Genomic DNA, 57081 nt, shown 5'->3' with positions numbered 1-57081 from the left:
CATGAGCACGTTCGACGGCAGTTCGAAGATTGCATAGGCGATGAAGAAGACACCTGCACCGAAGCCGTACGCCGCAGCACCGATTCCCACGTCCGCCTCGAGATGCGTCTGCGCGTAGCCGATGTTGGATCTGTTGAGCTGGTTGCAGATGAGCATGACGATGAACAGCGGGACGACGCGACGGAAGATCTTGGAGACCGCGCTGTCGACTGCCGGGGAAACGGCGAGGGGGAGGGTCATCGGTGACTCCTCTCTGTGTGCTGGCGCTGGTGGTGCGGGGAACGTTGGAGGACTCCGATCACGCCCGGCTACCAGGCGTGACCTGAGTCATAGGAATCACGCTAGAGGCATGTTCGATACATGTCCAAGTCAAAGGTTCTCGTTATCGATGCCGAAGTTGAATCGACTTGGTTCCTGCTAGTTTCCTACCGTGAGCGCCGACGCAGTCACCTTCGAGTTCGTCCGCACGACCCGCGAATTCTTCCCCCAACTGCAACAATGGCTCCGCGAACCGCACGTCGCGCGGTTCTGGAACCACGACACCGCGGACGCCGACATCGAACGCGACTTCGGCGGCAGCATCGACGGCACCGAACCCTGCGAGGACTTCCTCGTCCTGCGCGACGGCGTGCCCTTCGGATTCATCCAGCGGTACCGGATCGCGGACTACCCCGAGGACCTCGCGCTCCTCACGGCCCTCGTCGAGATCCCGCCGGGAAGCATCTCCATCGACTACTACGTCGGCGACCCGCAACACACCGGACAGGGACTGGGAACCGCGATGATCAGCGCGTTCGTCGCCAAGTGCCGCGCCGACCTACCCGACGCCACCGCGATCGTCGTCCCCGTCGTCGTCCCCAACCGGGCGTCGTGGCGCGCGCTCGAGAAGGCCGGCTTCCGCCGCGTCGGCGAGGGCTACCTGCCGCCGGACAACCCCATCGACGACGGCGCCCACTACATCAGCAGGCTCGATCTGGACGAGCTCCGGAAGATTCAGCCGGCGTCGCCCGACCGCTGAGCGCGCCAGCGGCTCGGGCTGCATCCGAACCGCCCGCTGAACCAGCGCGAGAAGTTACTGGGCGCCGAGAACGCCAGCACGTCCGCGATCTCGGTGAGACTCAGGCGGGGATTCGCGACCATCCGTTCGGCGAGTTCGACGCGGGTCGCGTCGAGGACGGTCGAGAACGTCTCCCCACTCTCGGCGAGGCGGCGATGCACCGTTCGCCGGTCGACCCCCAGACTGCGAGCCACTTGCTCGACGGAACAGCGGCCCGTCGGCAGCAGTAGTTCGATCAGCTCGCGGACCCGGCTCACGATCGTCACGTCGTCCGACGGCTCCCAGGACTCGAGGAGTTGCTGGGTGTAGCGACGGAGCAGTGGATCGGACATCTTGTTCGGCTCAGCCAGGTCGCCGGCGTCGATGACGATGCCTGCGAACTCGTGGTCGAAGTTCACCACCGGTCCGAACAGACGCCGGTGGGTAGCCGCGTCCGCAGGAGCCGGATGAGGGAAGCAGACGGCGAGCGGTTTCCAGCCGCCCCCGAGGAAGCCGCGCAGCAGCCGGTGCAGCACTCCAACCGCCAGTTCCACCGACTGCCGTGTCTCGGTTGCCTCCCCCACGTCCAGTTCGACACGCAACGTCGCGAGACCGTTCGACTCGGACATCCGCGTCTGCAACGCCTCGTTGTACGTGTGCGTGTACCGCGTGAGCACGCGCAGGGCGCTGCGGACGTCGGGCTCCTCGCGCACGACGAGGCTGAGCGGGCCAAGGTTGGAGAACTGCCGGCGCTCGGCGAGGCGCACCCCGAAGTCTGCGTGCCCGGACGCCTCCACCGACTGCTCGAGCAGGTGCGCGATCGCCGCGGCCGGGATCCATCGGTCTTGCAGTGCGAGGCCGGACGGATCAAGGCCGGCGGACCTCATCAACGGCACCGGATCGACGCCGAGCGACCGGCACAGCTCGAGGTATCCGTTCAGCGACGCGTAGCGCGCAAGGGGTTTCATGCCACCTCCAATGCCCTGTCCCGAAATGATAGGCCGTCTGTCCCGTCAGGATAAGCAATCGACCGGGTGCGCCCGTACTGTTAGGTGCATCACAGAAGCGGTCGGAGAGGTGATCCGCCACACCGGGCCACCCCCGCCCCGCCCGACCGCGACCGGTCCGGCGGCGGCACCGCACCGATCATCACATCGAAGGAGAAATACTGTGGCACAGGCTGTTCGGTTCTACGAGCACGGCGCTCCGGAAGTCATGAAGTGGGAGAACGTCGAGGTCGGGGAGCCCGGGCCCCACGGGGTGCGGATCCGGCACGAAGCCGTCGGACTGAACTTCGCCGACACCTACTTCCGCACCGGCCTGTACCCGGCCGAGTTGCCCGCGGGCATGGGAGTGGAGGCGGCCGGTGTCGTCGAGGAAGTCGGCTCCGGCGTGACCCACGTGCAGGTCGGTGACCGCGTCACCTACACGGGCAGCCCCCTCGGCGCCTACAGCACCGAACGCGTGATGCCGGCCGCACCGCTGATCCCGCTGCCCGAAGCGATCCGCTTCGACACCGCGGCCGCGATGACAATGCGCGGTCTGACCACGGCCTACCTGCTGCGGCGCATCCACCCGCTGAAGGCGGGCGACACCGTGCTCCTGCACGCCGCGGCCGGCGGCGTCGGCCTGATCTTCACGCAGTGGGCAAAGTTGCTGGGCATCAACGTGATCGGCACCGTGTCCACCGACGAGAAGGCCGCGATCGCTCGCGCCCACGGGTGTGAGCACGTGATCGTCTACACCCGGGAGAACGTCGCCGAGCGGGTTCGGGAAATCACCGACGGTGTCGGCGTCCCCGTCGTGTACGACAGCATCGGCGAGTCCACCTTCCAGACGTCGCTCGACTGCCTCGCCCGGCGCGGACTGCTGGTGTGCTTCGGAACGGCCTCCGGACCGATTCCTCCGATCAACGCGATGCAGTTGGCTGTCAAGGGTTCACTGTTCGTCACCCGACCCGCGCTCGCCGACTACATCGCCGACCCGGCGGAGCGCGCCGAACTCGCCGGTGAACTCTTCGGGCACGTCGAGGCCGGCCGGATCCGGATCGAGATCAACCAAAGCTACGGGCTCGAGGACGCCGTCCAGGCGCACCACGATCTCGAATCCGGCCGCAGCATCGGCTCCTCCGTGTTCCGACTCTGACAGCGCGCCACCACATTCACCCCGACGGAGACACCACCATGACCGACACCGCGCAACTGACCTACTCGCCCGAACCGCACACGATCCTCTCCCCTTCCGGATCCTTCCGATTCGCACCGCTCACCTGCTCGATCGGCGCCGAACTGTTCGACGTGAACCTCGGTGACGCCGCCCGCGACGACGCCCTGTTCGCCGAACTGCGGGAACTGCTGCTCGAGTACAAGGTTTTGTTCCTCCGCGACCAGGACATGTCCCGCGCCGAGCACGTGGCGCTGGCCGAGCGGTTCGGCCCGCTCGAGGACCACCCGGCCGTGGGGAGCGACCCCGACCACCCGGGGCTGGTGCAAATCTACAAGGACCTCGACAGCCCGGCCGAGCACTACGAGAATGCCTTTCACTGCGACGCCACCTGGCGGGAGAACCCGCCGATGGGCTGCGTGCTCCGCTGCGTGGAGACGCCCCCGATCGGCGGAGACACCATCTGGGTGAACATGGCCCTGGCGTACGAGAAGCTTCCCGAGCAGGTCAAGAAGCAGATCGACGGACTCCGCGCCCGGCACAGCATCGAGGCGTCGTTCGGTGCCGCGCAGCCGCTGGAACAGCGGCACGCGCTGCACGAGAGGTTCCCCGACGCCGAGCACCCCGTGGTGCGCACGCACCCCGACACCGGCGAAAAGATCTTGTTCGTCAACGCTTTCGCGACCCACTTCGTCAATTACCACACCCCGGAGAACATCCGGTACGGCATCGACTACGCGCCCGGCAGCAGCAACCTGCTCAACTACCTGATCAGCCAGGCGTCGATTCCCGAGTACCAGGTGCGGTGGCGGTGGACGAAGAACAGCGTCGCGATCTGGGACAACCGGTCCACCCAGCACTACGCGGTCCAGGACTACTGGCCCGCCGTCCGCAAGATGGAGCGCGCCGGCATCATCGGCGACCGGCCCTTCTGAATTACTCACTGCCCCTTTTCATCAGATCCGATTTCGAACGGAGAACACCATGCACTTCCACGACGACGCCCTCTTCCCCGAGACCCAGGAGAAGCTGGTCATCACCTGTGCCCCGTACGGTCCCGAGTGGGAGCCGGACGACTTCCGCGAAGACCTGCCGCTGACGATGGACGAGCACGTCCAGAAAGCGGTGGACTGCTACGAGGCCGGCGCCACCGTCCTGCACATCCACGTCCGTGAGCTCGACGGCAAGGGCTCCAAGCGGCTCTCGAAGTTCAACGAGTTGCTCGCCGGACTCCGCCAGGCGGTGCCGGACATGATCCTGCAGGTCGGCGGATCGATCTCCTTCGCACCCGAAGGCGAAGGGGCGGATGCGAAGTGGCTCTCGGACGACACCCGGCACATGCTGGCCGACCTCGATCCCGCACCCGACCAGGTGACGATCGCGATCAACACCTCTCAGATGAACATCATGGAACTCATGACCGCCGACGACATCGCCGGCACCTCGATGGAGCGGCCCGAGCTCGCCGAGGCGTACCGGGAGATGACGGTACCGGCAGGCCCGGCGTGGGTCGAGGAGCATCTGCGTCGCCTGCAGGCCGCCGGAATTCAGCCGCACTTCCAGCTCTCGAGCATCCCCCAGCTCGAGACCGTCGAGCGGCTCATCCGGCGCGGGATCTACACCGGCCCGCTCAACCTGACCTGGGTCGGCATCGGCGGCGGCTTCGACGGCCCCAACCCGTACAACATCATGAACTTCATCCAGCGAGTCCCGGACGGCGCCTGCCTGACCCTCGAGACCCTGATGCGCAGCGTGCTGCCGGTCAACGCGATGGCGATCGCGATGGGCCTGCACCCCCGTTGCGGTAACGAGGACACCATCTGGGGACGCAAGGGCGAGAAGATGACCTCCGTCCAGCAGATCGAGCAGTTGGTCCGCGTCGCGGGTGAACTGGGCCGCGAAGTGGCCACCGGCAAGGAGGCCCGCGACATCTACCGGATCGGTCAGACCTACACCGACGCCGACGAGACCCTCGTCAAGCTCGGCTACGCGCCCAACCGCCGTCCCGGCCAGGTGGGCTTCACCCACCACGCCTGAGTTCCGGCGCCGGGGGGATCTCGGTCACGACCGGGGAGAGAGCGGGTAGATCGCTGCCCGCTCTCTCCCCCACCCCTTTATCACTCCTGACGGCCATAGGAGGCCTCATGGGACTGCCTGCCACCACCGCCCTGAACACCACCACCCCGAATACCACCACCGGGAGCACCGCTCCGGCCTCCCGGTCCCGGTTCTATCCGTGGATCGTCTTCGCACTCACCTTCGGTCTGCTGCTGTCGGACTACATGTCCCGGCAGGTCCTCAGTGCCGTCTTCCCGCTCCTCAAAACCGAATGGACACTGACCGATTCACAGCTGGCGTCGCTCAGCAGCGTCGTCGCGCTGATGGTCGGACTGCTCACCCTCCCGCTGTCGCTGCTCGCCGACCGGTGGGGTCGCGTGAAGAGCCTGCTCCTGATGGCCGTGCTCTGGAGCCTCGCCACCCTGCTCTGCGCCGTGGCGAGCAGCTACGAGCAGATGCTCGGGGCCCGCTTCCTGGTCGGCGTGGGTGAAGCCGCGTACGGCAGCGTCGGCATCGCGGTGGTTCTCAGCGTGTTCGCCCCGCGAGTGCACTCCACGCTCAGCGGCGCCTTCATGGGCGGCGGATCGTTCGGGTCCGTGATCGGCGTCGCCCTCGGCGGCGTGATCGCCGTCAACCTCGGCTGGCGCTGGTCGTTCGCCGCGATGGCCGTCTTCGGGCTCATGCTCGTCGCCCTGTTCCGGGCTCTGGTCTCCGAACGCAAACTGGCGCAGCATGCGGCCGACGACGACCCGGCCGACGCACCCGGCCCCGCCGGATTCCGCGCGCCGATCTCGAGCCTGTTCACCACCCCCGCCGTCGTGTTCGCCTACATCGGTGGTGGTCTCCAGATGTTCACCGCAGGTGTGCTTCTGGCGTGGCTGCCGAGCTTCTTCAACCGGTCCTACGGTCTCGCCCTCGACAAGGCCGGTGCGATGGCCTCGATCTTCGTCCTCCTCGTCGGCAGCGGCATGGTGGTGTGCGGCATCATCACCGACCGCGTGAGCCGCAACGATCCCGCTCGGAAATGGACCACCGCGGTGGTCTTCGGAGTGATCTCCCTCGTCTTCCTCGGCGCCGGGTTCCAGTTGCCGACCGGCACGTCCCAACTGGTCCTGATCGGTATCGGTGCCTTCTTCTCCGCCGGCTCGTCCGGCCCCATCGCCGCGATGGTCGCGAACCTCACCCACTCGTCGGTGCGCGCCTCGGCCTTCGGCACGCTCACCCTCGCCAACAACCTCCTCGGACTGGCACTGGGACCCTTCGTCGTCGGGGTGCTTGCCGACCGCTTCGGGCTCGTCACTGCCTTGCAGATCGCTCCCCTGATCTACATCGTCGCGATCATCGCCCTCGTCCTCGGCAAGCGCGCCTACCCGGCCGGACGCCGCAAGCTCGCCGCCCTCACCACCGCACCCGCCTGATCCACCTCCGAAGAACTGGAGTCGACCGTGACCACCTCCACCTCCACCGCACCGACCGTGGTGATCGTGCCCGGACTGCGGGACCACGTCGCCGACCACTGGCAGACCTTGCTCGCCGAGAGACTCGACACCGCGCGGACGGTGCCGCCGCTCGAACGGGACAAGCTCAGCCTCGCGGCCCGGGTCGCCGCCCTCGACGCCGTCGTCGCCGACATCGACGGCCCGGTCGTGCTGGTCGCTCACAGTGCGGGAGTGGCGATCACCGTCCACTGGGCGCAGCAGTCCACCCGCCCGGTCCAGGGCGCCCTGCTGGTCACCCCACCGGACCTCGAGGAACCACTGCCCGCGGGGTATCCCACCCCCGGGGAACTCGAGCAGGGTGGCTGGGATCCCGTCCCCCGGGGCCGGCTGCCGTTCCCCAGCGTCGTCGCCGCCAGCACCAACGATCCGATGGCCCGATTCCGCCGGGTCGCCGGGATGGCCGAGTCGTGGGGCAGCAAGCTCGTCGACCTCGGCGCGGTCGGCCACCTCAATCCCGCCGCCGGCTACGGGTACTGGCCGTACGCCGAGGAACTGCTTCGGGAACTGATTGAGAGCACGGTCGTCCCCGGCCTCGCGAACGCAGATGCCCGATGACGCGCAAAGTGTTCGGTTCGGCCGCCGACGCCGTCGCGGACATCGGGCCCGGTGCGTCGCTGGCGGTCGGCGGGTTCGGGTTGTGCGGCATCCCGGACGAGCTGATCGCCGCGATCGCCGCCGGTGACGCCACCGACCTGGAGGTGTACTCCAACAACTGCGGCGTCGACGACCGCGGGCTCGGGATCCTGCTCACCCGCAACCGGATTCGCCGCGTCACCGCGTCATATGTCGGGGAGAACAAGGAATTCGCCCGCCAGTACCTGTCGGGTGAACTCGAGGTCGAACTGACGCCGCAGGGCACCCTGGCCGAGAAGCTGCGTGCCGGCGGTGCGGGGATCCCCGCGTTCTTCACCCCTGCCGGGGTCGGAACGCCCGTGTCCGACGGCGGGCTGCCGTGGCGGTACGCAGCCGACGGGTCGGTGGCCGTCGCGTCTCCGCCGAAGGAGGTCCGCGAGTTCGCGGGTCGCGAATACGTGCTCGAGGAGTCGATCACCGCCGACTTCGCACTCGTCCACGCTCGCATCGGCGACAGCGAAGGCAACCTCGTGTTCGCGAAGGCCGCAGGCAACTTCAACCCGCTCGCCGCGATGGCCGGCCGCATTTGTATCGCACAGGTCGAGCAGCTCGTCGAGCCCGGGGTCCTCGACCCGGCGCGGGTGCACCTGCCGGGGATCTTCGTCGACCGCATCGTCCACACCGGGACTCAGGACAAGCAGATCGAGAAGCGCACCGTCGCCGCGAGGAAGGACTGACATGACCACCATCGTCGAGACGATCGGCTGGACCCGCGAGGACATGGCAGCCCGTGCCGCCCGGGAACTGTCGCCGGGTGAGTACGTCAACCTCGGTATCGGGCTGCCCACGCTGATCCCGAACTTCCTGCCCGCGGGGTTCGACGTGACGCTGCACAGCGAGAACGGCATCCTCGGCACCGGACCGTATCCGGACGAGGACGCGGTGGATGCGGATCTGATCAACGCAGGCAAGGAAACGGTCACCGTCAACGCGGGTGCGTCGTTCTTCGATTCGGCGCTCAGCTTCGGGATGATCCGCGGCGCCCACATCGACACCGCCGTCCTCGGCGGAATGCAGGTCTCCGCGGCAGGCGACCTCGCGAACTGGATGGTTCCGGGGAGGATGGTCAAGGGCATGGGCGGTGCGATGGACCTCGTGCACGGCGCCCGCAAAGTCATCGTGGTCATGGAGCACTGCGACAAGTCCGGTGCCCCGAAGATCGTCGAACGCTGCACCCTGCCTCTCACCGGACGCGGTGTCGTGCACCGGGTCATCACCAACCTAGCCGTCGTCGACGTCACCGACTCCGGTCTCGTGTTGCGCGAGTGCGCGCCCGGGGTCACCGAAGACCTGGTGCGCGCCGCCACCGCAGCGGCGCTGTCGTAGCGCTTCTCCCACCCTCCCACCACGAGAAAGTCTCCCGTGCTCAACCTTTCCGTCCTTCTCGAAGACTCCGCCCGCCGATTCCCCGACCGCGATGCCCTGATTCTCGGCGACGCACGGATGACGTACGCCGACCTCGACGCCCGGTCGAACCAGGTCGCGAACCTGCTGATGTCGTGCGGCATCGAACCCGGTGACAAGGTCGCGCTCTCCTGTCCCAACATCCCCCAGTTCCCCGTCGTCTACTACGGCATCCTCAAGGCCGGCGCGGTGGTCGTACCGCTCAACGTCCTCCTCAAGGACCGCGAGATCGCTTATCACCTCGCAGATTCCGACGCCAAGGCGTACTTGTGCTACGACGGCACCCCCGACCTGCCGATGGGCGAGTACGGGCGCTCCGCGTTCACGCAGAGTCCGCACTGCCGCAGCATGTTCCGCATCACCACCGACCCGGACGCTCCCGCCACGATCGACGGCATCGGAACACTCGCGGACGCCGTCGCGGATCGCGACGCCGAGGTCGAGACCGTGGTCCGCGAACCCGGGGACACCGCCGTCATCCTCTACACGAGCGGGACCACCGGAAAACCCAAGGGCGCTGAGCTCACCCACGCCAACATGGTGCTCAACGCGCTGACCGCCAACCGGCTCTTCGACAGCACACCGGCCACCCACGACCGGTACCTGGTGACCCTGCCGCTGTTCCACTCGTTCGGCCAGACCGTCACCCTCAATGCCGGCATCTCGGTCGGGGCGACTCTCGTGCTGCTGCCCCGGTTCGAGGCCGCCGCCGCACTCGATCTCATCGAACGGGAGAACATCACCGTCTTCGCCGGGGTGCCCACCATGTACTGGGGTCTGCTCGGTGCCCTCGACGAACACCCCGCCGACATCGACCGCATCGCCGGCAACATGCGACTCGCGATCTCCGGTGGCGCCGCGCTGCCGGTGGAGATCCTCACCCGGTTCGCCGACCGCTTCGGTGTGCAGATCCTCGAGGGATACGGACTGTCCGAGACCTCGCCGCTCGCGACGTTCAGCGATCCCGGCGGCGATCCACGGCCCGGCTCGATCGGTGTCCCCGTGTGGGGAATCGAGGCCCGGCTCGTCGACAAGGACTGGAACACCGTCACCGGCGCCGGTGACATCGGCGAGATCGCGTTGCGCGGCCACAACATCATGAAGGGCTACTACAACCGCCCGGACGCCACGGCAGAAGTGCTGCGGGACGGCTGGTTCCGGACCGGTGACCTCGCCCGCGTCGACGACGACGGCTTCTACTACATCGTCGACCGGGCCAAGGACCTGATCGTGCGCGGCGGATTCAACGTGTACCCCCGTGAGATCGAAGAAGTCCTCCTCGGCCACGACGCCATTTCTCTCGCCGCCGTCGTCGGCGTCCCCGACGACAGTCACGGCGAGGAGATCAAGGCCTACGTCATCCTCGAGCCCGGCGCACGGGTCACCGCGGACGAGGTGATCGCCTGGGCCAAGCAGCAGATGGCGAGCTACAAGTACCCCCGCACCGTCGAATTCGTCACCACCCTTCCCATGACCGCCACCGGCAAGATCCTCAAACGCGAACTCGGCCGCGCCCCGGCCGCACTCTGATACCGAAAGCACAAGCGTGAGCGACACTCCCCTCCCCACCATCCCCGACGAGCTCACCGCTCCCCTCGACCTTCTGCTCACCAGCGGAACCCGCGGCGTCGCCGCCCGCATGCTCCCCGACAGCTCGTGGACCCGTCTCGGGGTCGGCCTCGCCGGCCGGCCGGGTACCGTTGCCCGGCGCGGCGGCGCCCTCGTCCGCGAACTCGGCGCCATCGCCGTCGGCACCTCGGATCGAACTCCCGCGAAGTCGGACAAACGCTTCGGCGACGCCGCGTGGCAGCAGAATCCGGCCCTGCGCCGGGCGATGCAGGCGTATCTCGCGACGTCGCACACCGCTGCGGCCCTGCTCGACGACGCCGAACTGGACTGGCGTGACCACGAGCGGATGCGGTTCGTCCTCGACAACCTCGTCGAAGGCCTGTCCCCCACCAACAATCCACTTCTCAGCCCGCTGGGCTGGAAGGCAATGGTGGACACGGGCGGCCTCAGTGCGGCACGCGGAGTCCGCGCGCTCGTCCGCGACATGCTGTCGAAACCGCGCGTGCCCGCCATGGTCGAACCCGACGCGTTCGCCGTCGGGGAGGACGTGGCTGCGACGAAGGGCGCCGTGGTCCTGCAGACCCGCACCTTCGAACTGATCCACTACACGCCGCAGACCGAACAGGTCCACGCCACACCGCTGTTGATCGTCCCGCCCGTCATCAACAAGTACTACATCCTCGACATCGCACCGGGCCGCAGTCTGATCGAGTACCTCCTGCAGCAGGGTCAGCAGGTCTTCGCGATCTCCTGGCGCAACCCCCACGCCCGGCACCGGGACTGGGATGCCGACACCTACGGCGCGGCGATCGTGGAGGCGCTCGATACGGCGCAGTGCATTGCCGGGACCGACAGCGCCCACGTCCTGGGCACCTGCTCGGGTGGGATTCTCGCGGCGATGGTCGCGGCACATCTCGCCGAGATCGGTGAGGGCGACCGCATCGCCGGCCTCACCCTGGCCGTCACCGTCCTCGACCAGACCCAGGCCGGCACCGCGGCTGCCGTCATGAGCGAGCGCGCCGCCGCGGCCGCGATCCGCGACTCGGCCGCCAAGGGATATCTCGACGGCCGCACCCTCGCCGAGATGTTCGCCTGGCTGCGTCCGACCGACCTGGTCTGGCGGTACTGGGTGAACAACTACGTGCAGGGCCGGGCTCCTGCCGCCTTCGACGTGCTGTTCTGGAACTCCGACACCACCCGCATGGCGGCGGCACTGCACCGCGATCTCGTCCTGCTCGGGCTGCGCAACGCGCTGACGACGCCGGGCGCTGCGACCATGCTCGGCACACCCGTCGACCTGGCCACCGTGACCGCCGACGCGTACGTCGTCGGCGGCTCCGCCGACCACCTCTGCCCGTGGCAGTCCACCTACCGGAGCGCTCGCCTGCTCGGCAGCAAGGACTCCCGCTTCGTGCTGTCGTCGAACGGACACATCGCCTCACTCGTGAACCCGCCGGGCAATCCGCGGGCGTCCTTCCGATTCGGGCAGCCCGTCCCGGAGACTCCCGACGAGTGGCTGGCCGCGGCGGAGACCGCGTCCGACTCGTGGTGGCCCGACTACGCCCGCTGGCTGGCCGAGCGCAGCGGACCCGACATCGACGCACCCCACGGCCTCGGTGCCCGGCAGTTCCCGCCACTCGCCCCGGCACCGGGCACCTACGTCCATCACAGCTGACCCGCACGACACGATCAGAGGCACACCATGACCATGAACCTTGCCCACCCCACCGATCTCCTCGGGCTCGTCGGACAGACCGTCGGAACCACCGGCACGCTCAAAATTGCTCAGGATCAGGTGAATCTGTTCGCCGACGCGACCGGGGACCACCAGTGGATCCACACCGATCCCGAACGCGCGGCCCATGGCCCCTTCGGCTGCACCATCGCGCACGGCTATCTCACGCTGTCGCTCGCCCCGAGCATCCTCGCCGAGGTTCTCACCGTCGACGGCGTCCACGCCGCCCTCAATTACGGCCTGAACAAGGTGCGGTTCCCGGCGCCCGTGCCCGTCGGTTCCGCGCTGCGCGTCACAGTGTCCGTGATCGCCGCGCAACGGAAACCGGCCGGCATCGAGGCAGTCTTCGGGTTGACCTACGAGATCGACGGCGGAACGCGTCCGGTATGCATCGCGGACGTCGTGGTGCTCTACACGTGAGCGTGACCGAATTGTTCGGCAGGGGCGACCGGTTCGAAGACAGGGACGTTCCGGTCGGGGGTCGGCGGATCCGGGTGCGGATCCGCCGCGGGACCGGTGTGCCCCTGGTTCTGTGCAACGGCATCGGAGCGGGCCTGGAAGTACTGGACCCGCTGGTCGCCGCGATGGATCCGGCGGCGACGATCATCAGTTTCGACGTGCCCGGTACTGGGGGTTCGTCGGCCTCACCGGTCCCGTACGGGATTCCTGCCCTCGCGTGCGGCCTGAGCCGCCTCCTCACCGAGATCGGGGTCGATGTCGTCGACATCCTCGGCTTGTCCTGGGGCGGAGCGCTGGCCCAGCAGTTCGCCCTGCAGAATCCGCGGCGCTGTCGGCGCGTCGTCCTCGTCGCCACCGGGACCGGGGCCCTGATGATTCCGGGCCACCCGCGTGTGCTCGCGAAGATGCTGACTCCGAGGCGGTTCACCGACACCGGCTATGCGGCTGCCATCGCCGGCGACCTGTACGGTGGCACGGCCCGCCTCGGCGGTGAAGCCGTCGCGCGAGTCTTCAGAAAACAGATGCACACGGGCTCCCGCATCGGTTATCTCCACCAGCTCCTCGCGGGGGCGATGTGGACGAGCCTGCCGATACTTCCGCTCATCCGGCAGCCCACACTGATCGTCGCGGGCACCGACGACCCGATCATTCCCATCGCCAACGCCCACATCATGAACGCGCTCCTGCCGCACGCGACGCTGCACCTGCACCCCGGCGGTCACCTCGACATCGTCACCAATGCAACCGATCTCGCACCCGCTGTCAGGTCCTTCCTCGCGTCGCCGTAGCCGCCGGCCCGCACAACAGGTCAGCCGTCCTCCCCCATCTCGGCGAGCGTCGTCCGCAGGCGCTCGGTATCCGCCGGGGTCCAGCCCTCGGGCGACAGGATTGCGCTCCACGCGTCGGCGATGTCGACGACGTACGTGTGTCCGTGCCCGTCGGGAACGCCCGTCGACACCGCCATGTCGGCCGCCACCTGAAGGAACGTCACGAACGGGAACCACTGTGTGCTGTCGAGGACGTCGTAGCCACGGTCCTCCTTCAACCAGTCGGGCTCGCTCAGCAGGAGTTCCGGCGACCACCAGACGATCGGGTCCGACGGGTGTTGGAGATAGACCATCCGTGGCCGTCCCCACGGGGCGTCGGGGCGCGGCAGGTCCTCCTGCGCCCGCGCACCGAAGCGGACGGTCTCGCCCTGCTCGTAGATCGGCAGCCATTCGGGCGAGCCCGGATCGCGGTTCGTGGTGACGTCGGTCCAGATCTCGTTCGCGTTCGGCGGTCCCGTGAACAACACACCGTCCGTACGGGCCTCGACATCGTCGACACTGCCGAATGCACTTTCGCCCCCGAAGGATCCGAGGCTCTCTCCCATCACGACGAGCTTCGGACGAGTTTCCGGCGGCAAGACCTTCCACTTGTCGTACACCGCGTCGAACAACGCCTCCCCGGCCTGGTGCGCACGCTCCTTGTCGACCAGGAACGACAGCCAACTCGGCAGATAGGAGTACTGCAATCCGACCATCGCGGTGTCGCCGTTGTACATGTACTCCAGCGACGAGGCGAGACTCTCGTTGATCCACCCGGTACCGGTGGTAGTGGCCACGCCGACCACCGCGCGATCGAACCCGCCGGCGCGTTCGAGTTCGTCCGCTGCCAGCTGGGCGTTCCCGCTGATCGAATCGCCGCCGCTGGCTAGCCCGGCGTACGTCCGGATCGGCTCCACCGCGGGCCGCCCACCATTGAACGCGGACAATTCTTCGACGGTCGGGCCACGCGACATGAATGAACGACCCTGCCGTCCCAGCGAATCCCACGTGACAAGCGAGTCCGGCCCCCCCGAACGCAGCGACGACGTCGGCGGCTCGTCACCGGCCTTGGTCTCCTGGTTGACGGCGGCGAACGAATTGTTCAACCCCGACATGATCACCCGCACCGCGGCGCCGTTGACGAGTGCGAACAGCAGCGCCACCACCAGTACACCGATGACCGTCGCCGAGATCCGCCGCGGCACCACCCGGCTGATCTTGCGTTCGACCCACCACACCGCCCGCAGCAGCACCCGGGCAAGCGCCACCAACCCGACGTAGATCAGCACCGCCACGACCACCATGACGAGATAGCCGAACCACGGGAACGGTGCGGCACTCATGATCGCCCGCAACTGCGACTGCCAATCCCAGAACCACACCAGTATCGCCACGGTTCCGACGATTCCGATCACCGACGCCACCCGGCGCACCATTGCCTTCACATGGGTGGGCGCCTCCCGCTGCACAAGGTAGCGGACCAACTTGGAACCGAGGAATCCGATGGCGTAGCCGATCGCCGCCGAGACGCCGGTGACCACTCCCTGGAAGAACGGACCGCGCGGCAGCAGTGTCGGCGTCAACGACAGCCACACTAACAGGACCGCGACCACCAGCCCCCCAAAGGCATAGCGGTCCGGAAGCCAGCGACGATGCCCGGGTGGCCGGACAGGACCGGCTTCGCGCTCGGGTGCACCATCGATCACATCGTTCGGCACCTACCAAGCGTAGCCGTCACAGAGTCGCTATCGACGGCAATCCGCAATCACACCACGTCCCGTGAACACCGAAGCCCACGTGGGATGTTCGGATTTCTGCCGAGTCGGCCCGGCCGACCGCCGACCGACGCTACGCCAGTGTCTTCGTCTTGATCGCCTGGAACTCGGCGTCGGTGATCGCGCCGGAATCGAGCAGCGCCTTGGCTTCCGTGATCTGCTGAGCCGGGGACTTCCCGGCGACGTCGCGGATGTAGGAGTCCTGGGCCTGCTTGACCTGATGAGCGGCGGCCATCGACCGCTTCGCCATGCCGTCGCCGCGGGCGATCACATACACCAGTGCCGACAGGAAGGGAATGACGAACAGCAAGAGGATCCAGATCGCCTTGACCCACCCCGAGGTCTCGCGATCCCGGAACAGGTCGGTGATGATCGAGAACAACACGGACAAGTAGGCCGCGAAGGCGAAACAGACGAAGATGAACCAGAAGAACTCCCAGAAACCTTCCATTTTCGACGCTCCGTCCACTAGGTGTTCCGGTCAGCAGGCCAGGATTCCGGCCTCCTCGAATCTCAATTGGTGGTGTCGAGCGTGTCGAGCGCCGCCAGAATGCCCTGGACGGGGATTCGCCCGGAGGCCACCAGCTGCGCGCCCTCGCGCCGGAGGGCGGAGGCGAACGGTGCGGCCCAGCAGTTCTCGTAGACGAGGATCGCTCCGGAGCATCCGGGGGCCAGGACGGCAGCCGCGTCCTCGAGGTCTGTTCGGTCGATCAGACCCGTCGCCGCCTCGGCGAACAGCGTCACGTCCACACCGCCGTCGAGCCCGAGGTCCTCGATGGCGACACCGGCGAGTGATCCGTCGGCTTCCTTACGGACGAAGATCAGATCGAGCACCCGGATGATGTTTCGTTCGACCAGGTCGATCAGAAGGGGCAACGCCGATCCGTCGGGTCTCCGGTCGGCAGGAAACTCCACGACGAGATAGTCGATGGGCCCGAGTTCGTCGAAATCGGTGTCGTTCACTGCAGGACCTCTCTTCTGAAGACAGCAGCGACAGCCACACACGGCGTCGCACTAGTATTACCCAGCCCGCGACGACACCGCTAGAGCACAATGTCACCGGCGGCCGGCACCGTACTGTCGGCAAGTTCGCGCCGTGCCGCCTTCTCGACGAGGAGGGGTACGAAATCACGGATCCTGCACTCCGCGAGGCGCTTGTGAACGGTGCGCACGATGTGCTCGACGTCCACGGGTGAGGCGGCCGGATACCGAGTCGTCAGGCGTTCGATGACCCGCTCGATCTGAAGCAGTTCGTCATCGCCGGTCATCGACTCATCGTCGTCCCGCTGCGAAACCACCGTCAAGACACGAAATGGCCTCTCGAGCAACTCGCTTCGGTGTCAGGGCGGTGAATATGCCTGATTCTGGGATCAATCCAGTATCCGCAGAGTCCGCGGAAATCCAATTTCCCGACTACCGCCAGGTGGAACGGCGGACAATGGAGGTACCGGGCCGCCGGGCTCGCAGTAGGGAAAGGGACGGTCATGTCCGAGACAACGTCGGTCAAGCAGGGCGTCGCGGCAGGCACTTCGATCGGGGCGGCCATCATCATGGTGACCGTGGGGATCATCCACCTCTTCCAAGGAATCGCTGCGGTTGCCGAGAACGAAGTATTCGTGGCGGGGCTGAACTACATCTACAAGTTCGACCTGACCACCTGGGGCTGGATCCACATCGTGCTGGGTGTGCTCGTCGCAGGCGTCGGCCTCGCGCTGTTCACCGGCGCGGGATGGGCGCGAGTGTCCGCGATCGTGATCGCGGCCGTCTCCATACTCGCCAACTTCCTGTGGCTTCCCTACTACCCGTGGTGGTCGGTGCTCATCATCGCGCTCGACGTGGTGGTGATCTGGGCCGTGTCGACCTGGAATCCGGATCGGGTCTGAGCAGTCGGCGGCCAGGGTAGAAGCCGTGGGAAAGAAGTCGAAGCACGAGAAATCCGGCCTTGACCTGCCCCGGCCGGACGGTGCCGAGCCTGCCGCACCGATGAAGAACAAGAAGTACCGCCGCCTACTCCGTCCGCTTCACGGCGAACTCGTCGCATTGCAGGAGTGGGTGAAATCGTCGGATGCGCGGATCTGCATCGTCTTCGAGGGCCGCGACACCGCCGGGAAAGGCGGCGTGATCAAGGCGATCACCGAGCGGGTCAGTCCGCGCGTATTCCGTGTCGTCGCCTTGCCTGCCCCGACCGATCGCGAGAAGTCGCAGATGTACGTGCAGCGGTACCTGCCCCATCTCCCGGCCGGCGGAGAGGTCGTCATCTTCGACCGCAGTTGGTACAACCGCGCGGGCGTCGAACGGGTGATGGGTTTCTGCACCGAAGAAGAAGCGCAGCAGTTCCTCCAACTCGTCCCGACGGTCGAACGCGCGATCGTCGACTCGGGCGTCATCCTGCTGAAGTACTGGCTGGAGGTGAGCGAGGAACAACAGACGCTTCGCCTGCAGAGCAGGATCGACGATCCGCGGAAGGTCTGGAAGCTGTCGGACCTGGACCTGAAGTCGTACACCCATTGGTACGACTACTCGCGGGCGCGGGACGAGATGTTCCACTTCACCGACACCGGCTGGGCGCCCTGGTACGTCGCGGTCAACGACGACAAGAAACGCGGTCGGCTCAACATCATCAGCCATCTGCTGAGCCAGATCCCCTACGAACCCCTCCAACGCCCCGACATCACCTTGCCGGAGCGGCGGGGCCCGCACGGCTACGAGGCGCCGAGGCAACCACTGCACTGGATTCCCACCCCCTACTGAGAATCCGAGCCGAAAGGACGAGCGGTCATGGTCTCGACGGAACCCGCGCAAGCGCAGACGGCCTGGCATGCCCAGGACGCCGACGCCGTCGTGTCCGCACTGGCCTCCGATCGGCAGGCGGGGCTGACGGCCGGCGAAGTGGACGAACGTCGCCGACGGCACGGTCCGAACGAGATCGCCTCCGAGCCGGCGCCGTCGACGTGGTCGATCGCGTTGCTGCAGTTGAAGGACCCCATGAACCTGATGCTGGTCGCGGTGGCCGTGGTCAGCATCGTCATCGGCGAAATCCCGACGGCGATCGTGGTCGCGGTTCTCGTCGGGCTCAACATCGTGCTGGGCACACGGCAGGAAGTGAAGGCGCGCGCCAGCGTCGACGCACTGGCGAAGATGCAGACACCGCAGGCGCGGGTGGTCCGCGACGGCACTCTGACCCAGCTCGACGCCACCGAGCTCGTGCCGGGCGACGTCGTGCAGCTCGAGGCGGGCGACATCGTCCCCGCGGACGGCCGCCTGCTCACGACGGCCACCTTGGAGACCCAGGAGGCGGCACTGACGGGTGAGAGTGCACCCGTCGCGAAGGACCCCCAGACGCTCGGCACCATCGACGTTTCTCTCGGCGACCGCAGCAACATGGGTTTCCAGAACACCTCGGTCACCCGCGGTACCGCCACCATGGTGGTCACCGAGACGGGAATGCACACCCAGATGGGCCAGATCGCGTCGATGCTGTCTGCGGTCGCACCGAGCAAGTCCCCGCTGCAGCGCGAACTGGACTCGCTCACGAAAGTGCTCGGCGTCATCGCGTGGACTTCGGTGGCGATCATCGTGATCATCGGGGTGATTCGCGGACAGGACGTGACGACGCTTCTGCTGCTCGGCATTTCCATGGGGGTCTCCGCGATCCCCACCGGTCTGCCGACGTTCGTCCAGGCGATGCTGGCCTACGGTGCACGGCAGCTGGCCGACGCCAAAGCCATCGTGAAAAACCTCACGGACGTCGAGACACTCGGCGCGACCAGCGTGATCAACTCGGACAAGACCGGCACGCTGACGATGAACCAGATGACCGTGCGGTCGCTGTACTTCCACTGCCGGTGGTACACCGTCGATGGTGAGGGTTACGCCAAGTCGGGGAAGATCACCCACGTCGCGGGCGAGGCCGCCCCGGATTTCACGCTGCTCGCGTACGGGTTGTGCCTCGACAGCGACGCCACGGTCTCCGGCACCGGAGAGGTCGTCGGCGACCCGACGGAAGCCGCGCTGGTGGTGCTCGCGGCGAAGATCGGTGTCGACGCCCCACTGACCCGGCGAACGTATCCGCGCGTCGCCGCCGTGCCGTTCGACTCCGCATACAAGTTCATGGCGACGTTCCACCATCTGGAAGTCGATGGCCGAACCCAATTCGTGGAACTGGTCAAGGGCGGGCCCGACGTGGTCCTGGCGCGGTGCGCGACCGCCTTCCGGCCGGGCAGGCAGGAGGTGCCGCTCGACGAGGTCCGGGAGGAACTGACGGCAGCGAATCGGACCATGTCCGAGAAGGGACTTCGCGTGCTGGCCTTCGCGGTCCGCCGCCTCGACGGGCAGGAGGAGGCCGCGGTGGCCGACCCCATGTCCTACGTCGCGGACCTCACGTTCGTCGGCATGGTCGGCATCATCGACCCGCTTCGGCCGGAGGCGATCGAATCGGTGCGCACCGCCCACGAGGCCGGCATCGACGTCCGCATGATCACCGGCGACCACGCGATCACGGCATCGGCGATCGGCGCCGAACTCGGGCTCGGACCGGGCGCGATCGGTGGTGCGGAACTGCAGGCCATGACCGATGAAGAACTGTCGGCCGCACTCCCGAACCTGCACGTGTTCGGCCGCGTCACTCCCCAGGACAAACTACGCCTGGCCGACGTCATGCAGAAGAACGGCGCGGTCGTGGCGATGACCGGGGACGCCGTCAACGACGCGGCCGCGCTGAAGAAGGCCGATATCGGCGTAGCCATGGGCTCGGGGAGCGAAGTCACCAAACAGGCGGGCAAGATGGTGCTCACCGACGACAATTTCGGTACCCTTATCACCGCGATCCGGTTGGGCCGCAACATCTACGACAAGATCGTGTCCTACATCCGATACCAGATGTCGAAACTGTTCTCGCTGGTGCTGCTGTTTCTCGTCGCGAGCATTTTCGACATCAACGACGGGGTCGCGCTCACCCCGCTGATGGTGCTGTTCCAGCACTTCTTCATCACGCTGTTCCCGGTCGCCGTCATCATGCTCGACCCGCCTGCGCCGGATCTGATGAACAAGCCGCCCCGCGACCCGCAGATGCCGATCGCCAACCGGAGGGCGTTCGTGCAGTGGCTGGCATACGGCGTCCTGCAGTTCGCCGTCACGCTTGCCGCGATGCTCCTCGCGCCGGGCGAGATGAGCACGACGGAGGCGACCGTCCCCATGACGACGGCGTTCGTGGTGCTGTCGTTCGGTTCCATCCTCGCCGGGCTCGTCATGCGGCGCGACCCGGAGTCCGGGCTCACCCCACCGATCCTCGGCGCACTGAAGATCCTGTCGATCCCGGTCATCGTGACGGTGTTCGCGGTCGAGGCTGGGTTCCTCCAGGACCTCCTCATGACCACGTCGCTGACCGGCGGCCAGTGGCTCGCCTGCCTCGGGTGGTCGCTGATCATCCCGATCGTCGTCGAAGCGGAGAAGGCGTTCCGGCGCCGGCGCCACCTCCATTCGGAGCCGCCCGCACCGATGACCGCCCCCGCCGCCGTCGACCCCCAGCGCGCACGCTGAGACCCGACCATGTCCTGGACAGGAAGCCTCGGCCGGTTACCCGGGATCGCGACGGCGCGGGCATACCGCCGGGAGTGGTTACGCCCCGACGTCACCGCCGGACTCGTCCTCACCGCCCTGCTCATTCCCGCCGGGATGGGGTACGCGGAGGCCGCCGGGTTGCCCGCCTACGCCGGCCTCTACGCGACGATCATCCCGCTCCTCGCGTATGCCCTGGTGGGACCGTCGAAAATCCTCGTGCTCGGCCCGGACTCGTCGCTGGCACCGCTCATCGCCGCGGCGGTCCTGCCGCTCGCCGTGGCCGACGACCCGGAGAGCGCGCTCGCCCTCGCCGGCGTCCTCGGCGTCCTCGTCGGCCTCATTCTCCTCGTCGGCGGATTCCTGCATCTCGGCTTCGTGACCGAACTGCTGTCGAAGCCCATCCGGCTCGGCTACCTCAATGCGATAGCGCTCATCGTCGTCGTCGGCCAACTGCCCAAGCTGCTCGGATTCTCCGTCGACGCGTCCGGCCTCATCGGAGAGGTCGGGGAGATCGGAAAGTCCGTGGTACAGGGCAACATCGACCCCGTCGCCGCCGCCGTGGGCATCGGTTCCCTCGCCGTCATCGTCGGATTCCGCATCTGGGTGCCCCGCATCCCCGGTGTCCTCGTGGCCGTGGTCGGCGCGATCATCCTGTCTGCGGCACTCGGACTCACCGACGACATCGGGATGGTCGGCGCCCTACCCGCCGGCCTGCCGCTGCCGTCGTTCGGCGGTGTCGACTGGGGGGACGTGGGGAACCTCGTCGGCCCCGCGGCCGGTATCGCCCTGATCGCGTTCGCCGACACGGGGGTGCTGTCCCGCACGTTCGCCGCCCGGCACGGTGAAGACGTGAACGGCAGCACGGAGATGAAGGCGGTCGGCGTGGCCAACATCGCCGGCGGACTGTTCGGCGGGTTCCCCGTCTCCGCCAGCGGGTCGCGGACCCCGGTGGCCGAACAGAGCGGCGCCCGCACCCAACTGGCATGCGTCGTCGGAGCACTCGCCGTGCTGGTCTTCGTCCTCGTCGCCCCCGGGGTCACCACGTACCTCCCCGACGCGACACTCGGGGCCGTGGTGATCGTCGCCGCCACCGCGCTGGTCGATGTCGGTGGAATGGTCCGGATGTGGCGCATGAGCACCGTGGAGTTCGGACTCGCCGTCGCGGCATTCCTCGGGGTGGCCCTGGTGGGCGTGCTGCAGGGAATCCTCGTCGCGATCGGGTTGTCCTTCGTCGCGGTGGTCGCGCAGGCGTGGCAGCCGTACCGCACGGAACTCGTCCGGACGCCCGACCGCCCCGGCTTCCACGACGTCCAACGCCACCCCGGCGGCCTCCGCATCCCCGGACTGGTGCTGGTGCGCTTCGACGCTCCCCTCTTCTTCGCCAACGGCGAGATCTTCGACGAATACGTGCGCTCGGTGGTGGCGGCCGCGCCGACCCCGGTCGAGTGGGTGGTCGTGGCGTCCGAGCCGATCACCGGTCTCGACACCACCGCCGTCGACGAACTCGTCGACCTCGACACGTATCTCGAAGGGAAAGAGATCCGGTTGGTGTTCGCGGAGATGAAGGGCCCGATCAAGGATCGGCTCATCCGGTTCGGGGTGGGCGACAGGTTCGATTCGTCGCACTTCTATCCGACCATCGAGTCCGCTGTCACCGCATTTCACAGTCGAGCCGACCACACCGGAGATCCTTCCGGCGGCTGAACCCTCAACCGCGGGGCGCCGCCCCTGTCGCAGTGCGAGTGCCGTGCGCCGCCCGCCACAGTCGCACCCAGTCGAATGCAGGCGCAGCCGGACGCACCCCGGGCCTCGTCCTGGGCACCCGCACCCGCAGGGCGTCCGGTTCGATGGTGCACCGCACCGGAGTGCGGAGCATGAGTGATTCGCCGTCGACTCCCACGGGGATCTCCGGGGTGTCGGCGTCCACAACCACCTCGATCGCCGTTTCCTGCGTCAAACCGTGAACATTGGTGCGACGCAGCAGACCGACCGCCTGCCGGGTGTTCGCCACCGACACGGTGACCGCGCCGAGGACACCGCGATCGAGACGGTCCCGGCGGCTCAGACCGGCCAGATCACTGTTGCCGTAGGGATTGTTGCTCACCAGGACCGCCTGCGGTCCCTCCACGGCCGTCTCACCGATCCGCGCGACCAATCGAGGCCCCGCGTGCCCGGTGAGCAGATCGGGAAGCAGCGTCAGCACTGTTGCGGCCTTGTCGTCGCGGTAGGCGGGACTGCGGACGATTTCGGCGTAGACCCCGAACGACGCGTTGTTGACGAAGGGTCGGCCGTTGATGGTGCCGAGGTCGACACGCAGCTCGACACCGTCCCGGAGTGCGTCCAGCGATCGGGTGGGATCGGTGCGGTCGAGTCCGAGATCCATCGCGAAGTGGTTGCGGGTTCCGGCACTGATCACGAGGAACGGCAGGTGGTGTTCCGCCGCGACCGCCGCCACGAGAGCCTGGGTTCCGTCTCCGCCCGCCACCCCCAGCAGATCGGCCCCTTGCGCGACCGCCCGCCGGGCCAGTGCGGTGACGTCGATGGTGGCCGGCCCTTCGAGCAGCTCGACGTCGGCGCCCAGCTCCTCGGCTCTGCGCTTCAGGTCGAATTTCGTGACCTTCCCGCCACCGGAATGCGGATTCATGATCAGGAACGGGTGCTGCGCGGGCGGGGCAGGGTATTCGGGCATGGTCGTCTCCGCACGTCTGCCACGCAAAGCGGCGCGAGCGCAGACGACGGCCAGCACAGCGAGGCCATACGAGAGCAGCACCACCCACAGCAGGTGTGCGCGGACGAACAGTGTCAGCACGACGATCGGCGCGACAATCGCCACTCCCAGGGAGATCCACCTGAACACTCCGCGCCGGGTGAGGAACCAGTACAACGCCGCCACCGTGACCACGACGCCACCGGTCCCCACGATGAGCAACGCCACGGTGCCCAGCACCCCGGCGAACAGCACGGGCACCGCCGCCGCACCGACGGCGAATACGAACGCCACACGGGCCCACCAGCGCCGGCCACTGCCGCCGGTATCGGCGGTGCCTGATCTGTTCACGTGACTGCCCCTCACCGGCGGCGCGTACTTCCTCGCGACGGTCCGACTTCCCGTCGTATTCCATCTTCCGCCGTGCGCGGAGGCGAGCGCAGCACATTGCACGTCTTGGGCTGCGGGTCTTCGCCAGCCGTCAAGCGCCAGTTCCCGATAGGTCGCCTGCGCGCGATCCCGTCGAGAGGTCCCGCCATCCGGCGAGCACCCTGTGCACGGCCTCGGCGCCGTGCAGCGGGTCGGGCGGTGCGGGCAGGTCGGCGGGGTAGATGAGAAACGGAGTGCTCTGCGGTCCGCCCATTCCGCCGTGCGACCCGACCTGCTCCTCGAACGCCGCGACCTCGTCGGTCTCGGGCCAGTATGCGCCGCCGACCATGATGTCGGCGACGTTGTCGAAGGTGTCGGTGCGTCGCACCTTCGCCAGCGCGTCGGGGCCCATCACCGCGAGCGGGTTCTCGCCCGTGACCTCGCCGGTCGTCACGTCGACCTGGCCGTGGGGCCCGAGCACCACGGACCCGCCCGGGGCGGCAACGAGCAGGAAGCCGACCCCGGGATGCTCGCGGAGCCCGGTGAGCAGCCCGGGATGGGCAGCCTCGATGGCATTTACATCGGCGCGGCCGGGCAGGTGTGGGAAGTAGATCAGGCCGAGATTGCCCGAGCCGAGCACGATCGGCTCGCCCGTGGAGGCGTGCGCCTCTTCGCCGGCCGTCGGCGAGTGCACGCTGGCCGCGGCGTAGCCGCGCCCCTCCGCCCCGGGCTGTCGGGAGGCGTCGGATTCGCGCTCGTACCAGTGGCGCTTCCCCGCGACCGGTTCGCGCTGTGCGGCAAGCCGGATGACCAACTGCCCCAGGGTTTCCCCGTAGCGCTGCAGGAAGGTCGCGCCCTGACTCTGCCCGTGATCGGACAACACGACGACGCGGTAGGGCCGATCGGCCTGCCCCACCACGGCGAGCAGCATCTCGATGACGTCGTCGAGTTTGGTCAGCACCGCAAGGGTCTCCGGCCGGGAAATGCCGGAGTGGTGCGACACCTCGTCATAGCCGATCAGGTCGACGTAGACGACACTGCGCCCCTTGATCAGATCGCCGACCACCGCGGCGGCGGCGACGTCGGTGGCGAGCACGGTCGCGAACGCCCGCACAAACGGATAGACCCCACCCCGCGGCACCCGCGGCTGGATGTCCTTCCGCTTCTGGCGCAGTGACTGGCGCAGTTCCCGTTGCAGTTCCGCGACCATCCGGATGAACGTGCGCAGCGCGCTCGCCGGGTCCGCGAAATAGTCGCTGTAGCCGGCACCGCCGCCGAGGCGGGCACCGCGCATGCGGCTGACGACGAGCACGTTGTCGTGCGCGCCGCCGGTGAACAGGTTGCCGCGGCTCGCACCGTCGTGCGCCAGCAGGCCACGAATGTCCGTGCGTTCGAGTTCGCGCTGCTCGTTGTCGGCCGGGTTGCTGAACACCGAAATGTGCTCGGTCGTCTTGTCGTACCAGCGAAACGCCGGCACGTTGTGGTTGGAACCGTGCAGCACGCCCAGCTGGGTCGCACCCGTCTGACTGCTCCAGTCGGTGTGCCACGGCACCAGCTGGTGGGTCTCGCGCACCAACTTCGCCAGCCCGGGCGTCACGCCGTCGGCGATCGCGCGACGCAGCACGTCGTAACCGAGGCCGTCGATCTGGATACACAACAGCCCCGGGGACGCGTCCACGAGCGCGGCGTTGCGACGCAAGCGGAACCGCTGTCGGCGCACCTGCATCAGTCGGTAGGCGGTATCGGAGCGGGACGCGATCGCGCCCGAAATCACGGAGGTGAACAGCGAGAGCAGCGCCGCGAGGTAGAACGCATCGCGCGGCTGGTCCACCGACGCGACTGGTACCAGGTACAGCGTCAACAGCATGATCACACCGCCGGCGAGGAACACCCCGACGAACAGCAGCACCGGGCCGATCCACGACATGCACCGCATCATCACCGGCCACAGCGCGGCGTTGAGCAGGCCGAACACCAACGCGAGCACCAGCGCGGCCGGGAGCGTCGGGATCGGAGCGAAGCTCGACCGGTCCAGGATGATGCCGCGGAGGATGCGGTCGAGCACGATGATCGCGAGCGCCGACGACCCCCACAGCACGAAGAATTCGACGAGCACCCGCACCACGCCTCCCACCGTGCGCATCGCACCGCCTTTCGTCATCTGGAATCGTAAGGGTGTGAGCGCAACGCCGGGTCCGGTTGCCGCCGCACCCGGTGTGCGCTGGCTCGGACATTCCAGCGCGCTGATCGTGGACCGCGGGACGGTCGTCCTGACCGATCCGGTGCTGACCGACCACGTCGCGCACCTACGACGCCGCCGAGGGCCCGCACCGATCGGGCCGCACGTGCGCAACCCGGACGCAGTCCTGCTCTCGCACCTGCACGCCGACCACACGCACCTGCCGTCGCTGCGGATGCTCGATCCGGACGTACCGATCGTGGCACCGTGGCGGGCGGTCGACGGCCTGCCGGCGCTGCGACAGTTCGCCGACCGCCTGGTATTGCTGCGGCCGGGCGAAGAGGCACGAATCGGCAACGTCACCGTGCGCGCCGTGCCCGCCCGACACGACGGCAGGCGCTGGCGGCGCGGCCCGCAGATCGCGCCCGCGGTCGGGTACGTCGTCGAGGGTGACCGGCGGACCTACTTCGCCGGCGACACCGACCTGTACCCGGACCTCGCCGACCACGTCGGCCCTGTCGATCTCGCGCTGCTACCCGTCGGGGGCTGGGGTCCGACCCTCGGCAAGGGTCACCTCGACCCGACTCGCGCCGCGGTCGTCGCACGCCTGGTGGAGGCGGGCCTGGCGGTGCCGATCCACTACGGAACACTGTGGCCGATCGGCCTCGACGCCGTGCGCCCCCGGTTGTTCTTCGGTCCGGGCGCGGAATTCGTCCACCACGCCGAGAGGGCGGGTGTCGTTGCGGTGGAGTTGCACCCGGGTGGCGAACTCGGGGTGTGAATTCGGTTGCTCCGAAACCGTGTCGATCGACGTGTGGGTGCGCTCCGAGGCGCAAAGACGGCCAAAGCGCTCTGGTCGGCTCCTCGATCGGCGGAAACTGGAGGTGGCAATTTCAAGTCGCACCATCGCCGACAAGGTGGTGAGCTGGGCGGTGTCGATGGACGAGGACGGCGTGCGAAGTCTCTCCCGCCATGCGCGGGCGCGTGTGCTGGTTCCGGCGATCCTGCGCCCGGTGTGCGCCACGGTAGTGCTGGTGGGCGCATATTTCCTGCTGCCCTTCACCACGGTCGACAACCTTCGCACCGTGTCCCTGGTGGTCGGTGGTCTCGCTGTGGTCTGCGCGGTGTACGTCTGGCAGATCCGCAGGGTGCTGCGTGCCGAATACCCGGTCGTGCAGGCGGTCGAGGCGTTGGCCGTCACTGTGGGGGTCTACCTCGTCGGCTACGCGACGACGTACTTTCTGCTCTCGCTCTCGGGCCAGGACAACTTCAGCGAAGTGTTGACCCGCCTCGATTCCCTCTACTTCACCCTGACGGTATTCACCACAGTCGGATTCGGTGACATCGTGGCCACCACGGAAACCGCGCGGGCGGTGGTGTCGGCACAACTCATCGGCAACCTGATCCTGATCTCGTTGGGCATCCGGGTGCTGACCGCGTCGGTTCGCTGGCGGCGAAAGCCCGGGATCGCCCGTGACCCGGCAGGGCCCTGACGACCGGTACTCGACGGGTTCGCGACCTAGAGCCGGTCCTCATAGCCCGGCTTCCATGTCGCGACAGCCCAGATCACGAACACGTCCAGCACGATCATGACGACCGACCACCACGGGTAGTGGGGCAGCCACAGAAAATTGGCGAGGAGCGAGAGAGCACAGATCACCATGGCGCCGACGCGGGCCCACGTCGCCCCGGTGAACAACATGACACCGACGGCCGCAACGATCACACCGAGCACCAGGTGAATCCAGCCCCACGCGGTCGTGTCGAACTGGTAGATGTACTCGGCGCCCGCCACGACGAGGTCGTCCTTCATGAGCGCCGAGATGCCCGACAGCACATGGAGAATTCCGATAGTGAGCAAAACTATCGCTGCCACCATGGACGTCGCGGCAGCGACCCCCTGCTTGACCAACGACTCGTCGGACATCGCGATCCCCTTTCCGGACAAACCTTGGCCTGCAGATATTTTCCGTCGCCGCGTCGAGCGAGGTCAATACGCACCCGTCCGGGCATCTTCCTGACAAGGGGTGATCCGACGGAGGATACTTACTTTCGCCAGTTCATTTCGTACGGTGACGAAAGAGGAACGGTCATGTCCGATGAATCGCTGGTCAAGCAAGGTGTGGCAAAGGGAACGTCGATGGGCGGGGCGGTTCTTCTCGTCACCGTCGGCGTGCTCGAGTTCCTCCAGGGGATCTCCGCGGTAGCCAAGGACGACGTGATCGTCGTCGGCATCGAGTACACCTACCAATTCGACGTCACTACCTGGGGCTGGATCCATCTCGTGCTCGGCGTGATCGTCGCGGCCGTCGGTGCGGCACTGTTCACGGGGGCTACCTGGGCGCGTGTCGGCGCGATGGTGCTGTGCGCCCTGTCGATCTTCGTCAACTTCCTGTGGTTGCCCTACTACCCCGGGTGGGCGATCACGATCATCGCGCTGAACGCCGTCGTGATCTGGGCGGTCGCCACCTGGAATCCCGAAGTGATCTGATCCGCAATGGAAGACGGCACGAGCACCGGCTCACTGGACAAGGACGAACGCGCCGAACTTCTCCGGTTGCGCGACGAGGTGGCGACGCTGCGCGGACAGGCCGCGGGCGCCGCCGCAGGTGTTCCGGCAGAACCGGTCGCCCACCCACCCCGGAACGGATTACGTTGGACGGCCGTCACGATTCTGCTGGTCCTGGTCGCCGTTCTCGCACTCGCGTCGGTCACCGCACGCTTCACGAGAAGTCAGATCCTCGACACCGACCGCTACGTGAGCACGGTGACCCCGCTGGGGTCGAATCCGGCCCTCCAAGCGGACATCACGAACCAGATCACCGACGAGATCTTCACCCGAGTCGACGTCGAAGGGCTCACCAAGGACGCACTCGAGGCGTTGACCGACGTCTCGAATGTCGCTGCGAACGCTCCCCGGCTGGACGCGGCCGTGGTCGGCCTCGCACCGGTGATCACCAGCCAGGCAAAGAACTTCGTCCACGACACCGTCAGCTCACTCGTGCAGTCCCAGCAGTTCGAAGACCTCTGGATCCAGGCGAACCGTTCGGCGCACAACGCACTCGTGGCGGTGATGACGGGCAACTACGGTCTCAGCTCGGTGGAGGTCGACCAGAGCGGCACCGTCAGCATTTCCCTGGGCACCGTCATCGACAATGTGAAGGCCGCGCTGACCGAGCGTGGTTTCGCGTTCGCCGACAAGATCCCCGCGGTCGACAAGCAATTCGTGCTGTTCCAGTCCCCCGAGCTGGTGAAGGCGCAGCGCGCCGTCAACGCCCTCGACAAGGCCTCGGCGATCCTGCCGTGGCTGGGAATCGCCTGCGCCGCCGCCGCGGTCGCCGTCGCCCCCAGTGGCCGACGGCTGCGCGCGCTCTCCCTCGCCGGCCTGTCGATCGCCCTGGGAATGCTCATCCTCGCGATCGGGATTCTCGTCGGACGCGCCATCTACCTCGACAGCGTCCCACCCGACATCCTGTCGCCCGACGCGGCGGCAGCGGTCATCGACACCGTCCTGGTACCGCTGCGGACGAGTCTGCGTGCGGTCGCCGTCCTCGGTCTGGCGATCGCGATCGGCGCCTTCCTCACCGGCGGCTCGTCGTCCGCGACCGCCGTCCGTCGTGGGTTCGGGCAGGCACTGGACTTCGCCCGCAAGTCCGGCGCAGGCCGACCGCCGAACGAGGTGGAACGGTGGGCCAACCAACTCCGAATTCCACTGCGCTGCACCATCATCGGCGTCGCGGCTCTGCTGCTGATGTTCTGGCGCTACCCCACCGGACTGGTCGTGTTGTGGATCGTCTTCATCGCCCTACTCGCGCTCGCGGCACTCGAACTGCTCATCCGCCCGGCCCGCACAGCCACGGAACACGACTCGGGATCTACGCCGGTGCCTTCGTCGTGAGCGCCTGACCCCGAAACGTTCTGCGATACGCCGACGGGGGGACGCCGAGCACGGCGCCCATGTGCTGACGCAGGGACACCGCGGTCCCGAAACCGACCTCGCGGGCGATGACGTCGACGGACAGGTCGGTGGTCTCGAGGAGTTGTCGCGCGCGGTCGACCCGGTGGGTGATCAGCCAGCGGTTCGGGGTGGTGCCGACCTCTTCACCGAACCGCCGCGTGAACGTGCGGACACTCATGTTCGCGTGCGCGGCCATCCGGCTCAGCGTCAGCGACTCACCCAGCCGATCCAGCGCCCAGTCCCGGGTGGTCGCGGTGGACTCCGCCGTGATCTCCGGGATCGGCCGCTCGATGTACTGCGCCTGCCCGCCGTCGCGCCACGGTGGGACGACGCATCGGCGCGCCACCCGATTGGCGACGTCGGAACCGTGGTCGCGGCGCACGATGTGGAGGCAGAGGTCGAGTCCGGCGGCGACGCCTGCCGAGGTGAGGATGTGCCCCTCGTCGACGAACAGCACGTCGGGATCGACCCGGACCTGCGGATAGGTGCGCTGGAAGTGTTCGGCGTTGCGCCAGTGCGTGGTGGCGCGCAGTCCGTCGAGCAGCCCGGCCGCGGCGAGGATGTAGGAGCCGGTGCAGATGGAGACGTAGCGCGTGCCCGGCCGGACGAAGTCGAGAGCCGCCTCGAGGTTCGGAGGCAGATGCCCGTCGTCGTAGGCCGGGCCGAGTTCGTAGGACGCCGGGATCACCACCGTGTCGGCCTCGGCCAGCAACTCGGGCCCGTGATCGACGGACACCGAGAAATCGGCGTCCGAACGCACGGGCCGTCCGTCCGCCGTGCAGGTCTGCACGTCGTACAGCGGGTTCCCGTCAGCGTCCTCCGCCCGTCCGAAGACCCGCGACGGAATGCCGAGTTCGAACGGGATCACACCGTCCAGGGCGAGCACGACCACACGATGACGTTCGACCATGGCCAGATTCTTTCATATGTTGTCATTCCGGCAACTGTTCCGGCGAGACCCAGTCCCGCAGACTTACCGTCGTGACGTCCGAAATCGCGCCCCCGGCACCTCCGGCCCGAACCGCCCCGCCGCGCCTCCACTACGCGTGGCTGGTCGCCGCCGTCGCGTTCCTCGCCCTCGTGGGGGCCGCCAGCTTCCGGGCGGCGCCCTCGATCCTGATCGACCCTCTCCACGAGGACTTCGGCTGGTCGCGTGCCAGCATCTCCTCCGCGGTGTCGATCAACCTGGTGCTGTACGGGCTGACCTCGCCGTTCGCGGCGGCGCTCATGGAACGCTTCGGCATGCGGCGGGTGGTCACCGCGGCGCTGGTCCTGGTGTCCGGCGGCAGCGGACTGACCGTCTTCATGACCGCCACCTGGCAACTCGTGCTGCTGTGGGGCGTGCTCGTCGGGCTGGGCACCGGCTCGATGGCACTCGCCTTCGTGGCCACCGTCGTCGACCGGTGGTTCGTCGCCCGCCGCGGCCTGGTCACCGGCATCCTCACCGCGGGCAGCGCCGCCGGACAGCTGGTGTTCCTGCCGATCCTCGCGATGGTCGCCGAGCACTACAACTGGCAGACCGTGGCGCTGACGGTGTCGTTCGCGGCCCTCGCCGTCGTGCCGCTGGTGCTCGTGTTCCTGCGCAACCGGCCATCGGACGTCGGAGCGGTGCCGTACGGCGCCGGACCCGACTACGTCGCGGAACCACCCGCCCCGACCGGTCGCGGCGGCGCCGCGGGCCGGGCCGTGACCGTGCTGGTGTCGGCGGCGCGGACCCGGGTGTTCTGGCTGCTGGCCGGCACGTTCGCCATCTGCGGGGCGAGCACCAACGGACTCGTCGGAACCCACTTCGTCCCGGCCGCGCACGACCACGGCATGCCGGTGACGGCGGCCGCGAGTTTGCTCGCCGTGATCGGGATCTTCGACGTGATCGGCACCATCGCGTCGGGGTGGTTCACCGACCGGTTCGATTCACGCAAGCTCCTCGGCATCTACTACCTACTGCGCGGGATCTCGCTGATGCTGCTGCCGATCCTGTTCGCGAACACCGTGCACCCGCCGATGATCGCGTTCGTCATCTTCTACGGACTCGACTGGGTGGCGACCGTACCCCCGACGGTTGCTTTGTGCCGCAAACACTTCGGCGGCGACGCACCCATCGTGTTCGGCTGGGTGCTGGCGTCGCACCAGATCGGCGCCGGCATCGTGGCGTTCCTCGCAGGATTCGTGCGCGACCAGTTCGGCGACTACGACTCCGCGTTCTACGTCGCGGGCGGACTGTGCGCGATCGCCGCCGTCATGTCTCTGGCCATCGTCGCGAAACCCCGCAAGGTGGCGTCCGAGATGAGTTGACCTGCGCCGAAACCACTCCCCCGAGCGGCCCCGGTTCCTAAGATCGATACATGGCAGCTCAGCGTGCGTCGGACGAGGTCATTGACCGCTCCAAGATCGAGAATCGGGCTCCGTCGGTAGCCGCATTGTTCGTGGATCGGGTGGCCCACTCACCCAACCGCGAAGCGTTCCGATACGTCGACGCGGCGGACCCGAAGCAGTGGTCCAGCGTCACCTGGTCCGAGGCGGGCGACCGGGTGCGCAACCTCGCGGCCGGTCTCATCGTCCTCGGTGTGCAGGCCGAGCAGCGGGTGGCGCTCGCGTCCGCCACCCGCTACGAGTGGGTGCTCGCCGACCTGGCCGTCATGTGCGCCGGCGCCGCCACCACCACGGTGTATCCCACCACCACGGCCGGCGACGTCGCCTACATCGTCGCCAACTCCGGCAGCCGCGTCGTCTTCGCCGAGGACGACGCGCAGCTGGCCAAGCTGCGCGAGAACCGCGGCGAACTCGGCGACGTCGAGAAGGTCGTTCTGATCGACGGCGACGCCGGAGACGACGACTGGGTGATCACGTTCGACCAGCTACACGACCTCGGCGAAGAACTGCTCGCCGAGACACCCGACGCCGTGCACGACCGGATCGAGGCGATCGACCCCGACGACCTCGCCACCCTCATCTACACGTCCGGCACCACCGGCAGACCCAAAGGTGTGCGACTGTCGCACTCGGCGTGGACGTACGAGGTGGCCGCGATCGACGCGACCGGCATCCTCGACGCCGACGACCTGCAATACCTCTGGCTCCCGCTGTCCCACGTGTTCGGGAAGGTCCTGCTCACCCTGCCGCTGCAGATCGGTTTCGCGACGGCGGTCGACGGTCGCGTCGACAAGATCGTCGAGAATCTCGCGGTGGTCAAACCGACGTTCATGGGCGCGGCACCCCGCATCTTCGAGAAGGCGTACGCGCGGATCGTCTCCACCGTGCGCGAGGAAGGTGGAGTGAAGGAGAAGATCTTCGACTGGGCCATCGGCGTCGGGCTGCGGGTGTCGAAGGCCAAGCAGGCGGGGAAGAGTCCGGCGCTGCTCGACTCGGTTCAGCACGCCGTCGCGGATCGGCTGGTGTACAGCACGATTCGCGAACGGTTCGGTGGGCGCCTGAAGTTCTTCATCTCCGGCTCCGCAGCGCTCAATCGTGATGTCGCGCAGTGGTTCGACGCCGTCGGCATCGTCGTCCTCGAAGGGTACGGACTGTCCGAGACCAGTGCCGCATCGTTCGTCAACCGCCCGTCGGCCTACCGGTTCGGCACCGTCGGCTGGGCCATCCCGGGCACCGAGACCCGGATCGGCGACGACGGCGAGATCCTCATCAAGGGTCCCGGCGTCATGAGCGGGTACCACGAGAACCCCGAAGCCACAGCCGAAGCGCTCACCGATGACGGCTGGTTCCGCACTGGCGACATCGGCGAAATGGACGAGGACGGCTACCTGCGGATCACCGACCGCAAGAAGGACATGTTCAAGACGTCCAACGGCAAATACGTCGCACCCTCCGCGGTGGCGGCCACGTTCAAGGGCATCTGCCCCTACGTCGGTGAACTCATCGTCGACGGCGAAGGGAAGTCGTACTGCGTCGCCCTGATCTCCCTCGACGCGGAATCGATCGGCGAATGGGCGAAGAATCACGACCTGGGCGGCAAATCGTTCGCCGAGATCGCGAACGCCCAAGAGACCCGCAACCTGATCGGCGGTTACGTCGAAGAACTCAACGCCGGACTGAACCGGTGGGAGCAGATCAAGAAGTTCCGCATCCTCGACCGGGAACTCACCGTCGAGAACGGCGAGATCACACCGAGCATGAAGCTCAAGCGCAAGGTCGTGATGACCAATTTCTCCGACGAACTCGACAATCTCTACAACTGAGTTGACCCTCACGCGACGTCAGGCTGCACGGTAGAGGACGTGAGCGAGAAACACACGGTCGGCGTGGTCGCCAGGCTGGTCGGAGTGAGCGTGCGCACTCTGCACCACTACGACGAGATCGGCCTGGTCACACCGTCCGACCGCACACCCGGTGGGTACCGCAGCTATTCGGACGCCGACGTGGAACGTCTGCACCGCGTGCTGACGTACCGCGAACTGGGTTTCCCCCTCGAGGAGATCGCAGCCCTCCTCGACGACCCGGACGTCGATGCCCTCGCGCATCTACGGCGACAGCACGCGTTGCTGAGCGAACGGATCGATCGCTTACACGAGATGGCTGCAGCCGTGGAGAAGATGATGGAGGCGAGAAGCATGGGCATTCAGCTCACCCCCGAAGAGCAGAACGAAATCTTCGGCGACAACTGGCCAGGCGAGGAGTACGCCGCCGAGGCCGAAGAGCGCTGGGGCGACACCGACGCGTGGAAGCAGTCCCAGCAGCGGTCCGCGAAGATGAGCAAGGAGGACTGGAAGCGAATCAAGGCCGAGGGAGACGCATTCGAGGCGTCGCTCGCGCAGGCGATGGCCGACGGCGTCGAACCCGGGTCCGATCGGGCCAACGCACTCGCCGAGGAACACCGCGCCGGCATCGAACGGTTCTACGACTGCGATTACGCAATGCAGGTGAACCTCGCCGAGATGTACCTCGCCGACGACCGCTTTCGCCGGCACTACGACGACGTCGCCCCCGGTCTCGCGCAGTACGTCCGGGACGTCATCGTCGCGAATGCGGAGCAGCAGTAACGGGAACAGTGCGAACTCGACGACCCAGCGTCGTCGAGTTCGCGGCCGTTCGTCAGCACTATCCTGAACCCATGTCCGATGCGCAGCGTCCCAGCCCCAGTCAGTACGTCGGGTATCTGTTCGGTCGCACGCTGCCGGATTCGATGCAGGACTGGGTCCGCAACGACCTCGTCGGGCCGGGAGCCTCGGTGCGGTACGTCCTCCGTTTCATGCTTCCCGTCGCCGCGGTGCTGGCGTTATTCCTCCTCATCCCCGGTCCCATCTGGATTCCGCTGGCGATGATGGCCCTCCTGCTGCTCCCGCTGCTCTACTTTGCGGTCGCGCTGATGAACATCTACCGTCGCCACCGTCTGCTCAGTCACGGCCTCGATCCGGACCTCCTCAATGCGAAGGCGCAGCGTCGCGCCGACCGCACGCGCGAGGACTACGAGCGCCGCCACGGCCGCACCGAGGACCAGTAGCAGCAGCGTGATGCATCACACCCTCGCCGCGAGAGTGATGCAGCGCACGTGAACGATCGATAAGTAATGCGTTAAAGTGGCGGCGTCCGAGTGGGTAATCCCACGAACCGCGTACCCCACAGGGTGCAGCGCAGGTTCCGACAGCCTCGACGGGAAGAGCAGTCATAGATGACAGTCACAGATTCGGCGGTCACGCCCGATATTCACACGACGGCGGGAAAGCTCGCCGACCTGCGTAATCGTCAGGCCGAGGCGCAGCACCCGAGCGGTGAAGCCGCGGTCGAGAAGGTCCACGCCAAGGGCAAGCTCACCGCCCGCGAACGCATCACCGCCCTGCTCGACGACGGCAGCTTCGTCGAACTCGACGCCCTCGCCCGGCACCGCTCGGTGAACTTCGGCCTCGCCGACAACCGCCCCGTCGGCGACGGCGTCGTCACCGGCTACGGCACCGTCGACGGCCGCGACGTCTGCGTGTTCTCCCAGGACGCCACCGTCTTCGGCGGCTCCCTCGGCGAAATCTACGGCGAAAAAATCGTCAAGGTCATGGACCTCGCCCTCAAGACCGGGCGCCCCCTGATCGGCATCAACGAAGGCGCCGGCGCCCGCATCCAGGAAGGCGTCGTCTCCCTCGGCCTCTACGGCGAAATCTTCCACCGCAACGTCCAGGCGTCGGGTGTGATCCCGCAGATCTCCCTGATCATGGGCCCCGCCGCCGGCGGCCACGTCTACTCCCCCGCCCTGACCGACTTCGTCGTCATGGTCGACCAGACCTCCCAGATGTTCGTCACCGGCCCCGACGTCATCAAAACCGTCACCGGCGAAGACGTCACCATGGAAGATTTGGGCGGCGCGCACACCCACATGGTCAAGTCCGGCGTCGCCCACTACGTCGCCTCCGGCGAACAAGACGCCCTCGACTACGTCAAGGACCTGCTGTCCTACCTGCCGTCGAACAATCAGGCCGCGGCCCCCCGGATGCTGCCCACCGACCCGATCACCGGCTCCATCGACGACTCGCTGACCGCCGAGGACCTCGAACTCGACACCCTCATCCCGGACTCGGCGAACCAGCCCTACGACATGCACGAGGTCATCCGCCGCATCCTCGACGACGACGAATTCCTCGAGGTCCAGGCCGAACGCGCCGGCAACATCGTCGTCGGCTTCGGCCGCGTCGACGGCCGTAGCGTCGGGATCGTCGCCAACCAGCCCACCGTCTTCGCCGGCTGCCTCGACATCGACGCCTCCGAAAAAGCCGCCCGCTTCGTGCGCACCTGCGACGCGTTCAACGTCCCCATCATCACCCTCGTCGACGTCCCCGGCTTCCTGCCCGGCACCGACCAGGAATACAACGGCATCATCCGCCGCGGCGCGAAACTGCTCTACGCCTACGGCGAGGCCACCGTCGGGAAGATCACCGTCATCACCCGCAAGGCCTACGGCGGCGCCTACGACGTGATGGGCTCCAAGCACATGGGCGCCGACGTCAACCTCGCCTGGCCCACCGCCCAGATCGCCGTCATGGGCGCGAGCGGTGCCGTCGGGTTCGTCTACCGCAAACGCCTCCTCGAGGCCGCCAAGAACGGCGACGACGTCGACGCCCTGCGCCTGCGCCTGCAACAGGAATACGAAGACACCCTCGTCAACCCGTACGTCGCCGCCGAACGCGGCTACGTCGACGCCGTCATCCCCCCGTCCCACACCCGCGGACAGATCGTGGCCGCCCTGCGCCTCCTCGAACGCAAAATGGTCACCCTCCCGCCCAAGAAGCATGGGAACATTCCGCTATGACCGCGGAATTGGTAGTCGACGAGGTGCTCGACGAGCTGGGCGCCGGCATCACTGAAGAGCCGCCGGCGGCGCCGGCCGTGACGTTCACGGGCAACCCGAGCGACACGGACATCGCCGCGGTGCTCGCAGTGTTCGCTGCGATCGCCTCGTCCGGTTCCGCGGCGGAAGCGCCCGCGTCCGATAACGATTCGTGGGGCACGCCCGCCCTCATTCTGCGTCGGCAAGTAGCCGCCGCTGCCGTCCTGGTCAACGCAGGCTACTGAAACTGTAGAAAAGGGAAGACATTTCGATGAGTAGTGCACGTATTTCCAAGGTGCTCGTCGCGAACCGCGGTGAGATTGCAGTGCGGGTGATCCGGGCCGCAGCCGATGCCGGCCTGGCCAGCGTCGCCGTCTACGCCGAACCCGACGCCGACGCCCCGTTCGTGCGCCTGGCCGACGAAGCATTCGCCCTCGGCGGGCAGACCTCCGCCGAGTCCTACCTGGTGTTCGACAAAATTTTGGACGCCGCCGCCAAGTCCGGCGCCGACGCCATCCACCCCGGCTACGGCTTCCTCTCCGAGAACGCCGACTTCGCGCAGGCCGTGATCGACGCCGGCCTGATCTGGATCGGCCCCTCCCCGCAATCGATCCGCGACCTCGGCGACAAGGTCACCGCCCGCCACATCGCCGAAAAAGCCAAGGCCCCGATGGCCGCCGGCACCAAGGACCCCGTCAAGAACGCCGACGAGGTCGTCGCCTTCGCCAAGGAATACGGGGTCCCCGTCGCCATCAAGGCCGCGTTCGGCGGGGGCGGGCGCGGCATGAAGGTCGCCCACACCATCGAGGAAATCCCCGAACTGTTCGACTCCGCCACCCGCGAGGCCGTCGCCGCGTTCGGCCGCGGCGAATGCTTCGTCGAACAGTATCTGGACAAGGCCCGCCACGTCGAAGCCCAGGTCATCGCCGACCAGCACGGCAACGTCATCGTCGCCGGCACCCGCGACTGCTCCCTGCAACGCCGCTTCCAGAAACTCGTCGAGGAGGCCCCCGCCCCGTTCCTCACCGACGACCAACGCCACCGCATCCACACCTCCGCCAAGGCCATCTGCAAAGAGGCCGGCTACTACGGCGCCGGCACCGTCGAATACCTCGTCCAGGGCGACACCGTCTCCTTCCTCGAGGTCAACACCCGCCTGCAGGTCGAACACCCCGTCACCGAGGAAACCGCCGGCATCGACCTGGTCCTGCAACAGTTCAAGATCGCCAACGGCGAACACCTCGACCTCACCGAGGACCCCACCCCCCGCGGCCACGCCTTCGAATTCCGCATCAACGGCGAGGACGCCGGCCGCGGCTTCCTGCCCGCCCCCGGCCCGGTCACCAAGTTCGTGCCGCCCACCGGCCCCGGCGTCCGGATGGACTCCGGCGTCGAAACCGGCTCGGTGATCGGCGGCCAGTTCGACTCCATGCTCGCCAAACTCATCGTCACCGGCGCCACCCGCGACGAGGCCCTGGCCCGCGCCCGCCGCGCCCTCGCCGAATTCCAGGTCGAAGGCCTGGCCACGGTCATCCCGTTCCACCGGGCCGTCGTCTCCGACCCCGCCTTCATCGGCGACGGCACCTCATTCGACGTCTACACCAAGTGGATCGAAACCGAATGGGACAACCAGATCGAACCGTTCACCGGCACCCAGCCGATCGACGAGGACGAGTCCCTGCCCCGGCAGAACGTCGTCGTCGAGGTCGGCGGCCGCCGCGTCGAGGTGTCCCTGCCCGGACAATTCACCCTCGGCACCGGCGCCGGTGCCGCGGCCGGGGCGGTCCGCAAGAAGCCCAAGGCCCGCACCCGCGGCGGCGCCCACGGCGGCGCCGCCTCCGGTGACGCCGTCACCGCCCCCATGCAGGGCACCGTCGTCAAGGTCGCCGTCGAAGAAGGACAGGAAGTCGCCGAGGGCGACCTCATCGCCGTCCTCGAGGCCATGAAGATGGAAAACCCCGTCAACGCCCACAAGGCCGGCGTCGTCACCGGCCTCGCCGTCGAACCCGGCGCCGCCATCACCCAGGGCACCGTCCTCGCCGAACTGAAATAGCTTGTGAGTACTTGGTCAACCGCCCCCGGTTGACCAAGTACTCACGGGTGGCGGCCGTGCATGGCGGCCGTCACCCGCGCCGCGGCGTCGCGGACCAATTCACCGATCTCCGCCGTGCGCACACCCGACATCGGCCGTGACGCGTCGGCGACGCACAGCACGACCGCGGGTTCACCGTCACGGTCGAATGCCGCCGCATTGATCGACAGCGGCTGATAGCTGCCCTCCGGGTCGATGTCACCGACCACGGCATCCGCCGACAACAATTTGCGCGCCTCCCGCAGCGCGACGGTCGAGCGGTGCCCGCCCACACCGCGACCGCGGAGTTCCGACACGGCATCCGCGAGCGAATGCTGTTGCTGCTCCATGCATTCCATCGCGTATCCGCGCTCCCGGACGCGCGTGAGGGCCGGCTCGTACGTCGCCCGCAGCACGTCCACCTCGACTCCGAGATTCTGCCCGCCGAGGGCATACCATTCCTCGCGCTGCTCCGGCGGATACCAGGCCGCGATCCCCGAACCGATGGGCGGCGCGAGCAGCACCTTGTCACCGAGCCGCAGGCCCAGGGTTCCGCGGCGACCCCCCACCGGCTGGACCACCTCCGCGACCACCACGTCGCTGCCCGATTGCACGAACGCGATGGACGCCATGTCGGACGCGTCGGCCAGTTCGTGCATCACCGACCGCGCGAGGTCGACGACGTCCGTGGCCGTCTCGGCGGCGCGGCCGACCGGGATCAGCGCGGGCCCGAGACGGTAGGTCTTGCGGGTGGGGTGCCGGATGAGCCAGCCCGCCTCGGTCAGGGCCACGACCATCGGATAGCAGGTGGCCTTCGCGACGCCGAGGTGCCGGGCGATGTCGGCGAGGCTCCGGGGCGTCTCCGGCTCGTCTGCCAGGAGTTCCGTGAGCATCACGATGCGTTCGGTCTGCGGTGAATTTCGCGCCATGTGTTTGCATAATGCCACTCTGGCGTCGCACTGTGAACGGCGTTACAGTCGAGTCGTCTGAACGATCGCTAAATCACGTGGACCCCGTCACAGCCGCTGCAGGAAGTGAAACCCATGAAACGCTTCGATCTACGTCGCCGGACCGACCGGCTCGATCCCGAGACGCAGTACGAAGAGATCGCTCGCATTCTCGGCACGCAGGAATTTCCCTGGGACATCAACCAGGCCCTCAGCTTCGCGCTGTTCCGGACGTACGCCGTGCCGACCATCGGGCGGTTGCTGTTCGAGACGGGCGAGTTCACCGAGCGCGTGCAGAAACGCTACGACGACACCGGCCTGATCCTCGACGCCGTCCTCGAACACGGCCTCACCAGCGATCCCGGTCGCGCCGGGATCCGCCGGATGAACCAGATGCACGGCTCCTACGACATCTCCAATGACGACATGCGGTACGTGCTGTCGACGTTCGTGGTGACCCCGGTGCGCTGGATCGACGACTTCGGCTGGCGGAAACTCACCCGCAACGAGATCGTCGGGTCCACCAACTACTACCGTGCGCTCGGCAAGTACATGGGCATCAAGCAGATTCCCGAGACGTTCGAGGCGTTCGAGAAATTCCTCGACGACTACGAGCGCGAACACTTCCTGTTCGACGAGGGAGGCCGCGCCGTCGCCGACTCCACACTCGAACTGCTCTGCACGTTCCCGCCGAACAACCTCGCGCCCGCCGCTCTGATCAAGCGATTCTCCTGGGCGCTCATGGACGATCCGCTGCTCGACGCGTTCGCCTACCGCAGGCCGTCCCGCCTCGCGCGAACTCTGTCGCGGGGTGCGTTGAAGGCCCGCGCCCGCCTCGTCCGGTTCTATCCCGTGCGCACGGTGCCCAAGTTCGCGCGCGACCTGCCGAACATTCGCAGCTACCCGACCGGGTACGAAGTGGAGAAACTGGGCACCTTCCCCAGAACCTGCCCCGTACAGCACACCAACGGTACGGTCGCGCGGGAAAACACCGCATCCTGAACCGCTTTGGAGATGTGATCGACGGAAAGCCATGTGTTCGAACTATTCTCGGACACACAGTGAATGGGGGCGGGTATCACCTGGTTCTGCCGTAACGTGGCTGCGCGTAGAGACCGTCGACAGGAAGGGATTGTGTGAACTTCTCGCGAGGGACCTTGACCGTTGCCGCATTGGCAGGAGCAGCCGCACTTGCTCTGGCACCCACGGCAACCGCCGCAACCACCTATCAGATCTCCGTCGTTCCGCCGCTCGGGACCGTCTACGCCAACAACCTGGTGACGCTCGGCGCGCTGGTCACCCCCACCCCGACCGGCACGGACGGATCCACTCCGGTCGAACTCGAAATCACCGAGCCCGATGGCGACGTGAACACGCGAACCATCCCACTCACCCTCGGTGCCGGGACGGCAGCGATCCGGACGCACGAGGCCGGCCGCTACACCGTCGTGTTCACCTTCGCCCCACCGAACGGCACACCCGCCGAGACGACGACGCAGTTCGACGCCGTCGCGTCACCGGGGCTGGGCCTGGGTAGCTGACAACCGGAACCATGCCGAGACGCATCGCCGGTCAGACGCCGGCGGTGCGCCTCTTCTTCGGCTTGACGGGAGCCTCGGTGGACCCCACGGTCTTCATCGCGATCTCGACATACTTGCGGGCCACCGCGTCCGGGGTCAGCTTGCCCTCGGCGTGATACCAGCGCGGAATCGACTGGCACATACCGAGAAGCGCCCGCGTCGTCTCCGCGGCATCCGACACGTCGAAGAGTTCCCGCTTCTTGCCTTCCTTGACGATCTCGAGGACCAGTTCCTCCACACCCTTGCGGACAGTGCGGTAGCGCTGCCGGTTCTCCGGACTCAGGTAGCGCACCTCGCTCTCGAGCGCCGCCAGACGGGATCGCATGGTCATCCGCAGCACGATCGCCTCGATGACGTTCGCGAGTCGCTGCACCGGATCGTCGCCGCCGTCGGCGCTCGCGGCGTGGGCACGCTCGAGGACGTCGCTGGTGGAGAGCTCCAGGAGCGCCAGGAGAACGGCCTCCTTGTTCTCGTGGTGGTAATAGAGAGCGGGTACCGTGACACCGACTCGGCGGGCGATGTCGCGCACCGAGGTGCCGTGGAAACCGTGTTCGTAGAACGCGTCGAGGGAGGCGCTGAGGATCGGCGTCAACTTCGTGGGTTCGAGGCGGCGCCAGTCCGCTGCGTTGCCGACCTCGGTGGGCGTCGAACCCTTGGATGAGCTGACCATCAAAGACCTATCTACCGCTCGCTATGCCAGGACGGGTCAAGTGTAGCTGTTCAGGTAGTCGGCGAAGGTCTGCGGCGGCCGCCCGGTGAGCGTCTCGACGTCCCCCGTCACCACCGCCAACTCGCCGGCCGCGATCGCTGCGTACGAGGTCACCCACCCTGCGACCTCGAAATCCGGCGCCCCGAAGTGGGCGCGGGACACGTACGCCTCGTCCAGCGTCTCGTTCTCGAACCGCACCGAACGTCCGGTCACCCTCGTGATCGTCTCGGCGGCCTCCGCGAGGGTGAACGCCTCCGGCCCGGTCAGCCGATAGGTGACGCCGTCGTGGTCGCCGTTGCCGGTGGTGAGGACCGCCGTCACCGCATCGGCGACGTCGTCGGGCGCGACCGCGCTCACCCGGCCGTCCCCGGCGGGACCCCGGATGACGCCCTGATCGTCGGCCATCAGCGGGATCATCGACTGGTACCAGCTGTCCTGCAGGAACGTGTACTTCAGCCCGGTCTCCCGGATGTGCTGCTCCGTGAAGTAGTGGTCGCGACCGAACGTGAACGTGCACTCGGGCGCCGCGCCGAGAAACGACAGGTAGACGATCCGCTCCACCCCGGCGGCACGGGCGGCGGCCACGGCGGTGCGGTGCTCCTCGCGGCGGGTGGCGCTCTCGTGTCCCGAGACCAGGAACAGCAACCGGACGCCGTCCAGCGCGGCGGTCATCGCCGGACCGTCGGCATACGTGGCCACCGCGAACGCGGAGTCGAAATGCTCGGCCAGTGGCTCGAGCCGCTGCGCGTTCCGCCCGATCAGCCGGACCCCGGCGCCGCCGCCGAGCCGCTCGAGCACCTTGCCGCCGATCGACCCCGTGGCTCCTGTCACTGCAATGGTCATGCCCCACATTCTCCCAGCGCCGGCCCTCTATCCTGACGCGTATGACTGAACCCGTGGCAACCGCTGACCTGGCAGACGAGATCGGACCCGACATCCGGAGCTGCGACACGCAGTTCATCCAGTTCGGCGGCCGTGAAGTGTTCTCCGGCCCCATCACCACCATCAAGTGCTTCCAGGACAACCTGCTGGTCAAGCAGACCCTCGGCGAGCCCGGCAACGGCGGCGTCCTGGTGGTCGACGGCGACGCCAGCATCCACACCGCCCTGGTCGGCGACATCATCGCCGGACGCGGCGTCGACAACGGCTGGGCCGGTGTGATCGTCAACGGCGCGGTCCGCGACTCGGCGATCCTGAAGACCCTCGACATCGGCGTCAAGGCACTGGGTACCAACCCCCGCAAGAGCACCCAGACCGGCTCCGGTGAGAAGAACGTCCCGATCGAGATCGGCGGCGTCACGTTCAATCCCGGCGAGACCGTCTACAGCGATCAGGACGGCGTCGTCGTCCGCTGATCCGGCGAGAACCGAGCGAACCCCGAGGAGGCGTCGATGTCCGACGAAATCCGTTCCAAGGTAGCCGGGCTGATGCCCGCGGCCCGTGACGAACTCGCCGAACTGGTGGCGATGCGGTCGGTGGCCGATCCGCGGCAGTTCCCGCCGGAGGAATGCGTTCGCGCCGCCGAATGGGTCCGGGACGCCTTCATCGGGGCCGGAATCGGCCAGGTCGAACTGCTCGAGACGTCCGACGGTTCACACGCCGTCGTCGGACATCAGCCCGCGCCCGACGGGGCCCCGACGGTACTGCTGTACTGCCACTACGACGTTCAACCGCCCGGCGACGAGAAGCTGTGGCACACCGACCCCTTCACCCTCACCGAGCGGGGCGGCCGCTGGTACGGGCGCGGCGCTGCCGACTGCAAGGGCAATATCGTGATGCACCTGCTGGCGCTCCGCGCGCTCGGCACCCCGTTCCCCGTCGGCATCAGAATCGTCGCCGAGGGATCCGAGGAGATGGGCACCGGCGGGCTCGAGAACCTCGTCGAGGCCAGGCCCGAACTCTTCGACGCCGACATGATCCTCGTCGTCGACACCGGAAACGCCGCGGTCGGCCGCCCGACCGTCACCACAACGCTGCGCGGCATCGCGAACGTCGTGGTCCACGTCGAGACCCTGGCCGGGGAGGTGCATTCGGGCATGTTCGGCGGGCCCGCCCCCGACGCGCTGGCCGCCCTCGTCCAGATGCTCGCCACCCTGCGTGACGCGGACGGCAACACCGTCGTCGACGGGCTCGAGTCGGACCAGAAGTGGACGGGCGTCGACTACCCCGAGGCGCAGTTCCGCACCGACGCCGGCGTGCTCGACGGTGTGGGTCTCGCCGGTTCGAGTTCCGTCGCCGACGCCGTGTGGGCACGGCCGGCCCTGACGATCCTCGGCATCGACTGCCCGCCGGTGGTCGGCTCGGCCGCCGCCATCTCGCCGCGCGCATCGGCGCGCCTCAACCTGCGGGTACCACCCGGAATGGACCCGCAGAAGGCGCAGGACGCCCTCGCCGCGCACCTCGAGAACGCCGCCCCGTGGAATGCGCGGGTGACGGTGGAACGCGAAGCGGTGGGCTCCCCGTTCCGCGCCACCACCGACGGTCCCGGCTACGCAGCCCTCGGTGCGGCAATGGAGGAGGCGTTCGGGAAGGAACTGGGAACCGTCGGGCAGGGCGGCTCCATCCCGCTGTGCAACGTCTTCTCCGCCGTCGTCCCCACAGCGGAGATCGCCCTGATCGGGGTGGAGGAACCGCGCTGCCTCATCCACGCCCCCAACGAAAGTGTGGATCCCAGCGAAATCGAGAACCTCGCCGTCGCTGAAGCGCTGTTCCTGCAGAGGTTCGCGACCGCCGACCGTCAGGACTGAGAACTCACCCGAGCCGTCATCCCACCGATCTCCACGACGTCCCCGTCCCGCAACTGCCGCCCCCGTCGCACCTCGACCTCACCGTTCACCGACACGAGTCCGTCGGCGATCACTTCCTTCGCCTCGGCACCCGACTCGATGAGGTTGGCGAGCTTGAGGAATTGGCCGAGACGGATGGATTCGTCGCGGATCGGGACGGCGTCGTGGATGTCGGACATGCCTCTATCTTCCCTCTTGACCCAAATCGCGGCCCGACGGCTCACACTGAACACTGGAACACCTGTCTCCCGTGATCGGTACGTATCTCTCGCCGGGAAGGAAACGCTCGATGTCAGCTAGCACCGAGACACACCACGCGTCCGAGGCGGCGGTCCCCACCGCACCACGGCCCCGCCCCGGCCTCGGCTCGAAGAACGGGCGCCTGCACCAGGTTCCCCACATCGCGGGACTGATCCTGGGCGTCTTCTCGGTGCTCGTGTTCCTGTGGAGCATCTCGCCGGTGCTGCGCTACTACGTGCACGTGCCACGGGAATACGTCGACACCTACTACTTCGACGCCCCCGACACCAGCCTGTCGTGGGCTCTGGTGGTCGCGCTGCTCGCGGCGGCGCTCGCGAGCCGCAAGCGGATCGCCTGGTGGCTGCTCACGATCTATCTCGTTCTGATCCTGATCACCAACGTGATCGTGAGCATCACGGACAAGAACGTGAATGCGATGGTCGCCGCCGTGGTCCAGGTGGTGCTGATCGGCATCCTCATCGCTGCCCGCCCGGAGTTCTACACCCGAGTCCGGCGCGGCGCCGGCTGGAAAGCCCTCGGCGTACTCATCGTCGGGCTCGCCATCGGCACCCTCCTCGGCTGGGGACTCGTCGAACTGTTCCCCGGCACCCTGCCGCCGAATGAACGCTTCCTGTGGGCGCTGAATCGCGTGACCGCGCTCGCCGCCGCCGACAACGAACAATTCACCGGGCGGCCACACGGATTCGTCAACACCCTCCTCGGCCTGTTCGGCGCGATCGCACTGCTCGCCGCCGTCATCACCCTGTTCCGTGCCCAGCGCTCCCACAACGCGCTCACCGGCAACGACGAATCGGCGTTGCGCGGGCTCCTGCTGCAGTACGGCGCGGACGACTCCCTCGGCTACTTCGCCACCCGCCGCGACAAGGCCGTCGTGTTCGCACCCAGCGGGAAGGCGGCCATCACCTACCGCGTCGAGCTAGGCGTGTGCCTGGCGAGCGGCGACCCGATCGGCGACCCGGAAGCGTGGCCCCACGCGATCGAGGCGTGGCAGGCGCTCGCGTCCCAATACGGCTGGGCCACCGCCGTGATGGGCGCCAGCGAAACCGGCGCCACCGCCTACAACAAGGCCGGTCTCACCGTGCTCCAGCTCGGCGACGAAGCCATCCTCCGCACCCGCGAATTCAACCTCAGCGGACGCGACATGCGGCAGGTCCGCCAAGCCGTCACCCGCGTCCGGCGTCAGGGCGTCACCGTCCGGATCCGCAGACACCGGGACGTCCCCGCGGAGGAGATGGCCGAGACCATCCGGCTCGCGGACGCGTGGCGCGACACCGAGACCGAGCGCGGATTCTCCATGGCCCTCGGCCGGCTCGGTGACCGCCTCGACGGCGACTGCCTGCTGGTGGAGGCAATCGCCGAGGACGGCGAGATCGACGGCATCCTGTCGCTGGTGCCGTGGGGGCCGACCGGTGTCTCCCTCGACCTGATGCGACGCAAGCCGACCTCCCCGAACGGGGTGGTGGAGCTGATGGTGTCCGAATTGGCCACCACCTCGGATCAATTCGGCATCACCAAGGTGTCGCTGAACTTCGCGGTGTTCCGCTCCGTCTTCGAGGAAGGCTCCCGCATCGGGGCCGGACCCATCCTGCGGATCTGGCGTTCGATCCTCGTCTTCTTCTCCCGTTGGTGGCAGCTCGAGGCGCTGTACCGGTCGAACGTGAAGTACCAGCCGGAATGGGTGCCGCGGTTCCTCTGCTTCGAGGACAACCGGGAACTGCTGCGCGTCGGATTCGCGTCGGCCGTCGCGGAAGGGTTCGTGACTTTGCCCCGGTTCGGCCGCTCCGGAACCCGGGACGCCCTCGAGCACACCGGCACCCACGCCGCGGTCCCCGCCGCACTCGTCGCCGCCGAAGGACTGCACTCCGACGGCAGCGCACCGGGCGAAGGCCTCGCACCGACGGCGACCGGCCCGAAACGTCCCGAGCAGGTCCGCGTCCGGCTCGACAAACTGGCCGGCCTCGCCGAACAGGGCATCGACCCCTATCCCGTCGCGTATCCGCCCAGTCACACGGTGACCGAGGCCGTGGAGTCGCCGGAGGGAACGACGGTCCGCATCGCGGGCCGCCTGCTCCGGATCCGCGACTACGGCGGCGTCGTGTTCGCGGTGGTCCGGGACTGGTCCGGCGACATCCAGATCCTCGTCGACGAGGCCCGGGTGGGCACCGACCGCATCCGGGCGTTCGCCGCCGAGTTCGACCTCGGTGACCTCGTCGAGGTCGCCGGCGTCATCGGATACAGCCGCCGCGGCGCGCTGTCGCTGCTCGCGAACGAATGGCGCATGACCGGCAAGTGCCTGCACCCCCTGCCGGACAAGTGGAAGGGCCTGTCCGACCCGGAGACCCGCGTCCGGCAGCGGTACGTCGACCTGGCCATCAACTCCGATGCCCGCCGCCTGCTCGAAGCCCGCAGCGCCGTCGTGAAATCGCTGCGCGATTCGCTCGGCGGGCGCGGCTTCCTCGAGGTGGAGACACCGATCCTGCAGCAGGTGCACGGCGGCGCCAACGCGGCCCCGTTCCTCACCCACATCAACGCCTACAACCTGGACCTGTACCTGCGGATCGCGCCGGAGCTGTACCTCAAGCGGCTGTGCGTAGCCGGCATGGAGAAGGTGTTCGAGATCGGCCGCGTCTTCCGAAACGAGGGCGTCGATTTCAAACACAATCCCGAGTTCACGATCCTAGAGGCGTACGAGGCGCACAGCGACTACGAGAAGATGATGGTGCTGTGCCGGGAGCTCATCCAGACCGCGGCGATCGCGGCGTACGGACGCGAGATCATCATGCGGCCAGGCCCCGACGGCGTGCTGGTGGAAGTCGACATCTCCGGCGAATGGCCCGTCAAGACGATGCACCAGGCGGTCGCCGAGAAGCTCGGCGTCGACGTCTCACCCGAGACGCCGCTCGCGGAACTGCAACGGCTCTGCGACGAGCACGAGATCCCGTACCAGTCCACCTGGGACGCCGGCGCCGTCGCGCAGGAAATGTACGAGCACCTGGTGGAGGACTACACCGAATTCCCCACGTTCTACACCAACTTCCCGACGTCGATGTCACCGCTCACCCGGCCGCACCCCACGATTCCGGGGGTCGCCGCGAAGTGGGACCTCGTCGCGTGGGGCGTCGAACTCGGCACCGCGTACAGCGAACTCACCGACCCGGTGGATCAGCGGAACCGGCTCACCGAGCAGTCGATGCTCGCCGCCGGCGGTGACGAGGAGGCAATGGAACTCGACGAGGACTTCCTGCAGGCCCTCGAACACGCCATGCCCCCGACCGGTGGGCTCGGCATGGGCGTCGACCGGGTGGTCATGCTCATCACCGGCGGCAGCATCCGTGAAACCCTCGCATTCCCCCTGGCCAAGCCGAGGCAATGACCTCCCCTGGCCGGGTGGCCGTCGCGGCGCTGCTGATCCTCGGCGCCGTCGGCTACGCGTCGTGGCTGCTCGAATTCGTCCTCGACACCGGCATCGATCCGCTGCGGGGGTACGCGAGCGAACTCGCCGCCGCGGACCAGCCGTACGGAATCTGGTTCCGGACCGGCGACCTGGTGACCGGATGCATCGTCGCCGTGGCCGGGGTGCTCGGACTGTCGCGGTACTCGCAGGGCTGGGTGACGGCGGTCGGGTGGATCGCGCTGATCGTGTTCGCACTCGCGACCATTGCGGATTCGCGCCTGCCATTGAGTTGCGCGGCCACCAACGACCCCGCCTGCGCCGCGCGTGAGGCCGCCGGACACCTGCCCGTCACCCATGATCTGCACGCCGTGACCAGCGCGTCCGCCTCGACGGGAGGCGTGGTGTCGTCCCTCGCGTTCCTGTTGGCCGCGTTCCGCTACGGCTGGCCGGCCTGGTTGAAAATTACCGGCGTGGCCGTGGCGACGGTGTTCGTCGGGGGCACGACATGGACGCTGACGGCCGCGGGATTGCGCGGCGAACAGGATGCCTGGCTCGGGCTCGGGCAGCGTGTCCAGCTACTCGCCTTCTGTGGATGGCTGATCTTCGTGGCACTCAGCGTGATTCACGTCACCCCCGAAAGGGATGGTTCCACGTGAAACGTCCTGGGGAAATGGTCGCGGGAGTGCACGTGGTGGTCGACGGTGAGGGTCCACCCGTCGTCCTCTACGGCGGCCTGGGCGGGAACTGGTTCGACTGGGACGAGGTGACCGAGCTGCTGTCCGGGAGCTGCCTCGTGGTGCGGATCGATCGCCCCGGGTACGGCTTCAGTCCCCCGTCCGCCGAGCGGCCGTCCGCACGCGGCGAGGCCGGGAGAATCGCCGAGGTTCTCGACGCGCTGTCCGTGACCACCTCCGCGGTGCTCGTCGGCCACTCACTCGGCGGCATCTACGTCGAGGCCTTCGCCCGGCTGTACCCCGACCGAACCGGCGGCGTGATCCTGCTGGACGCCACCGTCACGGCCCATCCGCACCGCGTGATCCCGACCCGGTGGCGCGTCACGATGGGCAGACGGGTGGCCCGAACGGCCAGCAGGGTGGGTCTGCAACGGCTTCTGGGCCCCACGGTCCGCCGGGTCCTGAACCACTCGACACCCCCCGACGGGATCGCGCCGGGCACCCGCCGATGGGTCGAACGGATCTACCGCGAGCCGGCGTACCTCGAATCCTCGATCGTCGAGAACGCGTCGTACCCGGCGCTGGCGCAGGAGCTGGCCGCGCTGCGCGAGACCACGACGATGACGGCACCCGTCGTCGTGGCCGCCGCCCACACCGGACGTCCGACACCGTGGGGGTCGGCGTGGATCCGCATGCAGCGACAATTCGCGGAGTTCCTCGGTGCCGCGTTCCGCGTCGTGCGTCCCGCGCACCACCACGCCATGATCGATCAGCCCGGCCAGATCGCGGCACTGGTACGGGAGCTGGCAAGCTGATCGACGTGCAACTGCTACTGATCCGCCACGCGCTGCCCGAGCTCGTCACCGCGTCCGACGGGCGCGCGGACCCCGCACTGACCGAGGAAGGTCACGCCCAGGCCAAGCGGCTGCCTGCCGCGCTGGCCCCGTACCGCATCGCCCGGATCGTGAGCAGCCCGCAGCGCCGCGCACTCGAGACGGCTGCACCGGTCGCCGAGGCCCTCAACCTGCCCGTCACCGAGTACGTCGGCCTCGCGGAGTACGACTACGACCTCGACCACTACATCCCGTTCCACGAGGCGGAGGCGCGGGCACCCGAGGCCTTCGCCCGGATTCGGGCCGGCGAGTTCCCGAAGTCCGTCGACGCCGACGCATTCCGGACACGGGTCTTCGAGACCCTCGGCCGCATCGTCGACGAGTCCGGCCACGAGGACACCGTCGCCGTGTTCGCCCACGGCGGCGTCATCAACGTGTTCCTCCAGCAACTGCTCGGGCTCGACCGACCCCTCGTCTTCCCGATCGAGTACGTGTCCGTGACCCGGGTGCTCGTCTCCCGCAGCGGTGAGCGGCGAGTGGCGTCGGTCAACGAGACCGGTCACGTCAGGGACATGCTGCGTCGGTGAGCGGTCGCTAGAGGCCCGGAATCCGGGGCAGCGGAGGGAGCGGAGGCGGCGGCGGGAGGGTCGGCAGCTGAATCTGCGGCAGACCGGGAATGAGGGGACGCGGGGCGGGGGCAGGCGCGGGAGCGGGTTCCGGCACGCTCGCCTCCTCCTCGACCGGGCCCGGAACCGAGACCGCGGCCGACGGCGGTGGCGTCGACACCGGTGCCGGCGCGGGCGACGGAGAGACGTCCACGTCACTCGGCTGAGTTGCGACCGGACGTGCGTCACCGTCGGAGCTCTGCAGGTGGCTGCCACCGACGCCGAGGCCGAGACCGATCACGGCGACGACGGCCAGCGCACCGCCCGCCAGCGCGCCACCGCGGATGACGGGAGTGGCGAACCTCGCGGTGCCTGCGCGGTCCGGGGTATCCGAGCGTTCCTGCGCCAACAGCGCAGCGCCCTCCGCGGCCACCAGCTCCGGCTGCGCCGGCACGATCACCGGGAGCGCGAGCCACGATTCCATCAGAGACGCGACCAGCGGAATATGCGCGCCGCCCCCGATCAGAACCACCGCGTCCGCAACACGCCCGGACGATTCGATCACCTCGCGGGCCAGACGCGCCGACGCCTCGACGTGGCGCACGATCAGCGAGTCGAGAATGTCCTGCGAGAGCAGGAGCAGACCGCCGTCGCCGGGCACACACACCGCGGTGTTGGTGGACAGCTCTTCCTTGGCGCGGCGGCACCGGGCGTCGAGCGCCGACTCCGCGGCCTCGTCGGCCGGTCGCGCGATGCGCTTCTCGCCCAGCTGGTGGTCGCGGATCAACCGGTCGACGAGATCACCGCTGATCTCGTCGGTACGGGCCGTCGCGAGCACCACGCCGGTGAGTCGGTCGACGACGGTGACGGTGAGGCCGGAGCTGCCGAGGTCGTAGAACACGAGCGTCGAATGGTCGCCGAGCTGTCCCGACTGCTCGAGCATCCGGAGCGCGGCCGTCACTTCCGGGACCAGCCGGCAGTCGATCGCGGCCCGCACGGCGGCGGCCTGCGCCTCGTCCCGGTACGCGACACCGAACACCTGCACGTCGTCGTCGGGGCGCTCGGCCATCACCGTTCCGATGGCATCGGCAACCAGGTGTTCCGGGTGCTCGAGGGCGGCGTCCACCGGAAACGACCGGATGACGGCCCCCTCGTCGTCCGGATACGCCACGCGTACCGCGCTGGCACCCACCGATACACCGAGAACTGAAACCATGGGAACGACTATAACGGTTTGATCACGGAACGCGTGTCGGGGCCTCGCGGCCCCCGACTTCGTTATATGGGCTCAGAGCCCGGGGATCCGGGGAAACTCCGGCATGGGGAGCGGTGCCGGCGGCGGAATGGTCGGCAGCTGAATCTGCGGCAGACCCGGAATGAGCGGAGCGGGTTCGGGTGTGGTCGGCGGCGCCGACGTGTCGGACGGCACGACACTCTGACTCTCGGAGGCGGCCGGCGCCTGAGTCGAACTCTGAGCCTGCGGCTGGTACGTGGTGCGCACCTCGGTCTGCGGCGGGATCACCGGCTGCTCGTCGACCACCGACGGGGCCGCCTCCGAGGGCGGGGCCACATCCGTAGTCGTCGTGGGTTGTGGCGGTATCACCTGCCGCGCTGCCGGCGCCTGCGTGTTCGACTGCGTGGCGGCCGGCTGTGCGTCCTGCTCCGAACCCTGCAGGAGATCGGTGCCGACACCGAGTCCGAGACCCACCGCGGCGACCACGGCCACGACACCGCCGGCGAGGACGAGACCACGACGCTTCCGGACCGGCGCGTGCTCCGCGAGCAGCGCCTCGGGCTCGGGCTCCAGCTCGGACTCGAGCTCCAACTCCGGCTCGGGCTCCGGCTCGAACCGGTGCTCCGGCGCCGCCGCCCCGACGAACTCGTCGGACGTCGGGCGCGCCAGCAGGGCCGCACCCTCGGCCGCCACCAGTTCGGGCTGCGCGGGGACGATCACCGGAAGGTCGAGCCAGGACTCCATCACCGATGTGACCAACGGAATATGCGCGCCGCCGCCGATCAGCACCGCGGCGTCGGGAAGGCGTCCCGAGCGGCGAATAACCTCGCGGGTCAGGCGCGCCGACGTCTCGACCGGGCCCACGATGAGCGAATCGAAACCGTCCTGCGACAGGAGAAGAAGCCCGCCCTCGCCCGGCATGCACACGGCGCCGTTCGTGGACAGCTGCTCCTTCGCATCGCGGCACCGCGCGGCCAGCGCAAGCGCGGCTGCCGCGTCGGCAGGGTGCGCGAAGCGGTGCAGCTCGAGTTGATTGTCACAGATCAACCGGTCGACGAGATCGCCGCTGATCTGGTCCGAGCGCGCACTGCTCAGCACCATGCCGGTGTCCCGGTCGACCACGGTGACGGTGAGACCCGAACTGCCGAGGTCATAGAACACGAGCGTCGAGTGGTCGCCGAGTTCTCCGGACATCTCCAGCATCTGAAGCGCGGCCGTCACTTCGGGGACCAACTGGAAGTTGCCGATCTGCAGCCGCGACATCGCGGCCTGCACGGCACCGGCCTGCGCCTCGTCCTGGTACGCGACACCGATGGCCTGCACCTCGTCGGCTTCGTCGCGCTCGGCGAGGACCGTCCCGATGGACTCGGCAGCCAGTTCCTCCGGCCGTTCGAGTGTTGCGGTCACCGAGCGCGATTGGAAGATTGGCGTTTCGCGAGTCACGGCGTCGTGGCACGCGAAGCGCACCGCGCTGGCGCCTACCGATACACCGAGAACTGAAGTCATGACGCCGACTATAACGGTTCGGTCACGGGTCTCGCGCATGAAGCAGACCGGACGGCACGTCAGGCGCTTTTTTGCCGTACCCCAGTGACGCACATCGGGTTCCCGTTCGTGACATCCACGTCGAAACCTGCGGAAATCAGAGCCCGCGCGGCGGTATCCGCAACACGCCGCGACTTGTCACGGTCGTGTACGGACACCGCTCCGCCGTACACGAGGTGCAGGACTCCCCCCGGTCGGAGCGCCTCCCACAGGACGCGTATCTCAGCGGTCGCGTCACGCACCCAGAACACGTTGACGTTGACCGCGAACGCCTTGTCGAAGGAGGCCTGATCGCAACGAAATTTGGCGAGGTCGGTGTTCCGGAGCACCACCGTCCCCGTCGAGACGTGGGCGTCGTTGCGCCGCGCCGCCCGTTCGATCGCCGTCGTCGATCGGTCGATCGCGGTGATCCGTCCGCCGTCGAGTTTCTCGGCGACGAGAGAAATCGCTACACCCGGCCCGCAGCCCACCTCCAGGATCCGATCGCGAGGATTCACGTCGAGACGATCGACCGCCCACAGCACCCGGCCGGGAATGCCCGCAGCCCTCACGACACACCACCTATCCGAAGCGCCCCGGTAAGGACACCATGCGGGACCTCACCTACTTCGTCGGCATCACCTTCGACGGCTTCATCGCCGGCCCGGACGCGAAGGTCCGGAAGCTCGAGGCCGAGGACAGCGCGCTGGGCGTCTGGGTGGCGGGCGGCGGCGAGCTCGCGGGCACCCTCCTGCCCGAGATCGACGAACTGGTCGTCAAGCACTATCCGGTGGTGGCCGGCCGTGGAACTCCGATGTTCGGCGGCACCTTTCAGCCCACCCACTTCGATGTCGTCCACCGGGAGGTCTACCCGAGCGGGGCCGCCGTCAGTCGGTTCCGGCGGCAACGTCGACGTGGGTGCCGAACCACTGCAGCGTTCGAGCCCAACCGTCCCGGGCGGCCGCCTCGTTGAACACGGCAGGACGGTCGTCGCAGTGGAAGCCGTGTTCGGCTTCGGCGTAGCGGACGACCTCGGTGTCCACCGGGGCGTGCGCGACCGCGACACGCAGCTCCTCGACTTCCTCGGTCGGAATCCCCTTGTCGCGGTCGCCGAACAGGCCGAGCCACGGCGTTCCGAGCTGCCCGGCGACGTCGAGTTGCGACGGATATCCGAAGCGTCCCTTCGCGACGCCACCGCCGTAGAAACTCACCGCCGCCCCGAGGTCGAGGCGCGCCGCCGTGTGGAACGCGACCGTTCCGCCCATGCAGAATCCGACGATCGCGGTGTTCCGCGGGTCGATCGAGGCCGCCGACAGGGCCGCGACGGCCCCGTCGACGTCCTCGTCGATGTGCGCAGCGGTGAGCTCACCGATCAACGACATCGCCGACTTCATGTCGTCGTACTCCAGCACCGGATCGCCGCTCCGGTGGAACAGATGCGGCGCGACCGCGTGGTATCCGGCGGCGGCGAAACGACGGCAGACGTCGACGATGTGCCCGGTGACGCCGAACGCCTCCTGGATCACGACGACACCGCCGCGGACAGGACCTTCCGGGGTGATGCTGGTGAGTGGTGTGGTCACGAACTACGACTCTAGGAAACCGGCTTCAACGGGTGGATCGCCGGTGCCCCGGCGAGGTGCTCACCGAACGTCCCGAGCGCGGCCTGGAAGTGCGGCGACTTCATGTGCGCGTCGACCGCCTCCTGACCGGTCCACACCTCGACGGTGACGAAGGTTCCCGCGACCGCGGCTGATTCGAACACCTCGTACGAGATGCAGCCCTCTTCCTTGCGGCTCTCCGCCGCCAGCGCGGACAGTCCGTCGCGGACGGTGTCCTCGGAACCGGGCTTGGCAGGAATGGTCGCTACGACATGCAGATCGGACATCGACTCCCTTTCGTGAGCGCCACCTCGTGTGGCCCGTCTCACGTAAGCACAGTTGGGTCGGCTAGGAAACCCGAAGTCGCGTCAAATAATCGGCGACCTTCGGTTCGTCCCAGCCGTGCGCTTCACGGAGACCGTCCGCGATGGTCGCGAGATAGGCGGGCGCCGGTGCGTTCCGGGCGACGACGTCACCGCGGGCCCGGGTGGTGAACGTGCACATGGGAACACCGTTGCGGGAGCCGAGAGTGACGAGGCGGTCGTAGCAGGCGGGTTCCTGCGCGTGGATGTCCTCGAACTGTTCCTGTGTCACCAGGAATGCACGGGCCGCGACGGTGCCGGGCGCGTCGGGGTCGTAGAACGCGCGGCCGCCACCCCAGATCCGCGACTCTCCCGCGAAGAACACCGAGCCGGGTATCACCACCGGTATCGACTCGCGCGGCGCGCTCCCGTCGCGGGCGCCCGCGTGCACGAGGTTGCCCCCGGCCGGGCAACCACCACGCAGGTAGCAGGTCAGACGCGTCGTCGCCATGTTCGATCCATAGCTGACGTACCAGATCAGCACACAAACGACCGTACTCGGACAAGATGGTCACATGAATCTTCTCGGCGAAGTCAGGGGCTGGCGCAGCGGTTCGCGGAAGCATCACCGCCTGCGGGACCTCGACGGCACCCTCGTCGTGATCAGCGGCGGCGGCAGCGGGATCGGCCGCGAGACGGCGCTGGCGTTCGCGTCCGAGGGTGCCGTCGTGGTGGTCGCCGACCGCGATCTCGAATCGGCGCAGCAGACCTCCGATCTCATCAACTCCGCCCAGATGAAGGGCGGTGGTGCGGTGGCCATCTTCGGGGGCGGCTCCCACGCGTATCAGGTGGACGTCGCGGTGGAGGACGAGGTGCAACTCTTCGCGGAGAAGGTGCAGGCCGAGCACGGCACCCCCGACATCGTGGTCAACAACGCCGGGATCGGATACTCGGGCACGTTCACGAAGACCCCGCAGAAGGATTTCGAGCGGGTGATGGACGTGAATTTCTGGGGTGTCGTCTACGGCTCTCGCGTGTTCTCCCAGCAGATGATCGACCGCGGAACCGGTGGGCACATCGTCAACCTGTCGTCCGCCGCGGCGTTCACGCCGCAGAAGCGGCTCACCGCGTACGCGACGAGCAAGGCCGCGGTGTTCATGCTGTCGGACTGTCTCCGTGCGGAATTGGTGAACCACGGCATCGGCGTCAGCGCCATCTGTCCCGGACTGGTCCACACCAACATCGTCAAGGCCACCGACTTCGCCGGCGTCACACCGGAGGAGCAGGCGAAGATGCGGGACCGCGCCGACAAGCTCTACCGCAGACGCGGTTTCACCCCGGACCGGGTGGCGACGCAGATCGTGAGGGCCGTCAAGCACAACAAGGC

Annotated in this window: 57 protein-coding genes (2 of these 57 running past the window's edge); 37 read left to right on the top strand and 20 right to left on the bottom strand. The window is 67.7% G+C overall.

What is annotated here, in order from left to right; translation table 11 throughout:
- Window positions 1–240, bottom strand: partial view of an MFS transporter gene (locus ACLIVD_RS00560; protein WP_061044312.1) — the start only. Its footprint begins 1122 nt before the window's first position; only the first 240 of its 1362 coding nucleotides appear in the window; it begins with the start codon at window positions 238–240; its stop codon lies off the left edge, out of view.
- Window positions 241–430: 190 nt separating this feature from the next.
- Here ACLIVD_RS00560 and ACLIVD_RS00555 point away from each other — a divergent pair, with 190 nt between their 5' ends.
- Window positions 431–1018, top strand: a complete 588-nt coding sequence (locus tag ACLIVD_RS00555) for a GNAT family N-acetyltransferase (RefSeq protein WP_283353080.1) — start codon at window positions 431–433, stop codon at window positions 1016–1018.
- Here the strand turns inward: ACLIVD_RS00555 and ACLIVD_RS00550 are convergent.
- Window positions 994–2004, bottom strand: coding sequence for an AraC family transcriptional regulator (locus ACLIVD_RS00550; protein WP_477953004.1), 1011 nt, complete (start codon window positions 2002–2004; stop codon window positions 994–996). The genes ACLIVD_RS00555 and ACLIVD_RS00550 overlap by 25 nt on opposite strands.
- Before the next feature lie 202 nt (window positions 2005–2206).
- On the opposite strand from ACLIVD_RS00550, the gene ACLIVD_RS00545 reads away from it, so the two are divergent.
- The 11 genes from ACLIVD_RS00545 (at window position 2207) to ACLIVD_RS00495 (ending at window position 13344) form a co-directional block, all read left to right on the top strand.
- Window positions 2207–3181 carry a quinone oxidoreductase family protein gene (locus tag ACLIVD_RS00545; protein WP_283335789.1) on the top strand — a complete coding sequence of 325 codons (975 nt, stop codon included), beginning with the start codon at window positions 2207–2209 and terminating at the stop codon, window positions 3179–3181.
- Window positions 3182–3219: 38 nt separating this feature from the next.
- Complete coding sequence (locus ACLIVD_RS00540; protein ID WP_477953003.1) at window positions 3220–4134, top strand: TauD/TfdA dioxygenase family protein; 915 nt, start codon at window positions 3220–3222, stop codon at window positions 4132–4134.
- Between the two features lie 49 nt (window positions 4135–4183).
- Window positions 4184–5236, top strand: a complete 1053-nt coding sequence (locus ACLIVD_RS00535) for a beta-keto acid cleavage family enzyme (RefSeq protein ID WP_491931737.1) — start codon at window positions 4184–4186, stop codon at window positions 5234–5236.
- A gap of 107 nt (window positions 5237–5343) precedes the next feature.
- The gene (locus tag ACLIVD_RS00530) at window positions 5344–6675 is read left to right on the top strand and encodes an MFS transporter (protein ID WP_283353081.1); all 1332 of its coding nucleotides are present in this window, start codon (window positions 5344–5346) and stop codon (window positions 6673–6675) included.
- A 27-nt stretch (window positions 6676–6702) separates the two neighbouring features.
- Window positions 6703–7311 carry an RBBP9/YdeN family alpha/beta hydrolase gene (locus ACLIVD_RS00525; protein WP_283335793.1) on the top strand — a complete coding sequence of 203 codons (609 nt, stop codon included), beginning with the start codon at window positions 6703–6705 and terminating at the stop codon, window positions 7309–7311.
- Window positions 7308–8066, top strand: coding sequence for a CoA transferase subunit A (locus tag ACLIVD_RS00520; RefSeq protein WP_491931736.1), 759 nt, complete (start codon window positions 7308–7310; stop codon window positions 8064–8066). The genes ACLIVD_RS00525 and ACLIVD_RS00520 overlap by 4 nt, the downstream gene beginning before the upstream one ends.
- Window position 8067: 1 nt before the next feature.
- Window positions 8068–8715, top strand: coding sequence for a CoA transferase subunit B (locus ACLIVD_RS00515; protein WP_317570924.1), 648 nt, complete (start codon window positions 8068–8070; stop codon window positions 8713–8715).
- A 36-nt stretch (window positions 8716–8751) separates the two neighbouring features.
- Complete coding sequence (locus ACLIVD_RS00510) at window positions 8752–10323, top strand: long-chain-fatty-acid--CoA ligase (protein WP_283353085.1); 1572 nt, start codon at window positions 8752–8754, stop codon at window positions 10321–10323.
- A gap of 16 nt (window positions 10324–10339) precedes the next feature.
- On the top strand, window positions 10340–12037 hold the full coding sequence (locus ACLIVD_RS00505; protein WP_491931735.1) for a PHA/PHB synthase family protein: 1698 nt from the start codon (window positions 10340–10342) through the stop codon (window positions 12035–12037).
- 27 nt (window positions 12038–12064) lie between these two features.
- Window positions 12065–12517: a MaoC family dehydratase gene (locus ACLIVD_RS00500; RefSeq protein WP_280782851.1), complete on the top strand. Its 453-nt coding sequence runs from the start codon at window positions 12065–12067 to the stop codon at window positions 12515–12517.
- Window positions 12514–13344, top strand: coding sequence for an alpha/beta fold hydrolase (locus tag ACLIVD_RS00495; RefSeq protein ID WP_491931734.1), 831 nt, complete (start codon window positions 12514–12516; stop codon window positions 13342–13344). Before ACLIVD_RS00500 ends, ACLIVD_RS00495 begins: the two co-directional genes overlap by 4 nt.
- A 20-nt stretch (window positions 13345–13364) precedes the next feature.
- On the opposite strand, the gene ACLIVD_RS00490 is transcribed toward ACLIVD_RS00495, so the two are convergent.
- The 4 genes from ACLIVD_RS00490 to ACLIVD_RS00475 all read right to left on the bottom strand — a co-directional run bounded on the left by ACLIVD_RS00490 (window position 13365) and on the right by ACLIVD_RS00475 (window position 16405).
- Complete coding sequence (locus ACLIVD_RS00490; RefSeq protein ID WP_491931733.1) at window positions 13365–15080, bottom strand: alpha/beta hydrolase; 1716 nt, start codon at window positions 15078–15080, stop codon at window positions 13365–13367.
- Between the two features lie 130 nt (window positions 15081–15210).
- Window positions 15211–15588, bottom strand: a complete 378-nt coding sequence (locus ACLIVD_RS00485) for an SHOCT domain-containing protein (RefSeq protein ID WP_283335801.1) — start codon at window positions 15586–15588, stop codon at window positions 15211–15213.
- Window positions 15589–15650: 62 nt separating this feature from the next.
- Window positions 15651–16100 (bottom strand): DUF6325 family protein, encoded by a 450-nt coding sequence (locus ACLIVD_RS00480; protein WP_011596324.1) that lies wholly within the window; start codon window positions 16098–16100, stop codon window positions 15651–15653.
- Between the two features lie 80 nt (window positions 16101–16180).
- Window positions 16181–16405, bottom strand: coding sequence for a three-helix bundle dimerization domain-containing protein (locus ACLIVD_RS00475; protein ID WP_283353090.1), 225 nt, complete (start codon window positions 16403–16405; stop codon window positions 16181–16183).
- A 216-nt stretch (window positions 16406–16621) separates the two neighbouring features.
- On the opposite strand from ACLIVD_RS00475, the gene ACLIVD_RS00470 reads away from it, so the two are divergent.
- From ACLIVD_RS00470 to ACLIVD_RS00455, 4 genes are read left to right on the top strand one after another with little or no spacing between them, the layout of a single operon-like run.
- Entirely contained in the window at window positions 16622–17020 is a 399-nt protein-coding gene (locus tag ACLIVD_RS00470) for a DUF7144 family membrane protein (RefSeq protein ID WP_009476827.1), read from the top strand.
- A gap of 25 nt (window positions 17021–17045) precedes the next feature.
- Window positions 17046–17888, top strand: a complete 843-nt coding sequence (ppk2, locus tag ACLIVD_RS00465; RefSeq protein ID WP_491931732.1) for a polyphosphate kinase 2 — start codon at window positions 17046–17048, stop codon at window positions 17886–17888.
- A 27-nt stretch (window positions 17889–17915) separates the two neighbouring features.
- Entirely contained in the window at window positions 17916–20675 is a 2760-nt protein-coding gene (locus tag ACLIVD_RS00460; protein ID WP_283335804.1) for a cation-translocating P-type ATPase, read from the top strand.
- A 9-nt stretch (window positions 20676–20684) separates the two neighbouring features.
- Window positions 20685–22400, top strand: a complete 1716-nt coding sequence (locus ACLIVD_RS00455) for a SulP family inorganic anion transporter (protein WP_283335805.1) — start codon at window positions 20685–20687, stop codon at window positions 22398–22400.
- A gap of 4 nt (window positions 22401–22404) precedes the next feature.
- Here the strand turns inward: ACLIVD_RS00455 and ACLIVD_RS00450 are convergent, their stop codons facing one another.
- Together ACLIVD_RS00450 and ACLIVD_RS00445 are read right to left on the bottom strand one after the other, a co-directional pair.
- Window positions 22405–23754, bottom strand: a complete 1350-nt coding sequence (locus ACLIVD_RS00450) for a diacylglycerol/lipid kinase family protein (protein WP_491931731.1) — start codon at window positions 23752–23754, stop codon at window positions 22405–22407.
- 130 nt (window positions 23755–23884) lie between these two features.
- Window positions 23885–25915, bottom strand: coding sequence for an alkaline phosphatase family protein (locus ACLIVD_RS00445; protein WP_491932972.1), 2031 nt, complete (start codon window positions 25913–25915; stop codon window positions 23885–23887).
- Window positions 25916–25949: 34 nt separating this feature from the next.
- Between ACLIVD_RS00445 and ACLIVD_RS00440 the strand changes: the two genes are divergently transcribed.
- Window positions 25950–26732: an MBL fold metallo-hydrolase gene (locus tag ACLIVD_RS00440; protein ID WP_283335807.1), complete on the top strand. Its 783-nt coding sequence runs from the start codon at window positions 25950–25952 to the stop codon at window positions 26730–26732.
- A 103-nt stretch (window positions 26733–26835) separates the two neighbouring features.
- Window positions 26836–27444, top strand: coding sequence for a potassium channel family protein (locus ACLIVD_RS00435; protein WP_283353094.1), 609 nt, complete (start codon window positions 26836–26838; stop codon window positions 27442–27444).
- Window positions 27445–27470: 26 nt separating this feature from the next.
- On the opposite strand, the gene ACLIVD_RS00430 is transcribed toward ACLIVD_RS00435, so the two are convergent.
- A complete protein-coding gene (locus ACLIVD_RS00430; protein WP_491931730.1) occupies window positions 27471–27878 on the bottom strand; it encodes a DUF7144 family membrane protein in 408 nt (135 codons plus the stop codon).
- A 165-nt stretch (window positions 27879–28043) separates the two neighbouring features.
- Between ACLIVD_RS00430 and ACLIVD_RS00425 the strand changes: the two genes are divergently transcribed.
- Together ACLIVD_RS00425 and ACLIVD_RS00420 are read left to right on the top strand one after the other, a co-directional pair.
- Window positions 28044–28442 (top strand): DUF7144 family membrane protein, encoded by a 399-nt coding sequence (locus tag ACLIVD_RS00425; RefSeq protein ID WP_105414911.1) that lies wholly within the window; start codon window positions 28044–28046, stop codon window positions 28440–28442.
- Window positions 28443–28448: 6 nt separating this feature from the next.
- The gene (locus tag ACLIVD_RS00420) at window positions 28449–29849 is read left to right on the top strand and encodes a hypothetical protein (RefSeq protein ID WP_491931729.1); all 1401 of its coding nucleotides are present in this window, start codon (window positions 28449–28451) and stop codon (window positions 29847–29849) included.
- Here the strand turns inward: ACLIVD_RS00420 and ACLIVD_RS00415 are convergent.
- Window positions 29827–30819: a GlxA family transcriptional regulator gene (locus ACLIVD_RS00415; RefSeq protein ID WP_491931728.1), complete on the bottom strand. Its 993-nt coding sequence runs from the start codon at window positions 30817–30819 to the stop codon at window positions 29827–29829. The two genes, ACLIVD_RS00420 and ACLIVD_RS00415, sit on opposite strands and share 23 nt — an antisense overlap.
- A 71-nt stretch (window positions 30820–30890) precedes the next feature.
- Here ACLIVD_RS00415 and ACLIVD_RS00410 point away from each other — a divergent pair, with 71 nt between their 5' ends.
- The 7 genes from ACLIVD_RS00410 to ACLIVD_RS00380 all read left to right on the top strand — a co-directional run bounded on the left by ACLIVD_RS00410 (window position 30891) and on the right by ACLIVD_RS00380 (window position 39226).
- Entirely contained in the window at window positions 30891–32201 is a 1311-nt protein-coding gene (locus ACLIVD_RS00410) for an MFS transporter (RefSeq protein WP_491931727.1), read from the top strand.
- Between the two features lie 50 nt (window positions 32202–32251).
- Window positions 32252–34102 carry an AMP-dependent synthetase/ligase gene (locus tag ACLIVD_RS00405; RefSeq protein WP_491931726.1) on the top strand — a complete coding sequence of 617 codons (1851 nt, stop codon included), beginning with the start codon at window positions 32252–32254 and terminating at the stop codon, window positions 34100–34102.
- 39 nt (window positions 34103–34141) lie between these two features.
- Window positions 34142–34903, top strand: coding sequence for a MerR family transcriptional regulator (locus ACLIVD_RS00400; protein ID WP_317570935.1), 762 nt, complete (start codon window positions 34142–34144; stop codon window positions 34901–34903).
- A 71-nt stretch (window positions 34904–34974) separates the two neighbouring features.
- The gene (locus ACLIVD_RS00395; protein WP_317570936.1) at window positions 34975–35364 is read left to right on the top strand and encodes a DUF5313 family protein; all 390 of its coding nucleotides are present in this window, start codon (window positions 34975–34977) and stop codon (window positions 35362–35364) included.
- Between the two features lie 168 nt (window positions 35365–35532).
- Entirely contained in the window at window positions 35533–37155 is a 1623-nt protein-coding gene (locus ACLIVD_RS00390; RefSeq protein WP_491931725.1) for an acyl-CoA carboxylase subunit beta, read from the top strand.
- On the top strand, window positions 37152–37418 hold the full coding sequence (locus tag ACLIVD_RS00385; protein WP_265148198.1) for an acyl-CoA carboxylase epsilon subunit: 267 nt from the start codon (window positions 37152–37154) through the stop codon (window positions 37416–37418). Before ACLIVD_RS00390 ends, ACLIVD_RS00385 begins: the two co-directional genes overlap by 4 nt.
- A gap of 26 nt (window positions 37419–37444) precedes the next feature.
- Window positions 37445–39226, top strand: coding sequence for an acetyl/propionyl/methylcrotonyl-CoA carboxylase subunit alpha (locus ACLIVD_RS00380; RefSeq protein WP_491931724.1), 1782 nt, complete (start codon window positions 37445–37447; stop codon window positions 39224–39226).
- 41 nt (window positions 39227–39267) lie between these two features.
- Here the strand turns inward: ACLIVD_RS00380 and ACLIVD_RS00375 are convergent, their stop codons facing one another.
- Complete coding sequence (locus ACLIVD_RS00375) at window positions 39268–40173, bottom strand: IclR family transcriptional regulator (RefSeq protein WP_280783131.1); 906 nt, start codon at window positions 40171–40173, stop codon at window positions 39268–39270.
- A gap of 114 nt (window positions 40174–40287) precedes the next feature.
- Between ACLIVD_RS00375 and ACLIVD_RS00370 the strand changes: the two genes are divergently transcribed.
- Both ACLIVD_RS00370 and ACLIVD_RS00365 read left to right on the top strand, forming a co-directional pair.
- Window positions 40288–41193, top strand: a complete 906-nt coding sequence (locus ACLIVD_RS00370; RefSeq protein WP_283354711.1) for an oxygenase MpaB family protein — start codon at window positions 40288–40290, stop codon at window positions 41191–41193.
- A gap of 134 nt (window positions 41194–41327) precedes the next feature.
- Window positions 41328–41732 (top strand): hypothetical protein, encoded by a 405-nt coding sequence (locus ACLIVD_RS00365; protein WP_105417032.1) that lies wholly within the window; start codon window positions 41328–41330, stop codon window positions 41730–41732.
- A gap of 31 nt (window positions 41733–41763) precedes the next feature.
- Here ACLIVD_RS00365 and ACLIVD_RS00360 read toward each other — a convergent pair whose 3' ends face one another.
- Both ACLIVD_RS00360 and ACLIVD_RS00355 read right to left on the bottom strand, forming a co-directional pair.
- On the bottom strand, window positions 41764–42441 hold the full coding sequence (locus ACLIVD_RS00360; RefSeq protein WP_283334731.1) for a TetR/AcrR family transcriptional regulator: 678 nt from the start codon (window positions 42439–42441) through the stop codon (window positions 41764–41766).
- Between the two features lie 36 nt (window positions 42442–42477).
- Window positions 42478–43323 carry an SDR family oxidoreductase gene (locus ACLIVD_RS00355; RefSeq protein WP_283334730.1) on the bottom strand — a complete coding sequence of 282 codons (846 nt, stop codon included), beginning with the start codon at window positions 43321–43323 and terminating at the stop codon, window positions 42478–42480.
- Window positions 43324–43364: 41 nt separating this feature from the next.
- On the opposite strand from ACLIVD_RS00355, the gene rraA reads away from it, so the two are divergent.
- Both rraA and ACLIVD_RS00345 read left to right on the top strand, forming a co-directional pair.
- On the top strand, window positions 43365–43835 hold the full coding sequence (rraA, locus tag ACLIVD_RS00350) for a ribonuclease E activity regulator RraA (RefSeq protein WP_005563989.1): 471 nt from the start codon (window positions 43365–43367) through the stop codon (window positions 43833–43835).
- Window positions 43836–43871: 36 nt separating this feature from the next.
- On the top strand, window positions 43872–45227 hold the full coding sequence (locus ACLIVD_RS00345; RefSeq protein WP_491931723.1) for a dipeptidase: 1356 nt from the start codon (window positions 43872–43874) through the stop codon (window positions 45225–45227).
- Here ACLIVD_RS00345 and ACLIVD_RS00340 read toward each other — a convergent pair.
- Window positions 45218–45445, bottom strand: a complete 228-nt coding sequence (locus tag ACLIVD_RS00340; protein WP_005263380.1) for an RNA-binding S4 domain-containing protein — start codon at window positions 45443–45445, stop codon at window positions 45218–45220. The genes ACLIVD_RS00345 and ACLIVD_RS00340 overlap by 10 nt on opposite strands.
- Before the next feature lie 110 nt (window positions 45446–45555).
- Between ACLIVD_RS00340 and lysX the strand changes: the two genes are divergently transcribed.
- The 4 genes from lysX to ACLIVD_RS00320 are packed head-to-tail and all read left to right on the top strand — an operon-like array spanning window position 45556 to window position 51015.
- Window positions 45556–48900: a bifunctional lysylphosphatidylglycerol synthetase/lysine--tRNA ligase LysX gene (gene lysX / locus ACLIVD_RS00335; protein ID WP_491931722.1), complete on the top strand. Its 3345-nt coding sequence runs from the start codon at window positions 45556–45558 to the stop codon at window positions 48898–48900.
- Window positions 48897–49577, top strand: a complete 681-nt coding sequence (locus ACLIVD_RS00330) for a DUF998 domain-containing protein (RefSeq protein WP_491931721.1) — start codon at window positions 48897–48899, stop codon at window positions 49575–49577. The genes lysX and ACLIVD_RS00330 overlap by 4 nt, the downstream gene beginning before the upstream one ends.
- Window positions 49578–49591: 14 nt before the next feature.
- On the top strand, window positions 49592–50410 hold the full coding sequence (locus ACLIVD_RS00325) for an alpha/beta fold hydrolase (RefSeq protein WP_491932971.1): 819 nt from the start codon (window positions 49592–49594) through the stop codon (window positions 50408–50410).
- Between the two features lie 5 nt (window positions 50411–50415).
- Entirely contained in the window at window positions 50416–51015 is a 600-nt protein-coding gene (locus ACLIVD_RS00320; RefSeq protein WP_280783124.1) for a histidine phosphatase family protein, read from the top strand.
- 7 nt (window positions 51016–51022) lie between these two features.
- Here ACLIVD_RS00320 and ACLIVD_RS00315 read toward each other — a convergent pair whose 3' ends face one another.
- The 3 genes from ACLIVD_RS00315 to ACLIVD_RS00305 form a co-directional block, all read right to left on the bottom strand.
- The gene (locus ACLIVD_RS00315) at window positions 51023–52249 is read right to left on the bottom strand and encodes a DUF7159 family protein (protein ID WP_491931720.1); all 1227 of its coding nucleotides are present in this window, start codon (window positions 52247–52249) and stop codon (window positions 51023–51025) included.
- A gap of 72 nt (window positions 52250–52321) precedes the next feature.
- Complete coding sequence (locus ACLIVD_RS00310; RefSeq protein WP_491931719.1) at window positions 52322–53773, bottom strand: DUF7159 family protein; 1452 nt, start codon at window positions 53771–53773, stop codon at window positions 52322–52324.
- Window positions 53774–53832: 59 nt separating this feature from the next.
- Window positions 53833–54363 carry a class I SAM-dependent methyltransferase gene (locus tag ACLIVD_RS00305; RefSeq protein WP_491931718.1) on the bottom strand — a complete coding sequence of 177 codons (531 nt, stop codon included), beginning with the start codon at window positions 54361–54363 and terminating at the stop codon, window positions 53833–53835.
- A gap of 38 nt (window positions 54364–54401) precedes the next feature.
- Here ACLIVD_RS00305 and ACLIVD_RS00300 point away from each other — a divergent pair, with 38 nt between their 5' ends.
- On the top strand, window positions 54402–54764 hold the full coding sequence (locus ACLIVD_RS00300; protein ID WP_491931717.1) for a dihydrofolate reductase family protein: 363 nt from the start codon (window positions 54402–54404) through the stop codon (window positions 54762–54764).
- Here ACLIVD_RS00300 and ACLIVD_RS00295 read toward each other — a convergent pair.
- The 3 genes from ACLIVD_RS00295 to ACLIVD_RS00285 all read right to left on the bottom strand — a co-directional run bounded on the left by ACLIVD_RS00295 (window position 54679) and on the right by ACLIVD_RS00285 (window position 56238).
- The gene (locus ACLIVD_RS00295) at window positions 54679–55374 is read right to left on the bottom strand and encodes a dienelactone hydrolase family protein (protein WP_491931716.1); all 696 of its coding nucleotides are present in this window, start codon (window positions 55372–55374) and stop codon (window positions 54679–54681) included. The two genes, ACLIVD_RS00300 and ACLIVD_RS00295, sit on opposite strands and share 86 nt — an antisense overlap.
- A gap of 11 nt (window positions 55375–55385) precedes the next feature.
- The gene (locus tag ACLIVD_RS00290) at window positions 55386–55679 is read right to left on the bottom strand and encodes a putative quinol monooxygenase (protein WP_005249047.1); all 294 of its coding nucleotides are present in this window, start codon (window positions 55677–55679) and stop codon (window positions 55386–55388) included.
- Between the two features lie 61 nt (window positions 55680–55740).
- Window positions 55741–56238, bottom strand: a complete 498-nt coding sequence (locus ACLIVD_RS00285) for a hypothetical protein (RefSeq protein WP_317570494.1) — start codon at window positions 56236–56238, stop codon at window positions 55741–55743.
- Between the two features lie 31 nt (window positions 56239–56269).
- Here ACLIVD_RS00285 and ACLIVD_RS00280 point away from each other — a divergent pair, with 31 nt between their 5' ends.
- Window positions 56270–57081: the 5' portion of an SDR family NAD(P)-dependent oxidoreductase gene (locus ACLIVD_RS00280; RefSeq protein ID WP_491931715.1), read on the top strand. 97 nt of this gene lie beyond the right edge of the window; only the first 812 of its 909 coding nucleotides appear in the window; the start codon lies at window positions 56270–56272; its stop codon lies beyond the right edge, outside the window.

This window comes from Rhodococcus sp. G6(2025) (assembly GCF_058628105.1).
This window is presented reverse-complemented; position numbering and strand designations above follow the sequence as displayed.

Excerpts from the sequence above, each read along its gene's own strand:
- ACLIVD_RS00315 (WP_491931720.1), bottom strand. The coding sequence starts at position 52,249 with ATGGTTTCAGTTCTCGGTGTATCGGTGGGTGCCAGCGCGGTACGCGTG.
- ACLIVD_RS00535 (WP_491931737.1), top strand. The coding sequence starts at position 4,184 with ATGCACTTCCACGACGACGCCCTCTTCCCCGAGACCCAGGAGAAGCTG.
- ACLIVD_RS00325 (WP_491932971.1), top strand. The coding sequence starts at position 49,592 with ATGGTCGCGGGAGTGCACGTGGTGGTCGACGGTGAGGGTCCACCCGTC.
- ACLIVD_RS00515 (WP_317570924.1), top strand. The coding sequence starts at position 8,068 with ATGACCACCATCGTCGAGACGATCGGCTGGACCCGCGAGGACATGGCA.
- ACLIVD_RS00540 (WP_477953003.1), top strand. The coding sequence starts at position 3,220 with ATGACCGACACCGCGCAACTGACCTACTCGCCCGAACCGCACACGATC.
- ACLIVD_RS00415 (WP_491931728.1), bottom strand. The coding sequence starts at position 30,819 with ATGGTCGAACGTCATCGTGTGGTCGTGCTCGCCCTGGACGGTGTGATC.
- ACLIVD_RS00405 (WP_491931726.1), top strand. The coding sequence starts at position 32,252 with ATGGCAGCTCAGCGTGCGTCGGACGAGGTCATTGACCGCTCCAAGATC.
- ACLIVD_RS00420 (WP_491931729.1), top strand. The coding sequence starts at position 28,449 with ATGGAAGACGGCACGAGCACCGGCTCACTGGACAAGGACGAACGCGCC.
- ACLIVD_RS00445 (WP_491932972.1), bottom strand. The coding sequence starts at position 25,915 with ATGCGCACGGTGGGAGGCGTGGTGCGGGTGCTCGTCGAATTCTTCGTG.
- ACLIVD_RS00455 (WP_283335805.1), top strand. The coding sequence starts at position 20,685 with ATGTCCTGGACAGGAAGCCTCGGCCGGTTACCCGGGATCGCGACGGCG.
- ACLIVD_RS00375 (WP_280783131.1), bottom strand. The coding sequence starts at position 40,173 with ATGGCGCGAAATTCACCGCAGACCGAACGCATCGTGATGCTCACGGAA.
- ACLIVD_RS00340 (WP_005263380.1), bottom strand. The coding sequence starts at position 45,445 with ATGTCCGACATCCACGACGCCGTCCCGATCCGCGACGAATCCATCCGT.
- ACLIVD_RS00380 (WP_491931724.1), top strand. The coding sequence starts at position 37,445 with ATGAGTAGTGCACGTATTTCCAAGGTGCTCGTCGCGAACCGCGGTGAG.
- ACLIVD_RS00425 (WP_105414911.1), top strand. The coding sequence starts at position 28,044 with ATGTCCGATGAATCGCTGGTCAAGCAAGGTGTGGCAAAGGGAACGTCG.
- ACLIVD_RS00300 (WP_491931717.1), top strand. The coding sequence starts at position 54,402 with ATGCGGGACCTCACCTACTTCGTCGGCATCACCTTCGACGGCTTCATC.
- ACLIVD_RS00290 (WP_005249047.1), bottom strand. The coding sequence starts at position 55,679 with ATGTCCGATCTGCATGTCGTAGCGACCATTCCTGCCAAGCCCGGTTCC.
- ACLIVD_RS00370 (WP_283354711.1), top strand. The coding sequence starts at position 40,288 with ATGAAACGCTTCGATCTACGTCGCCGGACCGACCGGCTCGATCCCGAG.
- lysX (WP_491931722.1), top strand. The coding sequence starts at position 45,556 with ATGTCAGCTAGCACCGAGACACACCACGCGTCCGAGGCGGCGGTCCCC.
- ACLIVD_RS00520 (WP_491931736.1), top strand. The coding sequence starts at position 7,308 with ATGACGCGCAAAGTGTTCGGTTCGGCCGCCGACGCCGTCGCGGACATC.
- ACLIVD_RS00345 (WP_491931723.1), top strand. The coding sequence starts at position 43,872 with ATGTCCGACGAAATCCGTTCCAAGGTAGCCGGGCTGATGCCCGCGGCC.
- ACLIVD_RS00485 (WP_283335801.1), bottom strand. The coding sequence starts at position 15,588 with ATGGAAGGTTTCTGGGAGTTCTTCTGGTTCATCTTCGTCTGTTTCGCC.
- ACLIVD_RS00310 (WP_491931719.1), bottom strand. The coding sequence starts at position 53,773 with ATGACTTCAGTTCTCGGTGTATCGGTAGGCGCCAGCGCGGTGCGCTTC.
- ACLIVD_RS00500 (WP_280782851.1), top strand. The coding sequence starts at position 12,065 with ATGACCATGAACCTTGCCCACCCCACCGATCTCCTCGGGCTCGTCGGA.
- ACLIVD_RS00395 (WP_317570936.1), top strand. The coding sequence starts at position 34,975 with ATGTCCGATGCGCAGCGTCCCAGCCCCAGTCAGTACGTCGGGTATCTG.
- ACLIVD_RS00355 (WP_283334730.1), bottom strand. The coding sequence starts at position 43,323 with ATGACCATTGCAGTGACAGGAGCCACGGGGTCGATCGGCGGCAAGGTG.
- rraA (WP_005563989.1), top strand. The coding sequence starts at position 43,365 with ATGACTGAACCCGTGGCAACCGCTGACCTGGCAGACGAGATCGGACCC.
- ACLIVD_RS00460 (WP_283335804.1), top strand. The coding sequence starts at position 17,916 with ATGGTCTCGACGGAACCCGCGCAAGCGCAGACGGCCTGGCATGCCCAG.
- ACLIVD_RS00360 (WP_283334731.1), bottom strand. The coding sequence starts at position 42,441 with ATGGTCAGCTCATCCAAGGGTTCGACGCCCACCGAGGTCGGCAACGCA.
- ACLIVD_RS00530 (WP_283353081.1), top strand. The coding sequence starts at position 5,344 with ATGGGACTGCCTGCCACCACCGCCCTGAACACCACCACCCCGAATACC.
- ACLIVD_RS00475 (WP_283353090.1), bottom strand. The coding sequence starts at position 16,405 with ATGACCGGCGATGACGAACTGCTTCAGATCGAGCGGGTCATCGAACGC.
- ACLIVD_RS00385 (WP_265148198.1), top strand. The coding sequence starts at position 37,152 with ATGACCGCGGAATTGGTAGTCGACGAGGTGCTCGACGAGCTGGGCGCC.
- ACLIVD_RS00390 (WP_491931725.1), top strand. The coding sequence starts at position 35,533 with ATGACAGTCACAGATTCGGCGGTCACGCCCGATATTCACACGACGGCG.
- ACLIVD_RS00550 (WP_477953004.1), bottom strand. The coding sequence starts at position 2,004 with ATGAAACCCCTTGCGCGCTACGCGTCGCTGAACGGATACCTCGAGCTG.
- ACLIVD_RS00470 (WP_009476827.1), top strand. The coding sequence starts at position 16,622 with ATGTCCGAGACAACGTCGGTCAAGCAGGGCGTCGCGGCAGGCACTTCG.
- ACLIVD_RS00330 (WP_491931721.1), top strand. The coding sequence starts at position 48,897 with ATGACCTCCCCTGGCCGGGTGGCCGTCGCGGCGCTGCTGATCCTCGGC.
- ACLIVD_RS00430 (WP_491931730.1), bottom strand. The coding sequence starts at position 27,878 with ATGTCCGACGAGTCGTTGGTCAAGCAGGGGGTCGCTGCCGCGACGTCC.